Origin of the sequence: Pseudomonas sp. JV414 (assembly GCF_032424305.1) — a bacterium.
GTDB lineage: Bacteria > Pseudomonadota > Gammaproteobacteria > Pseudomonadales > Pseudomonadaceae > Aquipseudomonas > Aquipseudomonas lini.
In genome coordinates this window covers 167,880-225,381 of the sequence record NZ_VYKC01000003.1, presented here as the reverse complement: position 1 = coordinate 225,381, position 57,502 = coordinate 167,880, and the positions used below count along the sequence as shown (strand labels likewise).

The following is a 57,502-nucleotide window of genomic DNA, read 5'->3' as shown; positions in this document are numbered from 1 at the left end:
AGAGAGTTATAGATTAACTTCAAGGCTTCGGTGTAGCAGCCAGTCATGATGAAATAGCCGCCCGCTTTTGCTGTCAGCAACACCTGATTTGGAGCACCACATGAAAAACGCCGCCGTCCTTACCTTTGCCTTGATGCTCAATACCGGGTTATTCAGCATGCAAGCAGAAGCGGCGGGGGATGCTGAAGCCGGTCAGAAACTATTTAACCGCATCTGCGGCGGCTGTCATCAGGTAGGGACTTCGGCACGGGGCTCTTTTGGTCCACAGCTCAATGCCATCTTCGGGCGCCCTGCGGGAAGTACGACGGACTACCAGTACTCATCCGCGATGAAATCATCAGGCCTCATCTGGACTCGTGAAACACTTACCGCATACATCGAAGCGCCAAAAGAAGTAGTCCCCGGAACCCGGATGATTTTCTGGGGCATGAGCGATCAGGAGAAGATCGAAAATCTGTTGGCCTACCTCCAGACATTTCAGCCGCAATAATCTGTGCCTCATCAAAATGTTTGCCGCGTAAAGGCTGTACAGGTGATATCAACGAGCCATTTCATCCGTTAAAGTATGCGCCGCCCGAGAGACGGATCCCGGGTATTTCTAATGGAGTGACTCAGTGAATTATCTCAGCAAAGTTGTTGCCGTAGCCCTGTTCGGTCTGGTTCTGGCGGGTTGCACAGGCACCCCGATGAAGACTCAGCAATACGACAGCAACCAGTACACCGTTGTCGGCCACAGTGAAGCGACCGCCACTGGCCTCCTGTTGTTTGGTCTCATCCCGATCCAGCAGAACAACCGTTTCATCCGCGCTCAGAACGCTGCAATCAAGGCCAAGGGCGGCGACGCCATGATCAACACCCAGGTTCAGGAAAATTGGTTCTGGGCTTGGGTCCTGACCGGTTACACCACCACAATCTCCGGTGATGTCGTCAAGCTGAAAACTGTTCAGTAAGCGACAGGCTCTGCCATTGTGGCGAGCTTGCTCGCGCTGGGCTGCGTAGCAGCCCCAAAAAAATCCGACAGCAATTGCCGATTTTTGTGAGTGCTACGCACTCAAGCGGGAGCAAGCTCCCTCGCCACAGGTTCTTCATTCCTTGATCGCACCTCATCCCCAGGCTTTTCCGAGCTCCTCCAGACCCGCGTCTTGCAGGTTCTGCGCACTCATGACCACTCGGAATTTGCAGTTGGCTTGAAAGTTGAGAAAGAAGGGTTCCGCATAGCCGGGAATTTCGGAAGGGTCCTCTATATCGATCAGAAAAATCCCACTTCGCATTCCATCCTGCTCAGTGAAATAAGTCGCCTCAGGCTTAATGGTTTCCAGCACGCGGTTCATGATTTCGCCGATTTTCCCGGACCTGACATGCGCGTTGAAAGGTTCATGGGGAAACTCGACCATCAGTAGCATTTTCATTATTCGATACTCTGTTGAGGTGGCGTGCTCCTTACCCGGATCCTTACTCCTGACGATGATGCCGCAAGCCGTGCATTCAGCCGTGCCAGCGGCGGTGTGTGGTTAAGAATAGCGAAGGGTGAGAGGCTGCCGGGGCAGAGTTACGGACGGTCATTCTTGATGAATCGGCGGCGAGGTCTGACAGCGTCAGGGTGCCTGTTCTTTTGAAAAGGCTAGAGGGTGTCATCACGGTGTCATCGAACGAATGGCAAGCTCCTCGCAAACCGTCTTGAGCGCTCAGACGGAACTCCGTCAGCGGGCTGATGAATTTGCCAGGAATCCCCCTTATGAAAGGAGACGCCTCCCTGTTTGCGGCCATTGACTTGGGGTCCAACGCGTTTCGCATGATGATCGGCCAGTCAGTCAGACGCAATCAGGGGTTCATGATCCAGGAAGTGAAAACCTTGCGAGAGCCTGTCCGTTTGGCGGAAGGGTTTCAGGGAGGGGCGCTGGACGAGTTGGCGCTGGATCGGGGATGGCAAGCACTCGCGCGATTTGGCAAAAAACTGCGCGGCTTCGAGGCCGGTCGCGTGCGGGCAGTGGCGACCAGTGCTGTGCGCGAAGCCGATAATGCCCAACTGTTTCTGGCCAGCGCGGAGCGGCACTTGGGCTTTCGTATCGATGTCATCTCTGGGCATGAAGAGGCGCAACTGGTGTACGCCGGTGTTGCCCAGACGATGATGCCCAGTACAGAAAGTATGCGTCTGGTCGTGGATATCGGCGGCGGCTCTACTGAATTGATTCTGGGGCAGGGCGATCAGCCCCTCTTGACCGAGAGCATTGCGATTGGCAGCGGTACTTTTGGTGCGCGTTACTTTCAGGGCGGCTGTATATCGGCGAAGGCGCTCCTGGAGGCCGAGCGCGTGGCCACTCTGCAGTTTGAAAAAGTTACCCGTCGTTATCGCGCACTGGGTTGGCAGCAGACTATTGGCTCTTCAGGTACTGCACGGATGCTGGCCAAAGTGCTCAAGGCCAATGGTTTGAATGACGATGGTCAAAGCGGTATCACCTACGGCGGTCTGTTGCGCTTGTCGTTGCGTCTGCTGGAAGTGGGGCATGTTAAACAACTCAAATTGGCGGGCTTGCCACCCCATCGCCTGAATATTTTGCCCGGTGGCCTGGTGCTCATGCTGGCGGCGTTCAAGGTACTCGGCATCTCGCACATGAGTCCTTCCGAGCCGGGCTTAAGGTTGGGTGTTCTTCATGGTTTGATGTCCAAACACTAGATGACGCCGGTGCTGTAAGAAAAGAATTGTTATTTAGATCAGAAAGAATGTGAGGACGTGATGGCTGACAAACTCCGGGTTCTGTTCGTTTGCGCAAAAAATGACGTTCGCTCACTGATGGCGGAGGCGCTACTTAGGCACAGTGATTGCGAACACTTCGAAGCCTTGAGCGCGGGTCTTGTGGCCAGTGAAGTTGACCCCCGCACGCTGGAGTCTCTCGATCACGTCGGCATCGACACCACGGGGTTACGCAGTAAAGCCATCGATGAGTTTGAGGGGCAACCGTTCCATTATGTGATCACGCTGTGTGACAAGTCGTCCGAAGAGGCTTCGCGGATACCCACCGCCGGCGAAGTGATCGTGTGGAATTTCGAGGACCCCGTCACCAGTGAAAAGCATGATCCCTTCCGTCATGCCATTCAGGAAATCCACGATCGCATCAAAATGTTCATCACTGTGAAGACCCGGTAGTGATGCTCGAGTATCAGTGCTGACCAAGACGCAGAACCTGTGGGAGCGTGGCTTGCCCGCGAAGAACGATGACGCGTAGTACTTGAAAAACCGCGGTGCATTCTTCGCGGGCAAGCCACGCTCCCACAGGATTTTCGTCGCTCAAATTTCTTAACTTACCGGCATCAGGCTGATGAGGCCGGGTTTTTTGGTTGAGTGTTGCGATAAAGCCACTCATTCATGCAGCACGATTCTGAATCAGACGATCCGAACCACCTTCAGCGACGCGGTTCTCGATCAAACGATCCGAACCACCTTCAGCGACGCGATTCTCGATCAGGCGATCGGAACCACCTTCAGCGACGCGGTTCTCGATCAAACGATCCGAACCACCTTCAGCGACGCGATTCTCGATCAGGCGATCGGAACCACCTTCAGCAACACGGTTTTCAATCAGGCGATCTGAACCACCTTCAGCCAAACGGCTTTCAATCAGACGATCCGAACCGCCTTCAGCGACGACCGGGTGAGCAGAGGAAGCGGCGAAAGCGTTAACTGCAAAAACCGAGAAAGCGATGCTGAGGAGGATTTGGCGTTTCATGATGGTGTGCTCCGGGGTGTTATTGGTTGGGTATGGAGCGGATGTTACGCCGGGGATTTTTTATGAGAACTTCATTGGCGTGATGGTGACTATCGATGCCAACAATGGTTGAAACGTAGTGGGCACATACCACGTCCACGACCATGTGAGGCATGCAGGTTTACACGAACAGGTCGTAGGACAGTTTGCCGATCAGGATCACCAGCAACACCAGGAACAGAGCCCGGACAAAGGGCACGCCTTTATGAACCGCCAGCCAGGTGCCGGTCAGCGCGCCGAGGATGTTGAATGCTGCCATGGGGATTGCGATCAGGTAGAGCACGTTACCCGTCGGAATGAAGAATATCAGCGCCGCTACGTTGGTCGCGATGTTCACCAGCTTGGCCGACGCCGAGGCATGAAGGAAGTCGAAGGCGAAGCAACGGATAAACAGGAAGATCAGGAAGCTGCCAGTACCGGGACCGAACAGTCCGTCGTAGAAGCCAATGGCACCGCCGATGACGATCGCCAGCAGTTTTTCCTTGGTGCCGATGCGCATGGGTTTGTGCAGGGCGCCGAAGTCCTTTTTCCAGAAGGTGTAGATCGCCATCAGCACGATCAATACCAGCACCGCCGGCCGGATCATCGACTGGGGCACGAACGACACCGTGGCCGCTCCGAAGAAGGCCATGACAAAGGCCGCACAGGCGGCGGGGATCACCAGACCCCAGTCGATCACTACCTTGCGCACGAAGGACCGGGCCGCGAATGCGGTGCCGCAGGCTGACGCGACCTTGTTGGTACCCAGCAGCGCCGCCGGTTGTGCCGTGGGTAGCACGTTGAATAGCGCGGGTATCTGGATCAATCCACCGCCGCCCACTGCCGCATCGATCAGGCCGGCGGCGAAGGCGAACACGCAAAGGATGACTATATCGATCATGAAATCAGGCTCTGGCGATGAAAGGGTGGGGTCCAGTGGTTTCTACGTGTTTCATAGCGCCCAAATCAGGGTCAGTTGGTCGCACCCTGCCGCCACCCGTAAAGCCTCAATTGAGTCGTCGAGAGATGGGGTCAATCGTTCTGCTCCTTAATCAAAGTGAACCAGACCACGCCAACGCCACGGATCTTTGCCATATTTCGGGCAAAGCGCCCATCGGCGCTGCAGCGCATTCCGCGAAGCTCGTGCCCAAACTGCAGCGATAACAGCTCGACATTTCGTTGATCGACGAAAATTTTGTTATCGGCAAGCACCAACGCCTTAATTGCAATTCCCGCCTCACGCATGTCGCGAGTCAGGGCATTGAAGGCTGCCAGTTTTGCGGAAAACTCTTCGGTGAGAATGCTCAACGGCTCAGCCCCATCTTGGGTTTGGCCGCACTGGCGCCATGGGAAGTGACCCCCATGGAGATCAGGATGCTCCGAAAGCGCGGGCTCATATCAGGGTTAATGGATGTTAAATCCCGGCTTCATCCTTCGGTTGAGCAGGTCTTGGCGTAACCGCCTTAACCCCATCATCAATCACCGCCTTACCCATTGCCGTTAAATCATGCGCTGCCCAGGCATGTCGGTCGGTGTCTCTTGCGAAAGCTGCGTCTGCTTGCTCGGTCATCTTTGTTCCTGTTACTTACATCCTTGTGAGTTGAGCGGGAAGGTTAACGGAAGCGCTTTTTTTGTGTTGCAATGCCACGTTGTGAAAAGTGCAATGAGGTGATCAGTGGCATTGAATATGTTGGGGGAACTTGAAGCCTTCGCGACGGTAGCTCGCAAGCGCAGCTTCATCGCGGCGGCACGTACGCTGGGGCGCTCCCCCAGCGCGCTGACCCGTGCCGTTCAAGCCCTTGAGGAAAGTGTCGGGGTCAAGTTGTTCAATCGCTCGTCCAATACCGTGAGCTTGACCGAGGCGGGTGAGCGCTTGATGCCTCACGCTTACAAAATGCTGGATCTGCAACGTGAGGCGGATGAAGACCTGGCCGGCCTCAGCGGCCTGGCCTACGGCTGGATCCGCTTTTCCGCCCCCGAGTTCCTCGGCCACGGGGTATTGCCCCGGTTGATCGCGCAGTACAGCGAGCGTTATCCAGACGTGAACGTGGATGTGATTTTCACCGATGAAACCATCGACCCGGCCAAGAGCAAGCTGGACTTCTCGATTCGCGGCGCGTTTGCGCAATCCAGTGACCTGATCGGCTATCCGCTCTGGAACTACTCACGTTACCTGTATGCCAGCCCCGGGTACCTGGAGCGGCGCGGGATACCCGACTCCATTGAGGCGCTGGAGGCGCACTCGCTGATCCTGCATACGGCGCCGCGGATTCTCAAGGAGTGGAATTTTCGCAGTGAGGAGCACGCCGTCAGCTTTCGGGTTCATCCAAAGTTTCGTTTCAGCTCCGGTTTGGCGGTGTTCCAGGCGGCCCAGGCGGGCGTTGGGATCGCCCGCTTGGCGGACTGGATGGCGGAGCCTGAAGTGGAAGCGGGGCGCTTGCTACGGGTCTGTCCCGAGTACAAACTCACCTCCAGCAGCGGTGAGAGCCCGCAGATGCACGCGGTGTACCCGGCCGGGAGTCTGCCGCTGCGAGTGAAGTCATTGTTGGAGATGATCCGTGGCTTTGGCGACAGCCTTGGTCGAAAGCATGCGGTGACGCTTTAGGCGGCTGGACGCTGACTCTCAATCAGTGTGATAGCCGCCTGAGGCCAGGTCACCCATGAGCGTTTTTTGGCAGCTTCGCAATCGCCGCACTGCACAAGCCTTGGCTTCCCACACATCACTCATCGGTTAAATCAATCAGTCCTTTTTCATCATTGCGATACATTGAAGGCGCGGTAGAGGCCGCATTGTCCCACGTCAGCAGTATCTGGGTGATGGCCGCATCAATGACCTCATACTGCGTGTTATCCCGAGCGAGGATGGAAATGCCCTGCAGGAAACTGTCGAACACCGTAGCCATCGCGGGTGCGTGAATATTGCCCGGCAACTGACCGGCACTGACACCTCGCTCAACACACGCCAAAATCCCCGCGCGAGTGTGGGCGCGAGATTGGGTCAGGGCATCGACTATCCGAGCATTCTCCGGGCTGGGCGCGCTCATCACGCCGAGGGACACCATGCAGCCCTTGGGATGGCCGTCTTCACACTGCATGCGCGCTGATTGGCGCAGCGCGGTCTCGATGGCTTGGCGTGGCGGAAGGCTCTCGTCCCACAGGCATTCGGTGACTTGGGCGAACGTCGCCAGGTAACGTTGCACACACTCATCAAACAACGCTTCCTTGGAACCGAACGCCGCGTAAAAACTCGGCGCGGAAATTCCGCCACCCAAACTGGCTTTCAACTGAGCGAGGGAGGTCGCGTCGTAGCCGTGTTGCCAGAACAGGTGCAAGGCCTGTTCCACCGCGTGGTCACGGTCGAAGGTACGGGGGCGGCCCATTTGCGCCATTTCAAAACTCCTCTGGAGACGAGATAAATACTAGTCGATACATAAGTCGTTGACAACGAGCGCTGCCTGCCCTCAACATTTATATCGATCGGTATTTAAGTCTGAAGTCCTCACTCAAGGAGTCTCCCCGTGACACCCTCAATCACCTTATCGGCAGCGCCGGACCGCCTGCCCATCGGCGCCTTGCTCGCCCTGGCCATGACCGGCTTCATCTGCATCGTCACTGAAACCTTGCCCGCCGGCCTGTTGCCGATGATCAGTGCAGGCCTGGCGATTTCCCCCTCCATGGCTGGCCAGATGGTCACCGCCTACGCCCTGGGTTCAGTGCTGGCGGTCATCCCCATGACCATCGCCACCCGTGGTTGGCGCCGTCGTAACGTGCTGCTGCTGACTATCGTCGGTTTCCTGCTGTTCAACTCCATCACCGCGCTGTCATCCCACTACGGCGTGATCCTGGTGGCGCGCTTCTTCGCCGGCGTCGCGGCGGGGTTGGCCTGGAGCCTGTTGGCCGGCTACGCCCGACGCATGGTCGCGCCCCATCAACAGGGCAAGGCGCTGGCCCTGGCCATGGTCGGCACACCGATTGCCCTGTCTCTGGGCGTGCCACTTGGCACTTGGTTGGGCGGCCTGGTGGGTTGGCGCACCACCTTCGGCATCATGTCGGCCCTGACCCTGGTGCTGATCGCCTGGGTACTGGTGAAAGTCCCTGACTACCCACCCCAAGCCGCGCATCAGCGCATGTCGCTGCGCACAGTGCTGACCACGCCGGGCGTGCGCCCTGTGTTGGCGGTGGTGATCAGCTGGATGCTGGCACACAACGTTCTCTACACCTACATCGCACCGTTCGTGGCGCCGGCGGGGTTGGGGGATCGGGTGGATTTGGTGTTGTTGGTGTTTGGTATTGCGGCGTTGGTGGGGATTTGGGTGACTGCCAAACTGGTTGAGCCGTTGTTGCGCAAGACTGTGTTGGTGAGCTTGGCGGCGTTTGCGGCGGTTTCCGTGGTGTTTGGCTTTTTGAGTAGCGTGCCTGAGGTGATCTACATCGGCATGCTGGTTTGGGGGGTGAGCTTCGGCGGGGCTGCGACGTTGCTGCAAACGGCGCTGGCGGATGCGGCGGGGGATGGGGCGGATGTGGCGTTGTCGTTAAATGTGGTGGCTTGGAATAGTGCGATTGCGGGGAGTGGGGTGGTGGGTGGGGTGCTGCTGGATAGGTGGGGCGTCGCCTCTTTTCCGTGGGCAATGGTGGTGTTGGTGGGGGTGGGGTTTGCGATTGTCTGGGGGGCTAGGGTTCACGGCTTCAAATCGGGCCCGCGTGCGGTTGGCAGGCCTGCGGTGGCGGGGCACTGAACCGCAGAAAAGCCAAAGAATGGTTCTGGATGGGGGGCTCGGGCGATCCAGTTGATGCGTACCAAGGCGTTCACATTGGAGCTTTCAAAAAACGTTGCTCATGATCAGGATCAGGCAAAAGGCACGTGTCGTATTTGCCGAAGAGCCGATAGCGATTCAACGCAATGCGATCGTATGCCCAATCTCGAAGCTTGCGTGGGAAGCTGCGCAAAAGGTTCAACGGATGCCAAGGGACGGGCAGCAAGGCGATGACTTCAAAAAAAGCATCCGAACGCACCCAATAGTGTCGGTCGCGGATCACGGCCATGGTGTCGAATTGATGCAAAGGCAAACCTGCCCAAGCAAGCAGCGCCTGCCCCTCGGGCGACTGTATTGCCGCCAACCGAACGCGCCGGTGGCGGTCATGGCGGATCAAGAACCTCGCCCAGCCATTGCACAGCTTACATACGCCGTCGAACAAGAGCACCGTCTCGCCTTGCTTGAGCAACGGCGCGGGTGAGGGGTGAGTTTGAGATGCTGGCATAAACATGGGTCCGATGGGCCTCGTTATCCGGATCATACTCGCGCGGTAGAGTTGAAGTCTGCTTTTGGCCCAGAGTGTGTAAAAACGGCCACCACCTTCTACGAGGATCCCACCATGCGCAACTACACCCTGGAATACCTGTTCAACGGCGAACCTCGCACACACATGTTCGAATTCGAGCAACCTCAACTGCCTGTCCATGAGGCGGCGATGCATCTGTTACAGCTGCATTTTGGGGATGGTGAGAACAGCCTGATCATGCCCACTGCGGACGCGACACCGGCGGAGATTTTAGAGCAGGCTGAGCGGGTAGGGCTGACGCAGATAAAAGTCGTCGATTAACCCGGTTGATGCGAGGTATTGCGTATAAAATTCCGGGTAGATCAGCAGGCATGCCGACAATGTGGGCTAGAAGCTAGAATCCGGAGGCTGGATGATTGCAGGCAACGATTCATATTTTTGTCCAGTTTGTGGATACGCTGAGCTTGAAGAGCCTCCATACGACGAGTTTGGTTGCTCTTCGTTTGGCATATGTCCGTCCTGTGGTACGCAATTTGGCTACGACGACGCGACATCTGCTCACGCTGACATGCGGAAAATATGGATCTCTAAAGGGATGCTTTGGTGGAGCAACGCTCAAACGCCGCCGAGTGGTTGGGACCCTGTAAGGCAACTACAGGCGGTCGAACTGCCCTCGCAAGGTGCTAAAGCAACATTCTCAACGAGTGCTTTTGGCCGATTGCTGTCTGATGCGAAGGACTGCTCCTGACCCAAAGCAGCCCCTTATGCAGTCGTGTCCCATGCCCGGGATTGCGCGTTATTCCGCCGCCGTGAGCGTGTTGACCTGGACTATGAGCGTTGAAGTATCGGCGGTTTCCACGAACAGGTCATAGGCCTCCAGGTAGAGGTATGCATTGCTTGTCTTCAGCGCGTTATTGGTGGCGCAAGTAACCTTGCGGGCCATGCCTTGCAGTGAGGCGACTGTTTGTGTGGCAGGAAGGGATTCACCTACCGAACACTCAAATTTCTGCACGAATGGTTTGCCATTGCTCTGAGTGAAATGTTTGCTGTAGGCGATAACACTCCCCGGTTTGAGTTTTTGCCAATCGCCATCCAGGTCGATGTTCGTGAGGGCGCTTTGCTGATTGGTTTTGCCCGTGAGCTCAGTGCTGCTTATCGCGGCAAGTTCGATCAGCCCGCGCCAGCGCAGGCTCACACGCTGGTTGCCCAGTGCCCCCGTCGCTTGCTCGCGCCATATGCCGCGGGCCGGACCCGATTGCAAATACAAGTCCATTGGATGGTCGTTGACCACGGCGCGCGGCACGAGCGGGGAGCTAGCGTTGTAAGTGAACTGCAAATGGCTGAGCGTGTGGGTCGGTTGTCCCTGAGGCAGGGCGCTGACCTGTGCCAACAATGTCGCCGGTAGCTCCGGTGTACGCATGTCCGGCGGTAATTTTTGACGAGTGACGGGTGTGGCGAGTTTTGCCAGATTGGCGGGGTCGGCGCACACAGCGCCAATCAGCCGGGCGCGTTGCTCTTTGTCCAATGCGCTGTCAATTGACTGAACGGGCGGCGGCAGTAAAACCTGATCGCCTAAACGATAAGCCAGGCGGGTGTTGGCCTGGCGGATAGCACAGTCGACCTCGACACGCTCGAACTGGCGACCGTAGGGCTTCCCTTCGCTTTCGTCCAGACGGGTTCGCCCAAAGTCGATGCCCGCCCAGATCGAACGTCGGGAGTTCTCGATGGCCAGGGTGCCCGGGTCCAATAACAAGAGGTCTTCGCTGTCACCGGGAAGCTGCTTCCAAGCGCTGTCCCGGACCGCGTGGCACATCTGCTGAGCGATGTTCCGCGCCGTGTCCGCTGGCAGAGCATAAGGACTGCTCCACTTCTTTGCGTCTCGATAATCCATGGCTAATGTCAACGAACCGCAGGCCGCGAAAAGCCGGGCCTGGGTGGCTGGCTCGGTGCCTTCAGCCGGTACGTCAACCATCACCAACGCAGTTTGGGAGAGTCTGAAAGTGCTATCCAGTGGCAGCGGCCGGGATTGTACCCGGGTCGCCATGGCTCGATTTTTCGCCTCGCGCTCGGCAGCCTCGCGCTTATAGTAGTCGGCCATTCCGTTGCCTTGCAGGGCACAACCCGTCAGGGTCACAGCGATGGCGGCGCCCGCCAGGCGAAATAGAATATTCACTGCAAACAGCTCCTTGGCACACCCGGAATTCATCGCTTTAGCGGGCGCGTGCTTTGTAGGGTAATTGAAGTTTTGACGTTATTTGCGGCGTGGCCGAGACAGTGTCCCGTGGTAGTCGGAGGCCAAGAAATATCGAGGAAATTGCATTCCGAGTTTGTGTGGGGAACTCATGGACGGTCTTTCGTCGGTATCTGAGTCACGAGCCCATCTGAATCGGCTTAACAATCAAAAACTTTAGGGTGGGGAAGAGGGCGAACCTCAAAAGAGACTTCTCTGTTCTCTCCCTGGCGGACGGGCAACGATTCTACCTACTTACGTTCAAGCTTCAGCCAGAGCCGCCGACAATGACTGTTTGCCATTTTAAATTCGGCTAACGGCTCCCGCCTGTAATACTCAATGGACGACCTCCGATGCTCAAATGCTTACTACCACTTGTTGTTGTCTTGTCCCTGGCTGGCTGCTCAAGCAATTCGCAAAGCCAATACATAGATCAGGTCCAGTCCAGCAATACACCAATCGCTCATTCATTTCAGGAAGCCATTCACCAGTCACCGATCACTCCACTGCCGATCAATCGTGGCCTGTTCCCGGTGCGATGGGAGATCAGCCCAGCAGAGCCACGCATTGTCATGGGGACGCAGCAAGGCAACTACCGACTGTTCAACTTCCGTTTGCTCAAGGGCCAGACCTACGTGATCAACGTCAGCTCAATGTGCAACAACATGTGCATGGGGTTTGCGAAAAGTGCCCTGAAACCCAAAGCAGTGGTGCTCGATGCTCAAGGTAATATCGTGGCGGATAATTTGGTCGGCTCCAATGCTCTGGCAATTGAATGGTCCGGCGTCGCGCCCGCCGATGGCACCTACTTTTTGCTGATCGCTGCGGATAACCGAGCTTCGGGGGAGCAGGTTGCAGTCATCAATACACCGATAGCAGGGTATCCAGGTGTGAATATGCCGATAGGTATGACAAGTGCGCCGTTCGGCAAAGTCATTGCTTACGTCGAGTTTCCGAACGAACCATAAGAGGGGCATGAGCCAATGCCGGCACTTTACCCTGCCTCTCTCACCTAGCATGATGGGCCGCTCGCACCAATGCCAAAGGTGCCGGACTTTCGTGGTGAATAGGAACTGCAGTTGAACGAACAGACATTGTCCATGCGCCTGGAGCGCGTGGCGGCGCATGTGCCAGCCGGTGCACGCCTGGCCGATATCGGCTCGGATCACGGCTACCTGCCGGTGGCGTTGATGCGCCGTGGCGCCATCGCGACGGCGGTGGCCGGCGAGGTGGCATTGACGCCGTTCCGCTCGGCCGAACGCACCGTGCGCGAGAACGGCCAAGACCTGCGGATCACCGTGCGCCTGGCCAATGGCCTGGCGGCGATCGAGCCGGGCGACGGGATCACGGCGATCAGCATCTGCGGCATGGGCGGTGAGACGATCCGCGACATCCTCGACAGCGGCAAGCCGTGCCTGAGTGGCCAGGAGCGCCTGATCCTGCAGCCCATCGGCGGCGAGCAGCCACTGCGCCAATGGCTGATGGAAAATGACTACCGCATCCTCTGCGAGGAAGTGCTGCGGGAAAACCGTTTCTACTACGAAATCATCGTCGCCGAGCGCGCCGGGCCGGTGATGTACACCGCCGAGGAGCTGTACTTCGGCCCGCTGCAGATGCAGGCACGCAGCCCGGCGTTCCTGGACAAGTGGCAGCGCATGCTGCGCCAGAAGCAGAAGACCCTGGTCAGCTTCTCCCGGGCGCGGCAGGTCGTGCCCGAGGAGAAGGTGCAAGACATCGCCCGGCAGGCCCGGTGGATCACCGAGCTGCTGGCTTGAGCACTGCGATTATCTTGGGGCGCTTGGTTCAGGACTACGCTAAAGCTATGCGCATCGTCGATCAATTGCGAGCCACTGTTCGCGCTGCATCCGTCCCTGGAGCGCCCAATGCCACCCATCACCATGCGCCTGGTGGCGCTGTTTGTTCTTTGCCTGACGCTTGAAGTGCCAGCCCAGACCAACGCCTGCCCAGCTGGTGAGAAAGAAGTGTGCCTGGACGGCTGCATCTGCCTGCCAGACGTGGGACCGCTGCTCGGTCCCCTGCCTGACGGCATCTACCAGATCGCGGCACCTGCCCTGGCGCTGTGGCTGACCCAAGCCCGCGCTGACGCAGCCGGCGCCGGCATCCAACCGATTCCTCCAAACATCCGCGAGCATCTGCTGCGCTGGTACGACCCCGGCGTCCTCGATGCCGCGCGCTACAAAGTTAGCGACAACGGCCAATTCAACGCCGCCACTGCCATGCTGCAAAACCCTGATGTTGGTGCCGTGACGCTGATCGACATCATCCTCTTCCGGGACGCTCAAACCGCAGAACACAACATCGCGCTCTGGGCTCACGAGTTAAAGCATGTGCAGCAGTATCAGGAATGGGGGGTAGAAGGATTTGCCCAGCGGTATACACAAGACTTCAATGCTGTGGAGGCGCCGGCTTACGCCATACAGGCTGAGGTCAGGCGGTGGGTGCGCGAAGGGCTTACTGAAGAGTAGCGACACTGCCTGTCGCTGATGCCTCAAGAGCGGCGACAAGATCCTCGGTGTGGATTTTCATGCTTGGCTCAAGTGGACAGGGAGGGCGTTTCATTCACGATGCATCGTCCATGAGCGACCGGCCCCCGTTGCGCGAACTACAGAGTGGCTAGGGCGAGCAAGCCCAACACCGGCCAGATATACGAATGCAATCGCACTGACGACAAGGTTGGACGCTGACCGTGTGCAGCCGATCGCAACTGGCTGCTTCTGGCCGAGAGCTTCCTCTGGCTTTCACACTTGAGCAGGCGCCTGTATCTCATAAATGCGGGGCATCTGTGTCTACCGAAAGGATCACTGGATGGGTACGGTCCACAGACACCCTTTAATTGATGAGGCAACCATGTACCTAACTGCTGTTCCCTTTGGTACGACCGATTGGTCGACTGTCGAACCTCTGGAGTATGTTGGACAGACGGGTACCGCCTATTGGCGAACCTGCCAGTTTGGTTCGACGCGTGTGCGGATGGTTGAATACAGTCCTGGCTATCTGGCCGATCACTGGTGCTGGAGAGGTCATATCCTGTTGTGCCTGGAAGGCGAGTTACACACGGAGTTGGAGGATGGTCGTCAGTTCACACTCACCGCGGGGATGAGCTATCAGGTGGGCAGCAACGCTGAGGGGCATCGATCTTTCAGCACTACGGGTGCCAAGTTGTTCGTAGTGGATTAACGCTGGAATTGACCGCTATCGACCCCATAACTGCCGGTCAACATCGACAGAAATCGGCCGCATGCATCAGTCGCTATCGCAAAGGTTAACGAATCAGAATACCCGGACTTACAGCAAACCAATCGTATGTCTGAAAAAGGTGAGGCAATTGGAATTAAAGTTCAGCCACGTGGATGTCCTCGTCGAAGACCTCGAGGAAGCGTGCAGGTATTACGCCCGAGTCTTCAGCGCCAGGATTTCCAAGATACTTGATTGGCAGCGCGATGGCTTGCATGTGCGCTATGCGATCGTCATGTTTGGAACGGAGCGCCTAATGTTGGTGCAACCGTTTACCGGAAACCTCAAGGCGCTGATGGACTCCAACGGCGAAGGCACGATCTACCGTCACTGTTATTCCACGCCAGACATCGAGGCCGCCTACGACGAATTGATCGATGCAGGAGTCCAGCCGGAAAATGAGAACGGAAAACCACTGTCTCGCGATAATCTGCAATCGCCCAGTGGGACACGCATCATTTGGTTACCGAAACGCTTTGGGCATTTTTCGATTGAGTTGCTTGAAGAGAAAGAGCTGGAGGCATTTATCAAGGATGCGTTTGCCGAGGAACCTGCACAAATCTTCTAAACGTTCTTTTCCATTGCGCGGTAATTTAGTCATCCGCACAGATCAACGCTGAACCATTACCGATGGAGCCTTCCGTGGATAGACGCAACTGGATTGAGCTGTCCCAGGACGCCGATACCGGGATTGAATCGATTCGTGCCCATTTTCAGGGGCATGCCTACGATCCGCATTGGCATGACAGTTTTCTGGTGGGTGTCACCGAGCAGGGAGTGCAGCAGTTCAATTGCCGGCGCGTTCGCCACCTCAGTACGCCGGGCAAGGTATTCATGCTGGAACCGGGGGAAATCCACGATGGGCATGCGCCGACCGAGGAGGGGTTTACCTATTCGATGCTCTACCTCGATCCACACTGGCTGGAGCGGGAGTTGCACGCGTTGTTCGAGCACGCGCCGGCCAACAGTCAGCCGGGTTTTGCCGACACCCTGAGCCAGGATCCGCGCCTGGCCACTGCCATTTTTCAAGCCTTCCACGCGCTCCATGAGGGCGACTTGCGCATTGTGCGCCAGAGCGCCATCGACACCTTGTTGGGGGCGCTCACTGGCCACCTTGATTGGCGCAAGCGTCAGGCCTTTGATCCGCGCCTGCCATTGGTGGCCCAGGTTGCGCGTGACTATTTGCATGCCCATGTCTACGAAGACATCGGGCTGGATGATCTGGCCCAAGCCTGTGGGGTTGATCGCTTTCGCCTGACGCGGGCCTTCAAGGCAGCCTTTGGGCTGGCGCCTCATGCTTATTTGATCCAGCTGCGCCTGGCCAAGGCGCGACAGTTGCTGGCGCGGGGCGAGTCGCCGGCCCAGGTGGCCAGTGCGCTTGGGTTCGCCGATCAAAGCCATATGGGGCGCTGGTTCCGCCGTGCCTACCAGCTCACACCCGCGGATTACCGCAAGCGCTGCTCAAACCTTCCAGACTGAATCCCGCTGACCCGCGACCATGGTTTCCTATCTGATCAAGGAGTCCATGCCATGGAATCGTTGCTGCCTTTCCTGTTGTTTGCATTCGTCGCCTCGATTACCCCGGGGCCGACCAATATTCTGGTGTTGAGCCACAGTTCACGGCGGGGGTTGGCTGCCACGCTGCCGATCATTTTTGGTGCATGCTTGGCGGCGGCGTTGATTGTGTTTGCAGTCGGGTTCGGCGTGGGCGAAACACTGCTGCAGTTTCCGCGTGTGCAACAGGCGATGGCTTGGGGCGGGGTGCTCTGGTTGAGTTGGCTGGCCTGGCAAATCTTTCAAAGTGCGCCGCCGTCCCTGGACCCGACCACCCCGCGTGACGAGGGTCTCAGCGTGTTCGCCGCCGCCACCCTGCAATTGGTCAACCCCAAGGTCTGGATGATGGCGGTGGCGGTGGTCAGCGTATTTGTTGGTGGCGGCGACAAGACCCTGCGCCTGGTGGTGTTGTCGCTGATGTTCCTGTTGGTCTCCTTGCCGTGCATGACCCTGTGGGCGTTACTCGGCGTGGGCAGTGCTCGAGCTTTTGGTTCGCCACAGGCGTTCAAACGCATGAACACTGCACTGGCTTTTTTGCTGCTGGTGTCGGCTTGGTTGACCGTGCTGGTGTAGGTCGAACATTGCCTGGACAGGGCGAAGCAAGTCACAGCTTGCTGTCACCCATCTATATCAAAAGGCCAAACCGATATTCGTGCTCTGTCCCTTCATGCCGGTACATAGGATCGATCAAGAAGCCACACCGTTGGAGTACTTTTGCCGAGCCGATATTTGCAGCGTATACGTTGGCAACCAGCTGTTTGAGGTTCCAATGCAACTGCGCCTCCTGGATCAGATGCCTCACCGCCAGCGTTGCCAGTCCCTGTCCGCAAGCGCTTTGAGCAATCCGATAGCCGACTTCTGCCGACCCCTCGGACATGTCGATGCCTTTCAGGTTCGCCCGACCCACTATTTTTCCGTCAGCATCTTCGATGACAAATGGGTGCCAGGTTCCGGCGGCAAAGTCAGATAAATAAGCCGCAATGTGGTCGGCGACGCCCTGTATCGAGTAAAAAGCAGCATCGCGCGCGTCAATGAAACGCTCGAACCACTCGCGATTGTCCAGTTCAAATGTCAGCAACGCCTCAGCATCAGTACTTTGTAGAGTACGAACTCTGACGGGTTTCATAAGGTCGCTCCCTTTTCTGGCAGAACTGCTTGGCCGATTTTTGCCTGCATCACCCGGCTGAATCCACAACCCAAAGCGGACAGCCTGGACCAGAATCAGGTTTCGGATTGATGAGCCGCCCAGTGTTTCATCTCTTCGGCAATGAAGTGGTTCACCAGGTCGCTGTACATCTTCTCGATTGCATCCGGGTTCAGGCCCTCGGCCTCGGCCCACTCGCGACGCGTCGCCAGCATTGACTTGAAACGCTCCGGAGCACGCACCGAAGTCGCCGAGGTCTTGAACTTCGAGGCAGCCAGCACGTACTGAAAACGCTTGCCCAACAGCTTGATAACGCCCAGATCAAGGGCATCGATTTCGCGTCGGATGTCCTCCATACCTGCACACTCTGCGGGCTGCAACTGATTGATGACTTCCATGTAAGTGACTCCGTTTGCTGCAGTTGATGAGACGCCAACACGCCGAAACCCCAGCCTCGGCTACTTCAGGCGAGCATCGACAATAATCCCTTTGACGATGTAGTTGGGCAAAAAAAAAGCGCAAAAAAAAACCGGCTGATGAGGCCGGTTCTTTTTTCGGGTGTCGCGGTAAAGCCATTCATTCATGCAGTACGATTTTGAATCAGACGATCGGAACCACCTTCAGCGACGCGGTTTTCGATCAGACGGTCGGAGCCACCTTCAGCAACGCGGTTTTCAATCAGACGATCTGAACCGCCTTCGGCAACGCGGTTTTCAATCAGACGATCCGAGCCGCCTTCGGCGACGACCGGGTGAGCAGAGGAAGCGGCGAAAGCGTTAACTGCAAAAACCGAGAAAATGATGCTGAGAAGGATTTGGCGTTTCATGATGGTGTGCTCCGGGGTGTTATTGGTTGGGTATGGAGCGGATGTTACGCCGAGGATTTTTTATGAGAACTTCATTGCGCTGATGGTGACTATCGATGCCAGCAATGGATGAAGCGTAGTGGGCGAATGCCGCGCCCATGTCGGTGCAGCCCCCCAGTAGGTGAACTGCTGAGAGGGGCGCAAAGCCCACTGTGTCCGATCAATTCCGTCATCAGACGAAACGTAGCTAGTCATTTGTCATCGCTCCGTCCACCGGTAGTTTCTTGGCCGATTGTTGCTGTCGCGAAGGGCTGCAAACGATCCATAGCGGCCCTCCGTGAGGGGCGGAAACCGGCCAGAAGCGGTATGTCGCTCAAAACACTCAAAAATACTGATTACTAAAGTAGTCAGGATCCGGAATAGCTCACTCGGTAGAAGGGACGGACGCTTTGCTGCCCAAGCGGATTAGTTCATTGGAGAAACACAGGCCGACGATGATCAGTGCCGCTCCCGCGTACAGGCTTTCGCGCGGTACTTCGTTGAGCGCCACAAACGCCAGCAGCGCGGCGAACAGTGGCTCGGTCAGCTCCAGCGCTTGCACTTGGGATGGTTTGAGATACTCGATGGCCTTGGTGGTGCAGAAAAAGCCCAGGATTGTCGGCAGCGTGGCCAGCGCCAGCAGCGCGGCGATCGCCAGCGGCGACAGTTCGCCCATCGCGAAACCATCGGCCGCAGCCGGCATCAGCAAGTACAGGCTGCCAAAGAACAACAATTGACGGGTGAAGTGCAGCCCCCCCGACACCCCCATACGCTTCATGGCAACCGAAAAGGCCCCATAGCCGGAGCCGGCCATGGAGGCGAGCGCAGCACCTTGCAGGGTAAAGCCCTGCTGCAGATCGCCGCCGAAGATCACCGAGATACCGGCGATAGCCAATGCGGCACCCACGGTAGCGTTCGCGGTGATGGCATCCTTGAGGAAAATGCGCCCCAAAATGATCGAGGAAATTGAGGCACTGGCCATCAGCACCACCACCACACCTGCCGCAGCGTAGTGTCGATAGGCGGACGTTTCGAAATGGAACAGCACAAAGATGCCAAGGAATGCGCAGATAGCCGCCTGAGTCCATTTGGTCGACGCCGCCGAGCGCTTGAGGAAAAACAATAAGATCGAGAGAAGCACGCAACCCAGTACGGTCTTGATGACAGCGACACTGCTAGCGGTGAAACCATTACTCATGAGTATTTTGCTGAGTACACCGATCGTTGCGTTCAGTGCCGCAGCGGAGAGTGCAAATATGACGCCTTTGCTGAAAGTGGATTGCATTGATGACGATCCCTGTCGCTGAATTGTCGTTCGATAGAATGCCGCCCTGTATCGACGGCGCAAAGTTTGAGGATACGAAGATCCCGCCAACCCCGGTATTTATTGTGGCATAAGCGCTGGGTCGCCCATAAGGATGATATTCGCCTTCTGTCGCCGCCAAGGGAGAGGTCAGAGGGCCTGGCCCTTGGCTATGCAATATGAGTTGACGAACGTTGCAGTGTGCTGCAAAGACTGACGTATATCCGGTTTGGCTATTCCATGCCTGTTGGCAAATTGCTCGACCGCCGCTGTATTAAAACGAGTGGTCTGGATAAAGTCCAAGGCTTCGGGTTTTGTATTCAAAAACGACGCGACCGGAGGAATACTCAGTAGCCACTTCAGCAGTCGGAGTGAAATGTGATGCCTGGGAGACTTTAAGCCCAGAGGTTGTGCCACCTGTATCAGGAGTTCTCGCAAGTTAGGAGTTTGATCATCAAGCGCCAGCAGTTCCTGGCCCACCATGGCAGGATCAAAAGCACAAACTGCCACCAGCTCAACCAGGTAATCCACGGTGACCAGTGGCAGCCAGTGCTCGGCGGTACCGGGCACTGCAGTCAGCTTTCCCAGCACAAGGTTGCGTATCAGCTCCACCAGCGGCTGACCGTCAAGGATATGCCCCGTACGGCTGTGGCCACAGACAGTTGCAGGGTGGACAACGGTAATCTCCCCGCCCTTGGCGGACATGACCTCCAGGGTCGCAAAATGCGCCTCCAGCTTGCTTCCCTCGTAACCACCGACATGTCGGTAGACGGCAGGCCAATTCGTCAACTCCGGATAACGAGGGTCAATTCCGATGCGTTGCAGATGTTCATGATTTTTCAACATGTAGCCGCCGATCATCACTAAACGGCTTTTTTGCTCAGCCGCCAACAGCGCCACACGCTTTGCCCCTTCCACATTCACCGCACGGGAATGCTCAACTGAAAGCCCCCATGCGAAGTGGGCGCCCAGGTGGAATACGACTCTGGCGTGCCTTAACACTTCTCGGTCAGCAAGACTCAGCCCGAGGTTGCCCCGCTCCAGATCGCCAGCTACGGCAAACACCCGGGTTGCGCACCCTCCTAACTTATCGACTTGCTCGCGCAACGCAGCCAGTCGCTCCGGGCGACGCATCAACACCCGAATGGTGTGACCTTTTGCACTCAGGTATGCCACCAAATGTTGACCGACGAAGCCGGTCCCCCCCGTGACAAAGCACTCCACGCTCATTTCCCTGTTCCTTGTTGAAGGTGAGAAATCAAGCGTAAACTATCGACCCAACTCTACAGTCAAGCGGTGTTTTCATGAAAATCGGCGAACTCGAGGCCCGCAGCGGCGCCAGCCGCCATACGCTGCGTTACTACGAGCAAATCGGCCTGATCTCACCGCTGCGGCAAACCAACAACTATCGCGTTTACACAGTGCAAACTCTGCAGGATCTGGACTTTATCCAGCGCGCGCAAAGCATGGGGTTTTCCCTGGGGGAAATAGGCGAGATTCTGGATGCGCAGCGGAACAAGCTGATCGATTGTGCTGGCGGCGCGAAGCTAATTGAAAAGAAGATGGCAGAACTCAAACAGAAAATCGCCAACCTCCAAAGCATTTATCGGTATCTGGATGAAGAGCGTGCAACCCTCGAAGCCAGTGCTGCCAAGCAACTTGAGCTTCAGCAACTGAGCAACTCTTCCAACTGAACTGTCAGCATCGGGGAAACGGAAGCTGCGGCCTGCCTCCATTTTCAAACCCATCGCTTACGCATTTTCTAAAACCTTGTAGCCAGGCCTGGACGGTCAGCGTCCGCCCAAAAGACCTTGCGTGGTTAAACAGGCGCCCGTCTACGCGGCAGCTACTCGATAATCTCATGCGCGTGAGAACATCCTTCGGATATGCGTACAGATCATGACCATTCAGCCGCGCAGACTGGATAAAGTTCATGATCGCCGCCGCTCGTTTGCCGCTGCGTATGGAGCCGGCCAATAGCCAGTTTGAACGCCCGAAAGCCCATGGCCGGATTTGATTTTCACATCAGTGGATGGCTCCGGATTCTCTAGACACATGATCTCCACTTTGGGTCGACTAGCGACCACCACTCGTTTTGACAGATCTACCTTTGTCCTCCCTCAACGTGGAGGACGAGCCATGAACACTATTGCTAGATACCCTCATCAGCCTTGGAATAAGGGAAAGCTTGTCGGGCAGAAAGCTCCGCTTCGAGTCAGAGATATCTGGGCCATTCGGGTCAGACTTCAGCTTGCGGAGAGGACGCGTGATTTGGCGCTCTTCAACTTGGCCATCGACAGCAAGCTACGTGCCTGTGACTTAACCAAGTTGCGAGTCCGAGACATCGCCCATGGGGAGCATGTTTCGTCGCGGGCCATCGTGATGCAGCAGAAAACTCAGCACCCAGTGCAATTTGAAATCACTGAGCAAACCCGAACCGTTCTGGAGGCGTGGATGCATCAGGCACACCTCCACAGCGAGGACTTCTTGTTTTCGACCCGATTGCACGCTTCAGACCATCTTTCCACCAGGCAATACGCTCGAATAGTCAAAGCGTGGGTGACAGCCATTGGCCTTGACCCAACCATGTACGGTACTCACACGCTACGGCGAACCAAGGCATCGTTGATCTATCGCAGGACAAAGAATCTGAGAGCAGTTCAACTCTTGCTTGGACATACGAAGCTTGAAAGCACCGTCAGGTACTTGGGCATCAAGGTCGATGATGCCCTAGAAATGGCAGAGCAGACAGAAGTCTGACCATCCACAGCGACGGTCTATGCCGGACCGTCGCTATCCGACCCAAAACTGCCGGTGGCGATAAGATAGTCAAAAACGGCCAAGTGCGGACTGACACACGGATTCCGTCCATTTGCGCGAACCAATGGGCACTCCGTAACAACCGCTGAACCTAACGACTTTCGTAGAGAGGTTGCCGATGCAGGACACACCAACCATGTACGGCACCCACACGCTACGGAGAACCAAGGTATCGCTAACCTATCGCAGGACGAAGAACCTGAGAGCAATGCGACTCCTGCTTGGCCGTACGAAGCTTGAATGACCGTTAGATACCTGGGGATCGAGGTCGACGACGCCCTGGAAATGGCGGAACAGACGGACGTCTGACCACCCACTGCAACGGTCGAGGCTAGACCGTCGCAGTCTCTTGCCAGGCTTGAGGTCGGCCAATGCCATATGGCCAGAAGGAAGGATTTGTTCAAGCATTGCTTGGCGAGGCACCAATCGCTGCAGATCTTCCATCGTGACGTTCCAGCTTTCCAGGCGTCTATAACTTTGTAGCCAAGGTTGGCTCTCATCCTGGAAGAGGGAGAACTTCTATGATCATTAAACCGCGCGTTCGCGGCTTTGTCTGTGTGACTACCCATCCCACTGGCTGCGAAGCCAACGTCAAGAATCAGATCGATTACGTTACTACGAAAGGATTGATCACCGGAGGGCCAAAGAGCGTACTCGTGATCGGTGCATCGACCGGATACGGACTTGCTGCGCGGATAACGGCAGCTTTTGGTTGTGGCGCCAGCACTCTCGGTGTGTTTTTCGAACGTGAAGGCGATGAGGGCAAACTCGGCACCGCCGGCTGGTACAACACAGCGGCCTTTCACACGTTTGCCGAGTCCGACGGCCTCTACGCCAAGAGCATCAACGGCGATGCTTTTTCCGATGAGATCAAACAGAAGACTATCGACGTTATCAAGCGCGACTTCGGGAAGGTCGACCTGGTTGTTTACAGTCTTGCCGCACCGCGCCGGACACACCCCAAGACGGGTGAAGTATTCAGTTCTACCCTCAAGCCGCTCGACAAGGCGGTGACCTTGCGGGGTCTGGATACTGATAAGGAAGTGGTCAAGGACACCACGCTACAACCCGCGACCCAAAGCGAAATCGATGGCACGGTGGCCGTGATGGGCGGCGAAGACTGGCAGATGTGGATCGATGCCCTGAACGAAGCGGGTGTTTTGGCTGATGGGGCGAAAACGACCGCGTTCACTTACCTGGGCGAAAAACTGACTCATGACATCTACTGGAATGGCTCCATTGGTGCGGCCAAGAAGGACCTGGATCAGAAAGTCCTTGGTATCCGTGAACGGTTGGCTGTGCTGGGGGGCGATGCGCGGGTCTCGGTATTGAAAGCGGTGGTTACCCAGGCAAGTTCAGCTATCCCGATCATGCCGCTGTATCTGTCATTGTTGTTTAAAGTCATGAAAGCGCAGGGCACACACGAGGGGTGTATCGAGCAGGTCTACGCGCTCTACAAAGACAGCTTGTACGGCCATTCTCCAGTTATGGATCAAGAGGGTCGCCTGCGCGCGGACTACAAGGAGTTGGCTCCCGAAATCCAGAATCGCGTCAAGCAACTCTGGGATCAGGTCAGCAATGATAACCTTTATGAACTTACTGACTTTGTCGGTTACAAGACGGAGTTCCTGCGTCTCTTCGGTTTCGGGATCGAAGGGGTGAACTACGAGGCTGAGGTAGATCCGGACGTCAAGATTTCCAACCTGTTCCAGGCTTAGGTCGTAAGTATGGATAGCTGCCTCGATGCCCCATGCAGAGGCAGCTGCTGCCCAAGAGGGGTTGTAACGGGATGTCTGTTTTTGGCCGTTTTCTGCCCGTCGCAAGTGGCACAAAGCGACCCAAAACGTACATCACTAAAGCGTGTTGAGAGCCGAGCTTCGGCCGTCCAAGTTTTGAGCTATTGCGATACTGGCGACAACGCATGAATGACATCCGCAGCCATCTTTTCAGCACTGTCCATCCCGTCGATCTGTAAGACCGGAGCGGTTTGTTCTGATAGCCACGCCTCGTGCCACGCCCGGTTGCGTCCTGAAAAGTCCGGGTTGTCATACTGCGAGGCCCATTCCCGAAAGGCCACATGTATCTCATGCATGTCACCACCCGGTGCTATCCGATTTCCAAAGCGCTCCTTTTCGCGTGCGGCCAGCCGTTCGAGGCGAACGGGCGTTGGTGTTACAACGAACACAATCAGATCGACATCGGCAATCAGCGCTTCTCCCCAGCCCATACAAGAACCGGTCAAAACCCAATCGTAGTCACCGAACTTTTGCTGGATCAATGACACACGCTCACTGGGAGGTCGCTTGGTCGTAAAAGGAGGGTTGGTGGGCATCCAGAAATAATCATCGACATCGACATGTCGTACACCGAGCAGAGTTGTGAGGTTTTGACCCAAAGTGGTCACGCCCGCACACGAAGCACCTGAAATGTAAATCCGCAATTTTTCCTCCATGAATACAAGTCGGTTTCGAGGCCGGCAAGATATCCCATACACGGTTGTGGCTCACTTTTTTCGGGCTGTAAATGACCGCTTTTGGCCGGTTGGTGACTCTCGCGAAGGGCTGTTACCTACCAGAAGCTGCCCGTCAGCATCAGTACCGTGGTCTGTCCCTGAATCTAACTAGGTTTAACCCTTTGAACTCAAGGATTTCGAGGAGGCTCTGGCTGGGCCACGCTGACTCTTAGCGCTCTGGCTACCTGGGTCTGAATCGCGTAGGCAGGCGCCTCAACGGTTGTGTAATCACGGGTATAGCGAGTGGCAAACTCGCGAACGCCCCATTGCAGGTACTGCTGCACGTGCTTCAATTCATGCGCCCACAGCGCGACATTGTTCAGTGCATCATCGGGACTGCGAAAGACGATGATGTCTATAAGGGTGACCGCACTTACATCTGGATTCTGCAGCATGGTGTGTGCGGCGTTCAGCTCCGCATCATCGCCTACCTTGTAGCGAGCCGAATCGAGCACTTGGATATCATAGTAGGGTTCGAGTTGGGCTCGGATATTCAGCGGGATTGTCCGAATATCGCCAGTTGCCGCGGTGTTGCGCGATTGTACAATCCAATTCTGCAATCCAGACGCCGCTATTTGGTTCATGTTTTCGAAAATCTCCCCAGTTTCCTCTTTGGAGCCTGGAGCACAAAAACAAGCGACCACGCAGACTTGGTACTGCCCTTGCGGGCAGGCGAACACAGCGGACGAAGTGCCAACGGAAAAGAGCGGTATCGCTAACCGGAAAATTTGACGCAGAAAGACAGTTAACAATGGGTTCTCCCGAAGGCAATGATGGTTGGCAGGCGATACTCTGGGCATCGCGCGCGCCCTGTCGCGTGTTCGATCAATGCGACTACCGTTCGATCCCCTGAGTTCCACAACTTCTTCAGGCCATTTCCAACATTGCCTGAAGGTCGCGCCTGGCCGGAAAGCGACGGTCTAACCAAAAAACGCAAAAAAAACCGGCTGATGAGGCCGGTTCTTTTGTCGGGTGTTGCGGTAAAGCCACTCATTCATGCAGTACGATTTTGAATCAGACGATCCGAACCACCTTCAGCTACGCGGTTTTCGATCAGACGATCCGAGCCGCCTTCTGCGACGACCGGGTGAGTAGAGGAAGCGGCAAAAGCGTTAACTGCAAAAACCGAGAAAGCGATGCTGAGAAGGATTTGGCGTTTCATGATGGTGTGCTCCGGGTGTTATTGGTTGGGTATGGAGCGGATGTTACGCCGGGGATTTTTTATGAGAACTTCATTGCGCTGATGGTGACTATCGATGCGAGCGATGGATGCAACGAGCGGGTGAGCGTCGCGTCTACGCTGGGGCAAACGCCTGACCGAGCGCAATCCTCCAAACACCCAATACCCCTGTCGGAGCGAACTTGCTCGCGATGGCGTAGTGTCAGCCAACATCAATGTTGGATGTGCTGGCCTCATCGCGAGCACATTGGATTTGTGGTGTTTACCGGACGACATCATGAGCGCAGACATCTCAACGACAAACAAAACGGGCGCCAACACGGCGCCCGTTTTCATTTACTCCGCTGCTTGAGCCCGCAAGCGCCGGCCGATCACATCCATCAAATCACAGCCATCGCGCAACGGAATGGCCAGCAGTTTGGCAAAATCCGACAACACCACCGTGTCGCAACCGATCTCGGCGCGGAAGGCGATGTTTTCCAGCACCTGAGTGACCGTGCGGATGCGGTAGTCGGCCATGGCTTGCAGGACGTCTTATCAGGGCCCCGTTTCCATTCCATATCTTAAGCACTCACTTGGCGGAGATATATCATAAGGCTCGGCAGTAGTCGCCGGTATCGAAACAGTATTGAAGGCCTGATTCCAGATCATTGCATGGTTTGGTTAATGCTTCCCTTGAGTAGGGCCAAGAGTCGGCCGTGGCACGAAGATAAGGCTCAGCTGCCTTGCACTGTCCTGTTTCGATCAAGGACCTACCGAGGTTGCGTTGAAGTACGTCATTAAATTGAATGTCAGCCGTTGAGGGAGAGTTTTTTTTCAATCCAAAGGATTGAAGACTGGTTTGAGCTCGCTGCAAGCTGACGGACGCACCCTCCCAATCTTGGCTTCGAGCGAGAGCCAGACCTCTATTGCCCTCTGCATATGGAAACCTGGAGTCTTCCGTTCCAAGCAGCCTAGCCGCTGCAGAAAATTGTGCGAGCCTGGTGCGTAAATTGGAATCGGCCGGGGCGGCTGCTACTGCTGCTTTCGCTGCCGCATATGAAGATGGGCAGTCACTACGTTCTTCGCATACTTCGGAGTTGAACTTAGCAGTCGAAGCCAGTGCCAATTTAAGAAAAGTAGATTCCTTACCAGGCGCACCTGTCGGTTCGATCGCAGTGCGGATCTGCGAAATGTCTGCTCCATAAGGAAGCAGTTTGGCATAGACTTCTATCCACTTCGGATCCTCAATTGCCGCTTTCATCATGTCTATCGTCCAAATGGCAGCGAGTGCTTGTGGTAGCCGATTTCCAAAGTAATCGTCGAAAAAATTTGGATCTGCAGGAAGGTTTCCGTGAACGCTTTCAACACCCATCCGATGGGAAAAAACGTATGTATCGGGTGAATTCAATGCACTAGTATAGGGCACGCGGCCGTCTCCCCAGACTGTACTCCATTCATTTGCCTCAGATATGTACGGTGCCCGATAGCCGGCTTCGGACGGAACTTTCCATATCCTTGAATAGTAGACCCAAGCGGGTACCTGTAGCTGTTTGGCTTTGAACCCATTCCGAAACTCTTTCGCTTTGCTTAACACATTTAAAAGCGATGAAGACGGAGAATACGAGTCCGGTCCATTGCCCTTTCTGAGCATCTGCTTGCCTGCAGGAAGTACCCAGAAGGCGGTGTCGTAGTAGCTCGTTTCAGGTGTGCCCACAGGATTCTCATCGGCACTGGGTACGCCCACGCACGAAATTTGCTCCGCAACTTCAGGTGTGCCTGGACTTAATTCGATCGCTCCCGGCCAAGTGAGAACAAGCGGTCTAATGCCTTGAGTGAACTGGGCACTAACTCCGTTCTCAAACGCGTCGACAAATTTCTCCGTAATAGATTTGAGTGGTTTGAAGTCATTGCGTGCTTTTACACTTTCATTTCGCTCTGGCTGAATGTACCCGCTCTGCACCATCCGAACTATTTCGCAACTACCTGTCAGCGGTGAACCAAGAGTCGTTAGCTGTAACAATCTTCTGTTGATGGAATAGTCTCCATGTTCGTGTTTCGTAGCCCAGATCCAGCTCACCAAACCACCCATACTATGGGAAATAACAACAAGATCGCGGTGTTTTGCGTCGAGTTGTTGGCTGATGCATCTTTCCAGGTCACGAGCGCCAGATCTGAGATCGCGGCGCCAGTCGTACCCACAAGTTATAAACTTAATCTGATTGTCGGATGCCCACTTCTGCATCGTGTCGACCGCTTCTCCGTAAAGGTCCATTGGGCCTAACGAGCGTAGTAGCTTGGGTTGTATTCCTGATTCAGCCTTTTCATCAATGAGGTCGGCTGGGAGCTCAAGCCGGGAGATGAGTGTTGATGGTTCTGATAGGTCTCCATAGATCATTCGACCGTTTTTATCAGTGAGAGCCGATCCTAAAATTCCAGGCACGAAAACTATGGCCAAACTTTCACGTTTACTTGCTAATACTTTGGCTACGCTCGGGTCTTTAGCACCTATCTTATGAAATGCCTCAAGTGTTGTTCTTAAGGTCTCACCTGAAGCTTTATCCGTCCAAGGGATATACGGCTGTGCCTGCACGAGGCACAAAGCGCTGTACACCAGATGTACGCTTAGTACGCCCATTTTAACCAGTTTCCAACGCAGTTTCCTTTGCATGTTTCCTCCTGAGAGGCTTGGTCATCATTCAACATACCCCCGAGGGGTTCCATTGTCGCTCCAGTGATCCATGGGACGACAAACATAGGTCTCATCTACTGTTTTATAGCTGAGAATTGGCAATACGCCATCACTGAGTGTGATTACGGTTTGAATGGAGTCTGATGAGCAGAAATAGTGGCGCTCCGTCGTGGTGGTTGACTGCGAAAAACTGAAAAAAGCATCTTCAAGTGGATACTCCACTAGGCCATATACAGAGGGGAAATGGCATGGGTGGCCAGATATAATTCTTGTGTGATAACGCTCCTTGTCCATGTGTAATGCCTTGCTCCGTTTGAGTGTAGCGGGAGAAGACACGCTCACGGTCCGCTATGGGCGGAGCGACATCTCAACGACAAACAAAACGGGCGTCTACAAAAGACGCCCGTTTTCATTTACTCCGTCGCCTGCGCTCGCAAACGTCGGCCGATCACATCCATCAAATCGCAGCCATCGCGCAACGGAATGGCCAGCAGTTTGGCAAAGTCCGACAGCACTACCGTGTCGCAACCGATCTCGGCGCGGAAGGCGATGTTTTCCAGCACCTGCGTGACCGTGCGAATGCGGTAGTCGGCCATGGCTTGCAGGACGTCGAGTGGAGCTTGAGTGTCGATGAGCAGGGATGCCGGGATCAGGTCGATTCCGGTGAGGGGCATGTATCTATCCATAGGTGAAACTCCGAATCAGATTAATGAAGGACTGATCCGATCTGCAGGTCGCCAAACCTGGTCGCTTTGTGGGCGACGGGGTGACTATGGGTTTTTCGCTCCAGTGGGGATAGGAGCGATTTCCGAGATTGGTGTAGGACCTATATGTAAAGCAGGCATGATTACTTTGGCCGGAAGCATTGAAATCCGGAACACGTGGCGTCGCGTGTCTGCTTTCAACCGATTCTGTTGAAAAAGTCGGCCTTGATTTCGATGGCAGAAAAGTAAGCGTCTGAGATTGAAATCCTGAATCTTCGCCGAGGCTTCCCTTCCGGGCTAAGATTTCACGTAGCAGCGTGTAAAAAATGCGATTTCACTGGTCAGTATGCGGGCAGTTTGGGCTGATCGACTTTTTCAACAGAATCAACCCAAAGCTGGAGGTGGTGGTGACAGGCAATAAACGGCCAGTCGTATTTTTCTAAAAATCAAAGGTGGCACACATGCCTTCACTGCTTTGTAAGTGCCAACCCTCAGCAATATCCGCATTTTCGCTTGAGCAAGCTGGTAGAAATCATCCTGAAACCTTACTTTGTGAACAAGCCTTCTCGAGTAACGAGCACGACCTTTTGATCTATTCTAAGTGCGTCAGTCGACGAGCCCGTTCTTTCGTCTCCAAAGCGTTAGCCTTTCACTCGTTGATGCCAGGGATGCCCTTATGCAAGCTGCTCCTCCCACGCAAACCGAAAATCTGGATTTAGAGAACTGCACACTAGATCAAATCGTTGATGTGCTTTGTGCCGGTAACCCGATCAATCTCCCTCAGGGCGCCGGCACATTTGCTCTAGACCTTGAAGACGCTCGCCTTGCAATGCAATTTTATGCACGTCGGCGCGATCTCTGGGCCCAGGCAAAATTAGTTTCAGCTAGCGAGGTCGATCAACTACTCGATGCCATTGGCGAGCCGCAACCGCATGTAACGCGTAGCCATACAGCAAATGCTGGTGCTTCGCGTCCTTGTTGGCGAATTCAGGAGTTTAGAGCCCATCGCTTTGCAGGGCTTCAGCGTCACTGCGACTCGGCCGGGAAAGCACCTGAGGTTTTGACCCTTCGACTTGACCGTGACGTTACCTGCATTTGGGGGTTCAACGGCGCCGGTAAATCTGCACTGCAGAGTGCGATCATGTGGTGCCTAACTGGTAAAGCACACCGTTCTCAACACAAGCCATCTGAAGTACACAATCCAATCACTGTCGACGTAATTTCAGTAAACGGCGAAAGTGGCAGCAATAGCAGTTTCACTCTCCCCGTGATCGTCCCATTACCTTCGGCGTCAGATCTTTCGATTTTAGGCGATCGCCCCGCATGTGACACATGGGTGGAACTGGATCTGCGGGATCAAAATGGAAACAACGTGACCGTCCGGCGCGAGTTGAAGCGAACCCCCAAAGGGGCTGTTTCCGTGAGCGTAAGTGGCTTAGACGATCTGGGGCTGCCACAGTGGGCGGTCGAAGCCGGTACGTTAATGCCTGCTATCGCTGCAAATATGCGCTTCGATGAGAAGACAAGTTTTGCCGAAGCAATCGCTCAGCTAACAGGTTTACGACCATTGCAGGATCTGGGCATGCGTTTGCCACGCCTCGTCCGACGTTTGGAAAAGGACGACACTGACACTGCCACGGATGCCAAAGATACTGCTCGTATTCATTTCATAGACAGCAAGGGTTCGTTTCTTGATGCTTGGCGTGTACAGAGTGAAACGCTTGGCCCTGAGCCAGATTTACTGACCCCCGACAAGGCTAGCCCTGAATTAAGTTGCAGCAGTTCGATCGCTGTCGTCCGTGAGAAGCTCGTCCAGCATCAAGCAAGTGGTCTGACGGATATTGAGACGATTCTTGGAAGCACTATCTCACTGTCAACGCCGGAGCGTAGCCAGGCCCTGCTCAGCCAGCTCGCTTTGGCAAGAGAGCAATTGACCGGCGCTGCTCTGAAAGGGCTTCCCTCTCTTCGTACCATTCACCAGATCAAAGAAGTCAGCAACGAAGATCGCGATGCGTTACTCGTCAAGCTTGAGGAGCTGGCGCTGCGAGCAGCCGATCAAGTCAAGCGGCAGCAGAACAAAGAGCAAGCGGCGCGCCAGCAGCTATACACAATGGTTGCGCAGTGGCACCGTCGGCAACATCCAGATCAACTGCTCTCTGACTGCCCAGTCTGCGGCTCAGATCTAGCCAACGTGCCACCTGACGCTCTTTTAGACTCCGACGTCGCTACCGCACTTCAGGCGGGGCTTCAGGCGCATCATGACGCTACAAAGTCACTTGCTGATTGGCAGCAGGGCGCTGCGAGCGAGCTATTGGAATCTCTTTCGGATAACTTGAAATTTTTTGCCGACCACAAGGGTCGCAGCACGGTTTTTGATCTTTACAAGAATGCCTATGTCAGCGAGGCACTCAAGGATCACTCCTTCGCAACAGATCTTCAACCAATCCAGAAGAATGCACGTAAGCTTTGGGACAGCCTCGTTGAGATGTATCCGATTCCGACCGAACAGCTTCCCGATCCTATCAGCTTGCCCAAGGAGCTTGCGACGGGGCTGCTGGCCAGTAGATTTGCAAATCTGCAACACGTCGTGACGCTGAGTGTCCAACGCACGGCGGTCGAGGCTGTCATGCAACCGCTTCTAGCGAAGTATCTGGGAGTCGGGTCATTTTCGCGGGGTGACCAATTTGACGAGTCGCTCAATTTGATTCTCCTACCGATCAGGCATCAGTTATCGGTAGTGCACCAAGCAATTACTTCTTCAGAACCATTAATTGCCTTAACGCGGCAGATTGATGTGATAGAAGACGCTCGTAAGCGCTGGGTGGTTGCGAGTCATCGACTCAGGCTTATTAAGCGCGCAGCCAAGGCAATACAGCAGTTAACTCGTTTACCGGAATTGGTTGAGTACCAAGTCCAAGGTTTGATCCACCTGCTGGAGGCTCGTACAACCGCTTGGCTCGATTTAATTTACCGCCCTCATTATAACGGTGGTCCGCGATACCTTGGGTTAGATCCAGCCCGCTCCCAAGGGGTGGGTCTATACGCTGGGCTTGGTACGGTGCGCGTCCAGGCGCACGAAATTATGAACTCATCTCATCTACGAGCATGTGTTTGGGCTTTCGTTTTCAGTCTATGGGAACGCATCCGAGAACGCGCTGGTGCGTTACAGGTTTTGCAGCTGGATGATCCTCAGACTTTCTTTGATCCTATCAACACGGAGAATCTTGCAGCTGCAGTCCCGGCCTTAGTCAAAGCGGGTATGGCGGTCATTATCACGTCCAACGACAATCGGTTCATCGCAGCGGTGAAAGACAAGCTACCGAGAGGCTCGTCCACATTTCCGTCATGGACTATGTTGCAGATCAGCCCTTTGTCGCTGTCCAGATTAACAGTCGCTCTGACCCCCACGGTCGAAGAAGTAAACGAGCGTCGCCAAGCATGGGCTGACGACTGCAATGACGTAGCGGCGAGCCAGGAGTTCGTTGAACGCGTTAGGCTGCATATCGAGAACCGATTGTGGGATTTACTCGCCGCTGACCCTATGCTTTTCTACAAGCCAACTCTCGCGGATCTAGTCGCTCACATCTCCAGCGCACGGAATGCGGGAGAATTGCCTTTCCAGGAACCTCCTTTCGAGAAGCTGCTGAGTTGTAACCTGTTGAAGCCAGGTACGCTTTTTTATAATACGATCAACCAAGCCCACCACGACCTTCGAAAAATTACACCCCATGATGCAGGGGTAGTTGATGAAGGTTTTACAGAGGTTGATCGGCTGTTGCGAAGCTGCGGAGCTGCTTATGCAAGGTTCATGGGCCGGTTGACTCGTGACGATGAAGATCTGTTCTTCGCGACAGCACCGGAAGCACCCGCTGTATTAGCTCATCAGGAGCAGAAATTCCGTGCACTTGGTGACTTCAGCGCTCATACCCGAGCAGCGATCGTTTCGCCAAGCGAGCCCACAGGTACGCTTTTGCTGGAGTCTTTGGGGGCGGTGGCACTTTATGCGATCCATGGTGATTCCCTTGGAGCTCTCGCGCGGCAGGGGCAAGTGGTGATCGTCTCAATTGAACGGACAGCAAAGTGCGGCGAACCTGTCATAGCTCTGTACAGCGATAAGATTTTCGCCCGACGTTACCACTCAGATAAAACTGATATCAGCAAGTTGATGCTCGCTTGTGAACAATCCGTTAGCGAGAAAGTAGCGCCTGCATTGGTGCTGCAGCGAAATAAAGTCCGTCTAATGCCCATCGTCGGTGTGCTTTACGATTCAATCTCGCAAACCGGTGCTGGTGAGGCTCGACATCTCAACAACAGCGAAACTTTAGATGCTCCTTTGGTCGCTGCCCGCATTGTTGACAACAGTGGTTACCCATTAATACGTCATCACGATTGGGTATTATTGGAGCCCATCAGCATCTCTTGCTCTGAAGATTTGGAGGTGCTACGTGGTGAGTTGGTGGCGTTGGTAGTTGGCCGTGACGGAGATCGAAAAGCATATCTGAAACGTGTGGGAGCGCCTGTTAGCAGAGAGGTAAGAATCTTCGAAAGCGCAGGCACCTTCGGAGACGCGATAGCTATAACTTGCGCGAATGAAGCCCCATCAAACCTTTTTCAACTGACGGATGTGTGGCGCGTTCGCGGAGTTCTGCGTGGTATTTCTGATGGGCTTGATAGGGGCTGATTTTTAAAAAAATGGGCAGGCAACGTATAGGACGGTGGCTTGACCCGGTTTCACTTCTGACGGAAGACAGGACGTGATGGACAGTTTCGAGCTAAGGACACGATCTCTCCAAGAAACGATTCCCGGAACATATCCGTGCTCTCCAATCGATCTCGATAGCCGATGAGCTTCTGAAGCGCCATCAGGAGTAGGGGTGGCAAGAATTCACATTTCCCGAGCAGTGAGTCTAAGGAAATGGTTGTGGTGCGGTAGCTTTGGTAAAAAATCGTATCACTTTAGAACAACCAAGCTACGCTTCATGTGACATCAGAATATATCTGACAAGGATTCGTTATAAACGTGAAGCGACTACTACTGTTAAGTGGCCCGATGGCCAGCGGCAAAACATCTGTTTCCGCAGTTCTACAAGAACACTTTGGTTTTTTCCCAATCAGTAGTAGTTCTTTTTTGCGAGCGCAGTTGGTTGGCCAAGGCGAAGTACCTGATCGTCACAAGCTTCAAGAGCTTGGCGACAGTCTGGATAGGGCTACTAACTTTTCGTGGGTCATCGACTCAGTCGCCAGACCGGCGATCAACGCCCGGCCGGATGTCGATAATTGGTTGCTGGACGCTGTACGCAAGTCGAGACAGGTGGAGCTTTTCAAGCACCACTTCGCGGGGGACGTGATGCACGTACATATAGACGCGCCTGAGTCCGTTTTGCAGCAGAGATACGCGGAGCGTGGCCCTAATCAGCTCGCGGAATATCAAGCAAATGTGCAACACCCCAATGAGCTGAGTGCACGTTCGCTAGGAAGTGTGGCGGACAAGGTTTTCGATACCGGAACACTTACTGTCTTTGAAATCGCACGTCAGATAATAGAACTCTGGGAGAAGTAGCGCATGGAAACTCGGCAGATCGTGGTGATCAGTGGAAAAACCTGTAGCGGCAAAAGTGAGTTGGCTCATTTGCTGGAAAAGGACTTTAACTTTGTTGTGGTTCGCGATCGTCGAGCCTCTCAAAATGCCGAGTGGAATTTCAGCATGGATCAGCCACCACTGATGGATCGCCGAAGAGAGCTAGACGACACTCAGCATGCCCAATGGATGCTAGTCGAAACAAAGGAGATATGTGCTGCTCAGAAGGATGACCGGCCATTGGTCGTAGATCATCTGGTTACGCTGGAACAGGTTTTGCAATTTCGAGAGGCCTTCGGGGCAAACTTGGTTCATGTCCACCTTTACGCGAGTGACAAGACCCTTCATGAGCGTTACGGGAAAAGAGTAGAAGGCAAAACCGATCCTGCGGCTTATGACGAGGTCAATCAACTTAGGGAGTCGGAGGAAATTAACGCGCTTAAGGAAGATGCGGACGTTCGGATATACACCGAGCGTTCGGACTCCAAGGACACGTTGGTGCGGGTAGCCGCTCGCTTGCATCTTTTTACGCCGCCTGAAATTAGATGTGTGGATGTCCTCATTGGAGGGCAGTACGGAAGCGAGGGTAAAGGTAATATAGTTTCCTACCTAGCTCGAGAATACGATGTCATGGTTCGTGTTGGGGGCCCAAACGCTGGACACACCGTGGCCAGTTCCGCAGGCCCCTATACTTATCATCATCTGCCGTCAGGGGCGCGGGACGTGACCGCACGACTGCTCCTCGGCCCTGGCATGACTATCCGATTGCAGGGGCTTTTAAAAGAAATCGAGGAGTGCGGTATCGGCGTAGACCGGCTGTTCATCGATCCCCAAGCCACCATCATCGAAGATGAAGACATTCAGACGGAGAAGAGACATCTGGTTTCAACCATAGCGTCCACCGGAAGCGGGAGTGGAGCTGCGGCCGCACGGCGTATTCTGAGTAGAGGTGAGGCAACGATTAGGCTTGCCCGGGACGTGGATGAGTTGCGTCCGTATGTCGGCACTCCTGGAAATTATCACGGCTCCACATCAGACAGGTTGGAAGAGGCTTACCACAATGGCCATTCAATTCTATTGGAGGGCACCCAAGGTAGCGGGTTGAGTATTTTCCATGGTGATTATCCTCATGTGACCTCCAGGGACACCAACGTTGCAGGATGCCTCGCGGAGGTTGGGATATCACCCAGCAGGATCCGCAAAATTCTTATGGTCATTCGACCGATGCCAATTCGTGTTGGCGATCCTGACGGGGACCAGGGCCACACGTCTGGAACGCTCAAGCTTCCCACCACCTTCAACGAGATTGCCGAATTTGCGGGTCTTGATGCTGAGGCGTTAAACGCTGCTGAGAAGACGTCCACCACTGGTCGCAACAGACGGGTCGGCTGGTTCGAATGGGATCAGTTCCGGAAAGCATGCGCGCTCAATGCTCCTACCGACATCGTTCTGACATTTGCGGATTACCTTAAGTCCACGAACAGTAAGGCGCATAGGTTCGAGCAGCTCCACCCGGACACGATCAAATTCGTGGAAGAGCTGGAGCGCGTTTCCCAAGCCCCTGTATCGCTGATAAACACCAGGTTTTCCAGAGATCCAAATGCAAGTGACCTACGATCTTTGATCGATCGACGCAATTGGACTGCACGCTCTGGCAGGAGAGTCTGATGAATTTAGAAAAGCTGATCGAGCTTTACCCTCGTGTCTACCACATGGCTGAGCTTGGGGCGTGGGGGAGTATTCAACAACGTGGACTGATGAGCACGACCGCAGTCCTTGATCATCTTGAGGTAGCTGATGCCGAGCGTGCTCGGTTTGAAAGCGAACACCGTGATCAGAAAATGGATGTGAGGGCAGGCCACCCTTCCAATATCGTGCTTCGTGATCAAAAGCCGATGCCAGAGAGGCGGTTGTTGCAAGCTCTAACGAATGGTACAACGCCTAGGCAGTGGTATGAACTGATCAACGACAAGGTCTTCTTCTGGGTTGAGGAGGAAAGACTGCATCGTCTGCTTGGCGCTCGTGATTACCGCACGCTCGAACACGATGTTCTGACATTGGACTCGGCGGAATTCATCCCAGCCTATGCTGAAAAAATATGGCTGTGCCACATGAACTCGGGTAACACATGGCCAATTCCGCATCGTCGCGATACGGAGATCTTTCGTAGAGTCGCAGATTACCCTGTCAAACGTTCGGGCAAACCGGTCAAAAATGTTGTCGAGCTGGTTGTCGATTACTCCGTCCCCAACATCGCTGACTATGTGGTGGAAGTTCGGCGTATGAAGGGCAGTGAAGTGTTGGAAGTCATTGGCTAGCGCTCATCTACCCAGCGGGGGGAGTTATGCCACGACGACGTTCAGCCTCACGGATTTTGCTTGTCAGTTCCTCTCACCGACTGTTGCTTTTCAAGATCCATTATAAGGCCGGCGCCTTGGCGGGGAGGAGCTACTGGGCCACGCCAGGTGGTGGGCTGAGAGGTGATGAGTCTTTTGAGGCGGCGGCAGCGCGTGAGCTTTACGAGGAGACTGGTCTCGACGTTCAGTCCGTTGGCCGCTGCATCGCACGCAAGGAGTTCCTCTGGAAAATGCCGGACGAAGAGCATGTGCTCGCGGTCGAAAAATACTATGTGGTGTATGCATGTGCCGAGCATTGCTCTACTGCAAGATGGAGCGCTCAGGAGCGTGACGTTGTATGTGAAATAAGGTGGTGGTCAGAAAATGAGCTAATGGCTAGCACCGAAGAAATTCTGCCACCGGATCTGCCGATTTTGTTTGGCAAAGCCTTACTCATGTCACCTTATCAATCCGGCTAGGGATCAACCATCCCCGCTGCGCCACCTGCTGCGAATACTGACCTCACCAATGACACGGTGTTTTGCGGCGACTCGCAAAACCTTGCACTCGGCTTCGCCTGTTGCTTACGACGTTGATTGCGAAACAAAAATAGCCCACATCATGTGGGCTATTTTGTTTATTGATTAAGCGCTACTTGGGTAATCTGAATCGCCCTTGATATATCAGACACGTTGAATGGCTGCTTCTGGCCGATTCTGTTGAAAAAGTCGGCCTTGATTTCGATGGCAGAAAAGTAAGCGTCTGAGATTGAAATCTTGAATCTTCGCAGAGGCTTCCCGAGCTCAGATTTCCACGTAGCAGCGTGCAAAAAATGCGATTTCACCGGTCAATATGCGGGCAGTTTAGGCGGATCGACTTTTTCAACAGAATCGGCCGGAAGCAGACATTACTCATGCCTCCCAAATCCGCAAAACAGAAGCGCGTCGTTCCCAGTTCCATAGCGTAGAATTTCCCAAACGCCAGCCCCCACCCGAGACGGAACCTCAATGCAAACCCCCACCACCCAAAACCCCCTCTGGCAAACCTACCTCCTATTCCTCGCCCCCATGGTCCTCTCCAACTTCCTCCAATCCATGTCCGGCACGATCAACAGCATCTACATCGGCCAAATGCTCGGCACCCAGGCTTTAGCGGCAGTATCGGGCATGTTCCCCATCGTGTTCTTCTTCATCGCCCTGGTCATCGGCCTCGGTGCCGGCGCAGGCGTGTTGATCGGTCAAGCCTGGGGTGCCCGCGAGCCGCATCTGGTGAAGGCTATCGCCGGTTCGACGTTGTTGTTGGGGGCGATGATCGGGCTGGCGGCGGCGGTGTTGGGCAGTGTGTTCGCGCGGCCTGCGTTGCAGGGCTTGGGCACGCCGGCGGATGTGCTGGACGATGCGGTGGCGTATGCGCAGGTGATGATGTGGATTTTGCCGTCGCTGTTGGTGTTTGTGTTGTTCACGCAGTTGCTGCGTGGGGTGAGCGATACGGTGTCGCCGTTGTTGGCGCTGGTGGTGTCGACGTGTGTCGGGCTGGCGCTGACGCCGGCGTTGATTCTCGGGTGGTTGGGGTTGCCGCCGATGGGGATTCAGAGTGCGGCGTGGGCGGGGTTGGCGGGTAACTTGTCGGCGATGGCGTGGCTGGCGTGGCGGTTGATTAGCAAGGGGCATCCGTTGGCGCCGGATCGGGAGATGTTTGCGGCGATGCGCCTGGATCTGGAGATCCTCGGCAAGGTGTTGCGCATCGGGCTGCCGACCGGGTTGCAGATGGTGGTTTTATCGCTGTCGGAGTTGGTGATTCTGGCGCTGGTGAACCAGCACGGTTCCCAGGCGACGGCGGCGTATGGGGCGGTGACGCAGATCGTTAATTACGTGCAGTTCCCGGCGCTGTCGATTGCGATCACGGCGTCGATCCTCGGCGCGCAGGCGATTGGGGCGGGGCGTATCGAGCGCATGGGGCCGATTTTGCGCACGGGGCTTTTGATCAACGTGTGCCTGACCGGTGGCCTGGTGGTGTTGGGTTATCTGCTCTCGCACTGGTTGCTGGGGCTGTTCCTCACGGATGATTCCACGCGGGCGATGGCGGAACACCTGTTGCACATCATGCTCTGGAGCCTGTTGGTGTTTGGTTTTCAGGCGATTGTCGGCGGCATCATGCGCGCGAGCGGCACGGTGTTGGTGCCGGTGGCGGTTTCGATCGTTTGCGTGGTTGGGGTGCAGTTGCCGGTGGCGTATCTGCTGGATGCGCGCTTTGGGCTGCAAGGTGTCTGGATGGCGTTTCCGGTGGCCTATCTGGGCATGCTGATGCTGCAGACGCTGTATTACAAAATGGTCTGGCAGCATCAGAAGATTGAGCGGTTGGTGTAGGGCCTCGTTTGAGCGCGAAATTGCACTCCACTTGACCACCTGTTTGCATTCGACCTGACCAATAATTTGCATCGCATCTGACCACCAGTTACATGGGATTTGACCGTCATGCTTCGTAACCGTGATCGGCAGAGAATTACGCATTGCAGCCCTTCGCGACAGGCAGCAATCCACAACCCAAAGCGGACGCTAAGGATTGCAGGCGGGGATAGTTTCCTGGCGCCTTCGTGCGCCGTATAGTGGCAATATTTTTTCGGTCAAAGGAATGGCTATGAACCCCTTAAGCTGCCTACTTGTCGGTGTGATTGGCGACCGTGACATCGTAAATGTCACTTCGCATTGCGCTAAAAGGGGAACGTCATGCGTGTGGGAATGATCCTTGCTGGGATCGGCACCACGTTGGCGCTGGTGTCAACATCACCAGCCCAGCCTGCGTCCCTGCCGCCAGGAACTATCAACCAGGGTGGTATCTCGGTGCTGGTCCAAGGCTCGGGAACAGACATTATATTAATTCCAGGATTGGCGTCGTCCTACGAAGTATGGGCTGATTTGGCCTCCCGATTACGGCAGAGCCACCGTCTCCATCTGGTACAGGTAGCTGGCTTTGCCGGCTCGCCTGCCGTATCCGATCCAGATGGGAGAGTAGCAGCGCCGACGGCCGAGGCAATCGCTGAATATATCCGAAGCCAGCGCATCGAGGCGCCGGTCATCATCGGTCATTCGTTGGGTGGTGAGGTGGCACTGATGCTAGGTGCTCGTCATCCCGACCAAGTTGGACGCCTGATGATTGTCGATGCGCTGCCCTTTTATACGTTGCTGTTTGACCCCTCCGCGACCAGTGAAACGGCGACCCCGCACGCTGCTGCGATGCGCGCTGCAATGTTAGCGGCAACGCCTGAGCAGGCGAAAGCGATGCAGCATGCATCCATCGCCCGTCTCGCCAAAACTGAAGCGGTCAGGCCTGGCCTGGCCGCAGCGGGAATAAGCTCGGACCGAAAGACCATGGCCAATGCCACGTATGAACTGATGGTCACCGACCTCCGGCCTGAGCTTGGACGCATCAGGGTGCCGGTCGAGGTCGTCTATGCCTACGACCTGCTATACGGCGTACATGCGTCCCACGTTGATGCAATGTTCCGTAACGCCTATGTCTCGACCCCAAACATCAGCTTCAGGCGCATTGACGGCAGTTTTCACTTCGTCATGCTTGATCAGCCAGAACTGTTCGCCGGTGCTGTCATCAAGTTCCTGAACCAGTGAGCGGCGGCAGCGGGGTTGCTAGAGTGACGAATCGCCGTAAACGGGCAGAGGATTCGTTGCTGTGCTTGCGGGTCACTGACCGTCCGCTTCTGGCCGTTCTCTGCCGCTCATGGTCACGAAGCGTGATGGTCAATTCCGATGCAAATGACTGGTCAGTCGAATGCAAATGGGTGGGCAAGTCTGTGCAATTACCCATTTGAGTATCAAACGCTGCTCTTGAGCCAGGTCTCGAAGCGCGTCGGCCCGACGATGGGGTGTTCTCCCGGCGTAAGCGAATGGTCATCGATTGGCGCGCCGAAGTAGGGGACCGTGTCGTCCGCTTGGGCTTGGCGCGGATCGTTGGTATGTTGCAAAAACAGGCGCACGAATTCCACCAGCGGCCAGCGCTCAGGACCGGCCACTTCCAGGGTCTGATTGCTCGGTGCTTGCACGGCGACTTTCGCCAGCGCCGTCGCGACATCGACCGCGGCAATCGGTTGTAGCTCGGCGGTGGTCAGGCGCACGGTATCGCCGTCCTGAACGCCCGAGTGCGAAATCGCCCCGATGAATTCGAAGAACTGCGTGGCCCGCAGGAGGGTGTAGGGAATGCCTGAGTCCTTGATGAGTGTTTCCTGCGCCATTTTCGCCCGGAAGTAACCGCTGTCGAGCATGCGCTCGGTGCCCACCACCGACAGGGCGACATGGTGTTTGACGCCGGCGGTTTTCTCGGCGGCGAGCAGGTTGCGCCCGCTGGTTTCGAAGAACTCGAGCACGGCGGCGTCATCGAAGGAGGGCGAATTGGCCACGTCGACCACCACGTCGGCGTCTTGTAAGGCCTCTTGCAATCCTTCGCCGGTGAGGGCGTTGACGCCGGTGCTTGGTGAGGCGGCCAGGGTTTCATGTCCCAGGTCTTGCAGGTTTTTGCAGAGGTGTCTGCCGATCAGCCCGGTACCGCCAATGACGACGATTTTCATGACCAGTCTCCCGATGCGTGTGCAGTGGGCTGCGGTGGCTTGGAATCCTGCAACCATTAAAGACCCTGAATGCGCGAGAGGGTGGCGGGGGCGACGATCGGGTTATCGGAAAAAGACCGTCTGGTTCACAAAAAGAGCGGAAAAATGGACGGCTGGCAATGTTATATTGCCGGCCTCTGGCCCAATGCCAGTCAGTTAAGCGCAATCCATGTGGGAGCGGGCTTGCTCGCGAAAGCGGTGTATCAGGCGACAGCAATGCTGGATGTGCCGCCGTCTTCGCGAGCAAGCCCGCTCCCACAGGTTCCGTGCCTTAACGGGCATTAGGCGTCTGGCCCCTCATTTTTTGAAGCCCGACGGTCCAACAGTCAAAGTCAAACACCGCGCCGAGGATTGGGCGCCAGGTTTCGTTATGCATGGCAGGAGGCGTTACATGCGTTGTGTTCTTTCACTGCTGATCACGCTGGTCTGCGCTCAGGTTGCCTGGGCCGAGCCCACGGCCGAGTTGTCGGAGCCGGTGGGTGGCTGGCGCTATCACGGCCTGCTGGACCGCAGTGAAAACCCTCGAGTTGCTTATCCCACGCCGCCCATCGATCGGGGCGTGCAGCGCAATCGCACGATGATCGAAGGCCAGCTCAAGGCCCTCGGCACGCTTCGGCCGCCGCACAGCCTGGCGGTCAACGGCAATCCCCTGAATTTGTACACCGACGACCAAGGACGTTTTGCCCGGCCGTATGCGTTCGGCGCCGGGTCCAACAGCGTCGAAGTGCGCAGTTCCGAGGGCAAGTCGCTCAAGCGCGTTCAATTCTATGAAGCCAACAACCTGCGCACGCCGGCGCGAATTCGCGTGGTGCTGGGGTGGGACGATCCGAAGGCCGAACTCGATCTGCACATCATTACGCCCGACGGCCAGCATGCGTTCTGGGCTCGCCCGGCGATGAGCAATGGCGGCGGCCTGGACCCGGACGGGGTCGATGGCCCCGGCCCGGAAATGTTCACCATGACCGCGCCGATGCATGGCACTTATCTGGTTTACGTGAACTATTGGGGCAACTTCGGCAGTGGCGGCTATAACTTCGATGAGACCAGCAACCAGAACGAGGTGATCACCTCGCAAATCAATCTGGTGCTCAACGAAAACACCGTCGACGAAAAACGCGAGACCTTCATCGTGCCTTTGCGGGCGATCGGCGACCTGCTGCTGGTCAAGACTTTCAACTATTAAACATCCCGCACCACGGATGAATTGGGTTTGTGAACATGAGTGATAAGACTGTTTCCCCGGCCGCTGACGCACCCGCTGCAAAAACTCCTCGCCGTTGGCCAGCGCTGCTGGTCGGGCTGTGCCTGGTGGCCGGCGTGGCGGGCGGGTTGGGGTGGTTCCTGAACAAACCCAAGGCTCCGCCTGCGGAACTGGCCAGTGACAAACTGGGCATGAGCCGACCGGACGGTTTGCTCGAAACCCATTCCCTGAGCCAGTTGCCCAAGGATCTGCTGGCGGTGCCGTTTCTCAAGGAAACCCTGACCGAAGATTTCGTCTTCTATTACGAAGCGCATGCGGATCGCCTTGGGCTGATTGGCAGTCTGCGGCGGATCATTTACGAGCATGACCTGAAGCTGCAGGACAGCCTTATCGAGCAGCTGTTCGATCAGCCGGCGGATGTGGCGCTGTGGCGCGGGGCGGATGGGCGTCTCAAGGATTTCCTGTTGGTGATGGATCGCGGCGGGCTGGCCAAGGTGCTGGAGCCGCTGGCGAAAGTGGCGCTGGGTGATACGCAGTTGAGCCGGCTCAGTGAAATCAAGGTCGCGGGCGATGTGGTGCCGCTGTATCAGCTCACTTACAACAACAGCAAAGCGCTGCTGTTCGCGTCCCATGGCGACAAACTGGTGGTGTTGTCCAACCCGGCGAAGCTGTACGAGACCGGACACGGCCCGGTCGATGAGCCCGGCATGGTCTCGACGGAGTCCCTGGAAGCGTTACTTGGCGGCCAGAAACTGTTCCCCGAAGCCTTCGGCCTGCCACCGCGTACGCCCGAGGTAAAACAGCGCCTCTCGGTCAATTCCAGCGTGTTGGCCATGGGTTACCAGCGCTTCATCCCGAACTTCGCCGGCCTGCGTTTTGACATGGACGACAAGGGCTGGCACAGCTTTCTGGCCATGGACGAACTGGAAAGCCAGCCGGACTTCGACTTCAAACCGATCTGGCAAGCCATGCCCATGGGCGCCAGCGCCTGCGTGACCTTGCCACTGGCCGCCGAACAACAGAAACCGCTGCTGGTGAAACTCGGCGCCGAAGAGTCCGTGGCCCAGGCCCTGACCGAACACATGGCCGGTGCCGCCGGCCTGTGCTGGTACGCCGACTCGCGGCTGTACACGCCGCTGCTGGTGGCGAGCCTGAATGATGATGACAGCGCCAAACTCGACGGCGACTTGGGCAATCTGTTCGGCTCGATGGTCGGCGCCTATGAAGGCAAAGTCCCTGATCAGGCGTTCCCGGTGGTCGAAAAACAGCAAGGCCAAACCCATCAGTGGCAGCGTCAGGTCAGCTCCAACTTCGGTCCCTATAAAGCCAAGGATGCCGAGCAACCCGACGCGATCACCGGCAAAGCCTTTATGCGCGTAAGCCTGGCGCGCCACGGTTCGACGCTGCTGTTTTCCCTCGACGACAAACTGGTCGACAAAGCCCTCGGCACCCTCGACAAGCGTTTCCCGCCCATGGCTGACGTAGTGCCGAAAGACCTGCTGATGCCGATCTATTTCGGCCCGGATTCCATGGCGCAGCTGATGCAACAGGAAACCCTCGACAGCCTGCCGCAGGACATGGAGCCGGTGTTCTACAACGCCGCGCAAACCTACCTGATCCCGAAACTGCGCACCCTCGGCGGCTATGGCAAATATGCCCTGACCTTGCCTAAAGGCAGCGAGCCCGACGGCCACTGGCAGTGGCTGCCGCTGGAGTGGAAAGCCCTGTGACCGCACTTATCCGAGGCCTCGGCCTGTTGGCGTTGCTGCTGGGGACTCGTTCCTTTGCCAGCGAAGCCCCGGCGCTCGACCCGCAGCAATCCCAGGTATTCCGCGCCTGGTTCGTGCGCATCGCCCAGGAACAACTGACCCAAGGCCCGAGCCCGCGCTGGTATCAGCAGGATTGCGCCGGGCTGGTGCGGTTTGCCGCCAACGAAGCGCTGAAAGTCCATGACGACAAATGGCTGCGCAGCAATGGCCTGTCCAATCGCTACCTGCCGCCGGAACTGCAATTGAGCGACGCCCAGCGCGGCCTCGCCCAGCAATGGCAGCAGGGTGGTGGCAAGGTCGGGCCTTACGTCAACGCGATCAAGCTGATTCAGTTCAACAGTCATCTGATCGGCCGTGACCTGTCCCAGGCCCGGCCCGGCGACCTGATGTTTTTCGATCAGGGTGACGACCAGCACCTGATGATCTGGATGGGCCGCTTCATCGCCTATCACACCGGCACTACCACCCCCACTGACAACGGCATGCGCTCCGCAAGCCTGCAACAACTCATGACATGGAAGGACACCCGATGGATACCCGACGCAGCCAACCCCAACTTCATCGGCGTCTATCGACTGAACTTCCTCTCCCAATGATCGGTGCCCGCATGCTGCGCATTTGCTCTCGAATTCCACTGCTGCTGGCTCTGCTGGCGCCTTTAACCACGGTCAATGCCGAAGACACCGTCGAGCCGAGCGGCTATACGCCGGTGACCGGTGAGAGTTTCTTCCTGCTGGCCGACAGCAGTTTCGCCAGCGACGAGCAGGCGATGGTTCGCCTCGAAGCGCCGGGCCGCGATTACCGCCGGTTCCGCATGGAGCCTTACGGCGGCGCGGACATTCGTGTGTATCGCATCGACAAGCCGCTGGATTTTCTCAAGCGCCAGAAGAACCTGCACCGCGTGGTCAGTGACGGCCAGTTCAAGGGCGAAGGCCTGTCGAACACCCTCGCGTACCTGTGGGATAACTGGTACCGCAAATCCCGTCGAGTAATGCAGCGGGCGTTTTCCTACGAGTCGCGCAAACAAGTCACCGAGGAAGTGCCGGAACTGAAGATGGGTACCGCCATCGCCGCACCAACGCCTTACGACGCTCAGCCCCAGTTCGCGTTGATTCCGGGCCTGCCGGTGGTCAGTCAATTCCGTTATCCGCTGTGGCAAGCCAAACCGATCCAGCCGCCTGAGGGTGTGAATCTGGCCGGTTCTTCCAGCGAGTTCGTCAGTGTCTCGCCGGGCAACGTGTACATTCCGTTGGGCAACCTGAAACCGGGCCTGTATCTGGTGGAAGCGTTGATCGGCAAGTACCGCGCGACCACCATGGTTTTCGTCTCCAACACCGTGGCCGTGAGCAAGATTGCCGGCGATGAATTGCTGGTGTGGGCCGCGCGCAAACACGAAGGCAGTTCGGTGCCCAAGGTCAATGTGCTGTGGACCGACGGCCTGGGTGTGATGAGCAGCGGCGCAACTGATGCCGATGGTTTGCTGCGTCTGAAACACGTCAGCCCGGAGCGTTCGTTCGTGATTGGCGAGGACGAAGAGGGCGGAGTGTTCGTCTCCGAGAACTTCTATTACGACAGCGAAATCTACGACACCAAACTCTATGCGTTCACCGACCGACCGCTGTATCGGCCGGGGGATTGGGTGTCGCTGAAAATCGTCGGTCGCGAGTTCAAGAATGCGCGGGATTCCGTGGCGCCGACCGCTGCCGACGTCAACGTCACCGTACTCGACGCCACTGGCACCGCGCTGCAATCGTTGGCGCTGAAGCTCGATTCCAAGGCCGGCACTCAGGGTCGCTTCCAGTTGCCGGACAACGCGGTGGCGGGCGGTTATGAACTGCGTTTCAACTACAAGGATCAGGCCTACAGCAGTGCCTTCCGTGTCGCTGAATACATCAAGCCGCACTTCGAGATTTCCCTGAACCTGGCCAAGCAGGATTACCGCACCGGCGAACCGGTGAAGGGCAGTCTGGTGTTGTTGTACCCGGACGGCAAACCTGTTGCGAATGCCAAGTTGAGCCTGAGCCTGCGCGCCCAACAATTGTCGATGGTCGATAACGAACTGCAATACCTCGGGCAATTCCCGGTGGAGTTGACCAGCGCCGAACTGACCACTGACGCCAAAGGCAACGCGAGCCTTGATCTACCCGCTGCCGAGAAACCGAGCCGCTACATGCTCACCGTGTTCGCCAGCGATGGTGCGGCGTATCGGGTCAAAACCACCAAGGAAATCCTCATCGACCGTGGTGCTGCGAGTTTCCGCTTGAGCGCGCCGCAGCGGTTCAGCGCGGTGGGCGGCAAGGTTGCATTCAGCTATGCCAACGAAGGTGGCAGCGAGCAGAGCAAAGCGGTCAACCCGAGCAGCTACAGCTGGGTGCGACTCGAAGATCAGACCACTGGCGAAGGTAAACTCGCCGCCAAAGATAAAGGCTTCGCGCTGGCCTTCGACCGTCCGGGCACTTACAACCTGACGCTGAAAGATGATCACGGCCGCGTACTGGGCGCGACCGGTCATTCGGTCACTGGCGATGGCGTCAAAGCGGTGCCCGGCACCGTGGAAATCGTACTCGATAAACCCGAGTACAAGGCCGGCGACGAAGCCCTCGCGTTGATCACTTTCCCCGAGCCGATTATCGATGCGTTGTTGTCGCTTGAGCGTGACAAGGTCGAGGCCACTGCGCTGCTGTCCAAGGGCAGCGACTGGCTGAAGATGGAAAAAATCAGCGACACCCAATACCGCGCGCGCATCCTGGTGAAGGACAACTTCGCGCCGAACCTGACGTTCTCGGTTCTTTACACCAAGGGTGGCCAATACAGCTTCCAGAACGCCGGCATCAAAGTGGTTGCGCCGCAAATCGACGTGGCAATCACCACCGATAAAGAGGCGTATCAGCCAGGCGATACCGTGTCGGTTGACCTGACCACGCAGTTCGCCGGCAAGCCGATTCCGGCGCACCTGACGGTCAGTGTGGTTGATGAAATGGTCTACGCCTTGCAACCGGAAGTCGCGCCGACCATCGACCAATTCTTCTATCACCCACGCCGCAACAACGTGCGCACCAGTGCCAGTTTGTCGTTCATCAGCTACGACGTGGCATTGCCGGGCAGCCCAGGCGCACCGGGTAAAGCCAACCGCAGCGAGCGTGGCGTGAAAGTGCTGGAGCGGCCACGTCGCGAAGACGTCGACACCGCCGCGTGGCAGCCTGAATTGATCACCGATGCCAACGGCAAAACCCGCTTCACCTTCAAAATGCCGGACTCGCTGACCCGCTGGCGCATCACTGCTCGGGCCATTGCCGATGACGGTCAGGTCGGGCAGAAGAAGCAATTTGTTCGCTCGGAAAAACCGCTGTACCTGAAGTGGAGCGGCCCGAGCAAGTTCCGCAACGGCGACAAACCGGATCTCGGTGTGTTCGCTTTCAGTCAGGCCGAGAAACCGGTCAAGGCTGAGCTGGTGATTCATTACGCTGGCGCCGAACAACGGGTGCCGGTCACGTTGAACAACGGCATCAACTACATCGCATTGCCGGCGTTCACAGTGGCCAATGGCGAGTGGACCGCCGAGCTGGTGCAGGACGGCAAAACCGCTGATGCCTTGGCGGTGCGCCTGACCGCGACCGGCGAAGGCTGGCAGGTGACTCAGAGCCAAAGCCTGGACGTGGCCAGCGGTGATACGCCGCTGACCTTGCCGGCCGACGCCACGGATATTCGCCTGCGCCTGGATGACAGCCCGCAAGCGCTGTTCCGTTCGGCGCTTGATGATCTGCTGAGCTATCCGTACGGCGGTGTCGAACAGACCGCCAGTCGTTTGCTGCCGTTGAGCATCGCTTATCCGACCTTGTCGTCGAACCCGCAGATCCGCGATCGTTTGCGTCTGATCATGCAGAACAGCCGTCTGCGGCTGGTGCAAATGGCCGGCCCGTCGGCGAGCTTCACTTGGTGGGGCTACGACGGTGAGCCGGATGCGTTCCTCACCGCTTACGCCTATTACGCCGACTGGCACGCCAGCAAAGCGCTGGAACTGAGCCTGCCGCCGGAGCATTGGCAGCGGGTGCTGGATGTGTACGCCAAACAAGCGCAGAACACGCCGCTGTTGCAGCGGGCGTTGATTCTGTCGTTTGCCAAGCAGATGCAATTGCCGGTGAACACGCTGCTCAGCGGTTTGATCGACGATCTGGTGAAAGCCGGCGAAGGCCATGCGGCGAGCATGATGGACGATGGCGCAGAGAGCCTGGTCATGAGCGATCCGGATTCGGCGTTGGGCCTGGCCAGCGCTCGAGTGCTGACCGCCTCGTTGGCGCGTCAGGCCAAGGTCAATCTGCCGTCGGCGTTCAACGGTCAATTGGAAGTTGCGCAACAACAAGTGGCCGTCAGCTCTCAACCGTTTGTCGAAGCCTTGAACCTGTCTCTGCAAGCCTTCGATCAGGCTCACGCTCAAGCACTGTTGCAACGCTTGTTGCCACAGCAATCGACCCTGGAACGCGCCTTGGCGCTGACCTGGCTGCAACGCAGCATCGAGCAGGCCTCGCCCACCATCGCGCTGGCACCGGGTGAAGGCTGGAAGAAACAACACAGTGCTACCGGTGAGATGTATTGGACGTGGCAGGGGGCTGCGCCCGTGCCGACAGTGTTGTCGCTGACCGGGGAGCAAGAACGCCCGCTTCGCGCCGCGTTGAGCTTCCAGAGCAAGCAACCGCCAGTGGCCCCGATGGCCGTGACCATCACTCGTCGTCTGTCGCGTCTGGTGCCGGGTGACGAAGCGTTCGAATTCAAACTCGAAGCCGTCGGCAGCAAACCGCTGTCCAGCGACAGCCTGTACCTGGACGAAGTGATCATCACCAGCAAGGCTGCGAAACCGCTGCGCTACGGCATGCTCGAAGTGCCGCTGCCACCGGGCGCGGACGTCGAGCGCACCACGTGGGGCATCAAGCTGATGGGCAAGGCCGGCACCGAGCCGACCTCGCTGGAGAAGGCCCGTTTCGAGCCGGGGCAACTGGCCTACGCGATCCCGGTGGATGCCTTGAGCGGTGAATTGCGCCTGCGTCATCTGGTGCGTTTCTCGCAAAAAGGTCAGTTCAGCCTGCCGCCGGTACGTTTCACTCAAGTCTACGCACCGCAGAACCAGGCTCAGGAACAGAAGCCGGCACTCGGTCAGGTCACGGTTCACTGACATGACCCGGCGTCTGGTCTGGTGGCTGTTGTGTTTGATGCCTGCGCTGGCGACAGCGCAGGACGAGCCGTTGCGCCTGGGCTTCAAGGGTGAATTGCTTTCGTTGAGCCAGACGCAGGTGATCTCGCGTGAGCCATTGCCTGCTGATGTGCAGACGCCGCTGGGTAGTTTGTGGAAGCTGTTTGTCTACGGTTGGCTGGTGGACACCGGCGCGCGGGAACCGGCTTATGAGTGTCGCGGGCAATCGAAGGAAGAAGTGTATTGCTGCACGGCGGGCGGCAGGATTGAGCGCGATCAGGCATTGGTGAAGTCTTGCGGGTTGTATTTCGAGCCTGCGCGTCTGGGCATTGCTGGCGCGCAGTGGCGCGAGTATTGGCAGGCGAGACAAGCGCCGAAGTGGTTGCTGGACTTGCCGTCGTTGCAACCGCAGACCCGGGTTTCGGTGGCTGAGTTGTTGAAGGTATTGGCCGTGATGCCGGCGCAGGATCAGGCGCGGCGGGTGTTGCTCGATGTGGTGCTGAATGCGGCTGACGGCAATGTCGTGGGCGAACTCGGTGGTCGGTTGCGGGTGAAAACCTGGAGCTGGTTGGGGGATCTGGATCCTTCATCGCGTCAGGGCGGGTTCGCTGGCTGGACGGCGGACGGCACGCCGATCTGGGCCGGCGGGCGCGGCACCAGTCAAATGGTCTTGCGCAATTACGGTCCGGCACTGGCGACGGTGTTGCCTTCGTCATGGCCAGCGGAGGCGGGGAAGTGCGTCGAGGTCGGCCTGTTCGCACGTTATCCGCTGAAGCGCGTACTGTCGGGGGATCGCGTGTTAGCGCCCGGTCCTTTGCAAGGTGACTATCGCGTTGAGTTCGCCAACGGCAATCAACTCGATATCCACAGCGACGGCGAGTTGTTCTTGCTCAAAGACAAACTCGTCGCCCGTCTGGACCGCGAAGAATACGTCGCCCGCGTCCTGCAGCGCGAAGCCAGACCGGAACCCGCCGAAGCCGCCAAAGCCTTGAGCGTCGCGATCCGCACCTACCTGCTGCAAAACGCTACCCGCAACGGCGACTGCCTGAGCATCGATGACAGCAGCAGTCGACAGCGCGTCGCCCCACGCCCAGCCGCCACCGAATCGCGCAACATCGCCGCGTGGACCAGCGATCTGGTACTCGCCGGCAGCAACGTCACCTATCACTCCGACCAACCGGGACCGGACAAGCTCTCCTGGCTGCAAGCCGTCGAACAGGCCAATGCCGGTCAACGCTACGACGCCATCCTGCTGCACGCTTACCCGCGCGCGAGCCTCAGCCGCTGGGACAATCCCGTCGCTTCCTGCGACGCATTGCCCGCCGCGCAAGACTGGCTGAAAAAGCAACGCCGCGGCTGGCGACCACGGCTGGAAAGCGAAGTTGGCTACAACGAAGTCAACGCCTTCGCCGTCTGCCGCCTGGCCTTCGGCCGTCCTTTTGTCGATCGCGAACGCCAGCGCATTTACGTGCGCGGCGTGCTGTCGCTGCAAGACCGCCTCGACCTGACTCATGAATACCTGCACCTGGCCTTCGAAGCACACCCCAACGGCCAGGATGAAACCTACATCGAAGGGCTCGCCCGCCACCTCTTGCTGGAATAGGCCATGAAACTCCGTTACCCACAGGTCCTCCTGTTCCTTTGTGCTTTTTGCGTATGGCCGACCACGTTCGCCACCGATAGCGCGGTCAGACTCGACACCCCCGTCGGCGGCTGGCGCACGGGCGCGCCCGAAGGCGAAGGCGAAAACTTTCGTCAGACGGTTAATTACCCGGCGTCCTCGGTCAACACACCGGTGGGGCAGGCCAAGACCGCTCGCATCACCGGCCAGATCAAATCCACACCCAAGGGCAATGAGCCCGGCAAACTGATCGTCAACGGCGTCAGCATGCCGCTGAAAATCGACCCCGCCGGCCGCTACGATCGCCCGTTCTCATTCCCCAATGGCAGCAACAGCGTTGAAGTCCGCAGCCCTGATGGTCAACAGCGGCATCGCACCCAATTCCTCAACACCAGCGGCGGCGCCACCCCTGCCAAGTTGCGAGTACTGCTGGCTTGGGACAGCGACGGCACCGACCTTGATCTGCATGTCGTCACGCCTGACGGTGGCCACATCTGGTACGGCGACCGCGTCGCGGCCAACGGCGGCGCACTCGACGTCGACGTCACCACCGGCTACGGCCCGGAAATCTTTGCCATGCCGGCGCCGATCAAGGGGCAGTATCAGGTGTACGTGAACTACTACGGTGGTGGGTATCGCAGTGATGAGGAGGGGCAGGAAGAGGCTGTTCAGCCGCTGACTACGGCACAGATTACGGTGATTACGGAAGAGGGAACGCCGAACGAGAAGATGGAAACGTTCCTGGTGCCGATGCGGGCGGTGGGGGAGTTGACGTTGGTTAAGGGGTTTAGTTATCCGTGAGGGGGTAATTGTGACAGCGGTGCTGACACAATTGAATTGGGCAGCAGGTTGCTGCCCGATTGCTTGAATATGGTCAGCACAATTGGTCAGCAGGCTGCTGACCAATTCCGTAATCACATGACACTGTTTCACGCCGAAACACTTCGTGATTTTTATTGTTTCAAGGTGAGGAGTACTAGAGAAGGTCGTCTACTAAACAGGAACGCCTTCACGTGAATGACCTCAGTTCAACTGCGCCGCCCGTTGGTGCAAGCTTTAACGAAATCACGCAACTCATCATCACCGCCCGGCAGCGAGCGGTGCAGGCAGTCAATACCGAGTTGATTGAACTGCACTGGCAGGTCGGGGCTTACATCAGCCGAAAGATCGAAGCGGCGGAGTGGGGGGATGGAGTGGTCGCTCAACTGGCAAATCACCTCGCGCGTACTCAGCCGGGATTGCGTGGTTTTACCCGACCGAATCTCTTTCGTATGCGCCAGTTTTACGAGGCGTACAGGCACGATGCAAAAGTCTCAGCACTGCTGAGACAATTGCCCTGGACCCAAAACCTGATCATTCTCAACCAAAGCAAACGCCCGGAGGAGCGCGAGTTTTACCTGCGCATGGCGATTCAGGAGAAGTGGTCGAGCCGGGAGCTCGAGCGCCAGTTCAAAGCCGCTCTGTTTGAGCGTAGCGTCATCAATCCCGCAAAAGTATCATCGTTGATGAGGCAAACACATCCCGAAGCCTTGAGCGTGTTCAAGGATACCTACATGGTCGAGTTTCTCGACTTGGCGCAAGGTCATGTCGAGGCCGATTTACATGGCGGGTTACTGCGCAGGCTCAGGGATTTTCTGATCGAGCTGGGGCGTGACTTTTGTTTCGTGGGTTCTCAATACCCGTTGCAGGTTGGCGGTCGCGACTTTGCGTTGGACCTGCTCTTCTTCCATCGCGGGCTCAATTGCCTGGTGGCGATTGAGCTCAAGGTCGGGCGTTTCGAGCCAGAATATCTCGGCAAGCTGGACTTCTACCTTGAGGCGTTGGATCGCAACGTCCGTAAGCCCCATGAAAACCCGGCGCTTGGGGTCTTGCTGTGCGCCAGCAAAGATGACGAAGTCGTCGAGTACGCCCTGAACCGTTCACTTTCGCCCGCATTGATCGCGGAATATCAGACTCAGCTGCCTGACAAGAAACTGTTGCAGGCCAAGTTGCATGAGTTTTATGCGCTGAATGCTGACGAGTAAACCAGCGGTTATGTTTGAGGGTGTTCTTGCGGGCCTCATCGCGAGCAGGCTCGCTCCCACAGTGATCGGTGTCGTTCACAAACCTTTTGGTCAAAGCAGATACCTGTGGGAGCGGGCTTGCCCGCGATGAGACCAGCCCATCCAGCACAAAACCAAAGTGAGATTAAGTCTCGTCCAGAGCCCAGTGAGCGATGTAGACCATGTGTTTCCTTCCCGACGATTAGCCCACACTTTCGTCTCACCAATGAAGAAACCTGCCAACCACCGTTGTCGTAGCACCACCAGCTCCAGATAAAACAGGAGGACCGCATCATGAAAGCCTTGCTCAGAAGCATTGGACTGTCATTACTGCTGGTGGCCACTGCGGCGTTCGCTCATCACGGCTGGAGTGAGTATGACTCCAGCAAATCCATGCAGTTGAACGGAACGATCGAGGAATCCGGCTATTCCCATCCGCACGGGCTTCTGCGTCTCAAAACAGCCGACAAGACGTGGATCATCGTTCTGGCCCCTCCATCGCGCATGGAGAACCGTGGGCTGTCGAAGGAGATGCTGAATGTCGGTACGACGGCTACGGTGGTCGGTTATCCGAATCGAAACAAACCCGAAGAACTGCGAGCGGAACGCATCACCATCGGCGATAAAACCACCGAGTTGCGCTGATGGACACCACAAGTGCCAGTGGCTCAGGTCCGCAAAGCTGGCTGGACTGGCTGGATGACTCGCGACTTGGGTGGGCCATGCGAGGAGAGTTGTGGCTTTACCCGATCGTCGAGGTGGTTCACATCATTGGCTTCGTGGTGCTTGTGGGCTCAGTGGTCATGTTCGATCTGCGGGTGCTTGGCCTGTCCAAGGATATTGCGGTGACGGCGCTGGCTCGCCATCTGCTGAGATGGTCCGTCGCTGCCCTGGTATTGATCGTACCCGCTGGCCTGATGATGTTTACCGCCCATCCCCATGACTTCGCCACCAACAATATTTTCATTTTGAAGCTGAGCCTGATCGCTACGGCGGGCATCAACGCAGCCCTTTTTCACGTCGGGGTATACCGTTCAGTCAGCCAGTGGAACACAGGCGTCGCGGCACCGGCCATTGCAAAAGTGCAGGCGGTGCTTTCGATGGGGTTATGGGTCACGGTGGTGCTTTGCGGCCGATTGTTGGCCTACACCTGACTCACAACGCGGCGCCGAGCAGCTTGAGGTACTGAGGGCTCTCGGATATCGAATTGTGGCCCGTGCCCGGTATCACCTGCAGCGTGGCCACGCCCTTGGCGAAATGCGTGTAAAGCTGCTCGGTGCTTGAGCGCGGTATGACTTCGTCGTGCTCGGCCGCGATCAATAGCGTCGGGACGGTGATATGAGCGGCGTATTTCCAGGATTCGAACTTGTCCTGCAACAGCCACTTCACCGGGAACCAGCCGAACTGGCGGACGGCGAGGTCTTCAAGGCTGTTGTAGGGCGTGATCAGGATCAGCCGCGACGCCGGGCGTTGGCTGGCGAGGCGTACGGCAACGCCCGAGCCCAGGCTGCGCCCGACCACGGCGATAGTGGGATGGGTGTTGTAGACGCTGTCGAACAAGGTCATGGCATCGCGCTGTATCGCTTCCTCGGATGGTGACCCGGAACTGCCACCGTAGCCTCGGTAATGCAGCAAGTAGATCGCATGATCGGCAAAGGCCTGCGAGAACTCGGGCAGGCTGCGGGAAACGTCCTCGGCATTGCCGCCGAAGTAGATCAACGCCTTCGGTCCGTCGTGCGGCCTGACCGTCACCAACACCTGCGCATTGGCGACTTGCAGCGTGAGCAGCGTTTCGGGTGCGTCGATGGCGCGGGGTTGCGGGTAGTAGATGAGGGCGCGTTGAAACACGAACAGCGCGGCGCAAAGCACCAGGTACGCAACGGCAATGAATGCGAAGAGAGACATCAGGGTTCGCGACATTCGACTAAGTTTAGTGGACTGCATGGCACTGCTCTGGGCCTGACGACGGCTATCGCTTGAGCGTTGTCAGAGTGTAGTCCATCGATAGTTGCCGCACGGGGGCGCACCGATGTCCAAGAGTCGACGCTTGTATCCGGGGCCTGTGCCATGACGGTCACCGACGCGCTGAAATGGGTCAAGGTTCTGCCGTCCGAACGAACGGCCCTGATGCTGGGTTTCGCCTTCCATTTCTGCGTGCTCGCCAGTTATTACTTGGTACGACCCTTGCGCGATGCCTTGGGCCTTGAGGGCGGTGCCGACAAGTTGCAATGGCTGTTCACGGCCACGTTCGTGGTGATGCTGGTGATGGTGCCGCTGTTCGGCGCGCTGGTTTCGCGGCTGCCTGCCATGCGCTTCGTGCCGTTGATCTACCGCTTGATTGCCTTGTCGATGCTGGTGTTTGGCGTGTTGATCGCTCAGCGCATTGCGCCGGTGACAGTGGGACGGGTGTTTTTCGTCTGGATCAGCATCTACAACCTGTTCATCGTTTCGATTTTCTGGAGCGTGCTGGTCGACCGCTTTTCCAGCGAGCAAGGGCGGCGGCTGTTCGGTTTCATTGCGGCGGGTGGAACCCTGGGCACGTTCATCGGGCCGTTGCTGGCCGCGACCATGGCCACAAATCTTGGGCCGGTGGCGTTGACCGTTGCGGCGGCCGTGCTGCTGGAATGTGCGGTGCGTTGCTATCGGGCGCTGTTGTCGCGCACAGCGTCGCAGTCCGGCAGCCGCTGGCTGGATGAGCGGCGCATGGGCGGCAGCGTGCTGGCCGGGGTCACGCTGATCCTGCGCTCGCGTTATCTGATGGGGCTGGTGCTGTTCATGCTGTTGCACACCAGTGCCGCGACTTTGCTGTATTTCGAACAGGGACGGATTGTGGCTGGCAGCTATGCTGATGTGGCCAGCAGGACGCAATTCTTCGCCGTCGTCGATTTGATCGTGTCGGCGCTGACCCTGCTATTTCAATTGCTACTGACGGCACCATTGATCCGTCTGATCGGCATCGGTGGGGCGTTGGTGGCGTTGCCGTTGGCGACGATCGTGGCGTTTAGCGCCATGGCCCTGGCACCCGTGCCAACAACCGTCGCGCTGGCGCAAGGGCTGCGCCGCGCCGTCGAGTTCGCCATCGTGCGCCCGGCGCGAGAAGTGCTGTGGACGGTGGTGAGCCGCGAGGAAAAGTACAAGGCCAAGAATGTGATCGAAACCCTGGTGTATCGCGGCGGCGATGCGGCCAGTGGCTGGCTCTCCGCCGGGTTGACGGCGCTGGGCGCGGGGTTTGGGCTGGTAGCGGTAGTGATCGTGCCGTTTGCCGGGCTGTGGGGCTGGTTATGTCTGTGGCTGGCCAGACGACAAGAGCAAAGGGCGACCATGAATGAACAGCCAGGGGGAATTCCATGACCGATCCTGCTGTCTTCACGCGTAGAAAAATACTCACGTTGGCTGCCGGTGTTTCGGCGGTCTTCACCTTCGATCCGGCCTTTGCCGTATCGGCGCCGTCGACGGAAACAGGAGGCAAGAACATGCTGACCCGAGCCATTCCTTCCAGCAACGAGCCGTTACCCATGGTCGGGTTGGGCACCTATCGCGGCTTTGATGTCGCGCCTTCCGACGCGGCCTACAAGCAACTGGCCGCCGTGCTCATCGCGTTGTTCGAGAAGGGCGGCACGGTGATCGACAGCTCACCGATGTACGGTCGCGCCGAGCAGACGACCGGTGAATTGCTGTCGATCCATCGGCCTCGTTCGCCTGCGTTTCTGGCCACCAAGGTCTGGACCCGTGGCCGCGAAGAAGGCATCGCGCAAATGGAACAGTCCTTCAAGCTATTGCAGACCGACCGTATCGATCTGATGCAGATTCACAACCTGCTGGACTGGAAAACCCACCTGCCCACCCTGCGCGAATGGAAGGCAGAAGGGCGCATCCGCTACATCGGCATCACCCATTACACAGCGTCGGCGT

At 56.8% G+C, this 57,502-nt stretch carries 52 protein-coding genes and 6 pseudogenes (1 of these 58 running past the window's edge); 36 read left to right on the top strand and 22 right to left on the bottom strand.

Going from position 1 to position 57,502, the window contains the following annotated elements; genetic code table 11:
• The first annotated feature begins 100 nt into the window (after nucleotides 1-100).
• Both F6R97_RS05775 and F6R97_RS05770 read left to right on the top strand, forming a co-directional pair.
• A complete protein-coding gene (locus F6R97_RS05775) occupies nucleotides 101-490 on the top strand; it encodes a c-type cytochrome (RefSeq protein ID WP_050683376.1) in 390 nt (129 codons plus the stop codon).
• A 124-nt stretch (nucleotides 491-614) separates the two neighbouring features.
• Nucleotides 615-950: a hypothetical protein gene (locus tag F6R97_RS05770; RefSeq protein ID WP_007904831.1), complete on the top strand. Its 336-nt coding sequence runs from the start codon at nucleotides 615-617 to the stop codon at nucleotides 948-950.
• A gap of 153 nt (nucleotides 951-1,103) precedes the next feature.
• Here F6R97_RS05770 and F6R97_RS05765 read toward each other — a convergent pair whose 3' ends face one another.
• Complete coding sequence (locus F6R97_RS05765; RefSeq protein ID WP_038982729.1) at nucleotides 1,104-1,409, bottom strand: hypothetical protein; 306 nt, start codon at nucleotides 1,407-1,409, stop codon at nucleotides 1,104-1,106.
• Nucleotides 1,410-1,735: 326 nt separating this feature from the next.
• On the opposite strand from F6R97_RS05765, the gene F6R97_RS05760 reads away from it, so the two are divergent.
• Both F6R97_RS05760 and F6R97_RS05755 read left to right on the top strand, forming a co-directional pair.
• Nucleotides 1,736-2,674: a phosphatase gene (locus tag F6R97_RS05760; protein WP_038982728.1), complete on the top strand. Its 939-nt coding sequence runs from the start codon at nucleotides 1,736-1,738 to the stop codon at nucleotides 2,672-2,674.
• 60 nt (nucleotides 2,675-2,734) lie between these two features.
• Entirely contained in the window at nucleotides 2,735-3,145 is a 411-nt protein-coding gene (locus F6R97_RS05755; protein WP_048397225.1) for an arsenate reductase ArsC, read from the top strand.
• 217 nt (nucleotides 3,146-3,362) lie between these two features.
• Here F6R97_RS05755 and F6R97_RS05750 read toward each other — a convergent pair whose 3' ends face one another.
• From F6R97_RS05750 to F6R97_RS05735, 4 genes and pseudogenes are all read right to left on the bottom strand, one after another.
• Entirely contained in the window at nucleotides 3,363-3,725 is a 363-nt protein-coding gene (locus F6R97_RS05750; RefSeq protein WP_315866226.1) for a hypothetical protein, read from the bottom strand.
• A 160-nt stretch (nucleotides 3,726-3,885) separates the two neighbouring features.
• Nucleotides 3,886-4,644, bottom strand: coding sequence for a sulfite exporter TauE/SafE family protein (locus tag F6R97_RS05745; protein WP_038982726.1), 759 nt, complete (start codon nucleotides 4,642-4,644; stop codon nucleotides 3,886-3,888).
• A 131-nt stretch (nucleotides 4,645-4,775) separates the two neighbouring features.
• Entirely contained in the window at nucleotides 4,776-5,051 is a 276-nt protein-coding gene (locus F6R97_RS05740) for a hypothetical protein (protein WP_048397221.1), read from the bottom strand.
• A 106-nt stretch (nucleotides 5,052-5,157) separates the two neighbouring features.
• Nucleotides 5,158-5,298, bottom strand: a pseudogene (locus F6R97_RS05735) (DUF3077 domain-containing protein); the annotation flags it as partial.
• 120 nt (nucleotides 5,299-5,418) lie between these two features.
• On the opposite strand from F6R97_RS05735, the gene F6R97_RS05730 reads away from it, so the two are divergent.
• On the top strand, nucleotides 5,419-6,348 hold the full coding sequence (locus F6R97_RS05730) for a LysR family transcriptional regulator (RefSeq protein WP_038982725.1): 930 nt from the start codon (nucleotides 5,419-5,421) through the stop codon (nucleotides 6,346-6,348).
• 115 nt (nucleotides 6,349-6,463) lie between these two features.
• Here F6R97_RS05730 and F6R97_RS05725 read toward each other — a convergent pair whose 3' ends face one another.
• Nucleotides 6,464-7,132: a TetR/AcrR family transcriptional regulator gene (locus F6R97_RS05725; protein ID WP_050683397.1), complete on the bottom strand. Its 669-nt coding sequence runs from the start codon at nucleotides 7,130-7,132 to the stop codon at nucleotides 6,464-6,466.
• Nucleotides 7,133-7,261: 129 nt separating this feature from the next.
• On the opposite strand from F6R97_RS05725, the gene F6R97_RS05720 reads away from it, so the two are divergent.
• Nucleotides 7,262-8,479, top strand: coding sequence for an MFS transporter (locus F6R97_RS05720; protein WP_050683396.1), 1,218 nt, complete (start codon nucleotides 7,262-7,264; stop codon nucleotides 8,477-8,479).
• A gap of 70 nt (nucleotides 8,480-8,549) precedes the next feature.
• Here the strand turns inward: F6R97_RS05720 and F6R97_RS05715 are convergent, their stop codons facing one another.
• On the bottom strand, nucleotides 8,550-9,002 hold the full coding sequence (locus tag F6R97_RS05715) for a thiol-disulfide oxidoreductase DCC family protein (protein ID WP_080772164.1): 453 nt from the start codon (nucleotides 9,000-9,002) through the stop codon (nucleotides 8,550-8,552).
• A gap of 114 nt (nucleotides 9,003-9,116) precedes the next feature.
• On the opposite strand from F6R97_RS05715, the gene F6R97_RS05710 reads away from it, so the two are divergent.
• The gene (locus F6R97_RS05710; protein ID WP_315866225.1) at nucleotides 9,117-9,344 is read left to right on the top strand and encodes a hypothetical protein; all 228 of its coding nucleotides are present in this window, start codon (nucleotides 9,117-9,119) and stop codon (nucleotides 9,342-9,344) included.
• Nucleotides 9,345-9,819: 475 nt separating this feature from the next.
• Here the strand turns inward: F6R97_RS05710 and F6R97_RS05705 are convergent, their stop codons facing one another.
• Nucleotides 9,820-11,196, bottom strand: a complete 1,377-nt coding sequence (locus tag F6R97_RS05705) for a hypothetical protein (protein ID WP_315866224.1) — start codon at nucleotides 11,194-11,196, stop codon at nucleotides 9,820-9,822.
• 410 nt (nucleotides 11,197-11,606) lie between these two features.
• On the opposite strand from F6R97_RS05705, the gene F6R97_RS05700 reads away from it, so the two are divergent.
• From F6R97_RS05700 to F6R97_RS05670, 7 genes are all read left to right on the top strand, one after another.
• Nucleotides 11,607-12,221 (top strand): hypothetical protein, encoded by a 615-nt coding sequence (locus F6R97_RS05700; protein WP_315866223.1) that lies wholly within the window; start codon nucleotides 11,607-11,609, stop codon nucleotides 12,219-12,221.
• 111 nt (nucleotides 12,222-12,332) lie between these two features.
• Nucleotides 12,333-13,028, top strand: coding sequence for a tRNA (adenine(22)-N(1))-methyltransferase (locus F6R97_RS05695; RefSeq protein ID WP_038982721.1), 696 nt, complete (start codon nucleotides 12,333-12,335; stop codon nucleotides 13,026-13,028).
• 108 nt (nucleotides 13,029-13,136) lie between these two features.
• Entirely contained in the window at nucleotides 13,137-13,739 is a 603-nt protein-coding gene (locus tag F6R97_RS05690) for a DUF4157 domain-containing protein (RefSeq protein ID WP_315866222.1), read from the top strand.
• Between the two features lie 382 nt (nucleotides 13,740-14,121).
• The gene (locus F6R97_RS05685) at nucleotides 14,122-14,451 is read left to right on the top strand and encodes a DHCW motif cupin fold protein (protein WP_038983683.1); all 330 of its coding nucleotides are present in this window, start codon (nucleotides 14,122-14,124) and stop codon (nucleotides 14,449-14,451) included.
• A 148-nt stretch (nucleotides 14,452-14,599) separates the two neighbouring features.
• Entirely contained in the window at nucleotides 14,600-15,076 is a 477-nt protein-coding gene (locus F6R97_RS05680; RefSeq protein WP_315866221.1) for a VOC family protein, read from the top strand.
• A gap of 74 nt (nucleotides 15,077-15,150) precedes the next feature.
• Nucleotides 15,151-15,987, top strand: a complete 837-nt coding sequence (locus F6R97_RS05675) for an AraC family transcriptional regulator (RefSeq protein ID WP_038982714.1) — start codon at nucleotides 15,151-15,153, stop codon at nucleotides 15,985-15,987.
• A gap of 51 nt (nucleotides 15,988-16,038) precedes the next feature.
• Nucleotides 16,039-16,635, top strand: a complete 597-nt coding sequence (locus F6R97_RS05670) for a LysE family translocator (protein WP_048397209.1) — start codon at nucleotides 16,039-16,041, stop codon at nucleotides 16,633-16,635.
• Nucleotides 16,636-16,687: 52 nt separating this feature from the next.
• Here F6R97_RS05670 and F6R97_RS05665 read toward each other — a convergent pair whose 3' ends face one another.
• From F6R97_RS05665 to F6R97_RS05645, 5 genes and pseudogenes are all read right to left on the bottom strand, one after another.
• Nucleotides 16,688-17,188 (bottom strand): GNAT family N-acetyltransferase, encoded by a 501-nt coding sequence (locus tag F6R97_RS05665; protein WP_048397207.1) that lies wholly within the window; start codon nucleotides 17,186-17,188, stop codon nucleotides 16,688-16,690.
• A 95-nt stretch (nucleotides 17,189-17,283) separates the two neighbouring features.
• Nucleotides 17,284-17,604, bottom strand: coding sequence for an isochorismate lyase (locus tag F6R97_RS05660; protein WP_038982711.1), 321 nt, complete (start codon nucleotides 17,602-17,604; stop codon nucleotides 17,284-17,286).
• Nucleotides 17,605-17,789: 185 nt separating this feature from the next.
• Nucleotides 17,790-18,032: pseudogene (locus F6R97_RS05655) on the bottom strand (phage infection protein); the annotation flags it as partial.
• Between the two features lie 403 nt (nucleotides 18,033-18,435).
• Complete coding sequence (locus tag F6R97_RS05650; RefSeq protein ID WP_315866220.1) at nucleotides 18,436-19,335, bottom strand: DMT family transporter; 900 nt, start codon at nucleotides 19,333-19,335, stop codon at nucleotides 18,436-18,438.
• 168 nt (nucleotides 19,336-19,503) lie between these two features.
• Nucleotides 19,504-20,583, bottom strand: a complete 1,080-nt coding sequence (locus F6R97_RS05645) for an SDR family oxidoreductase (protein WP_315866219.1) — start codon at nucleotides 20,581-20,583, stop codon at nucleotides 19,504-19,506.
• A gap of 74 nt (nucleotides 20,584-20,657) precedes the next feature.
• Between F6R97_RS05645 and F6R97_RS05640 the strand changes: the two genes are divergently transcribed.
• Nucleotides 20,658-21,047 (top strand): MerR family transcriptional regulator, encoded by a 390-nt coding sequence (locus F6R97_RS05640; RefSeq protein WP_315866218.1) that lies wholly within the window; start codon nucleotides 20,658-20,660, stop codon nucleotides 21,045-21,047.
• Nucleotides 21,048-21,213: 166 nt separating this feature from the next.
• Here the strand turns inward: F6R97_RS05640 and F6R97_RS05635 are convergent.
• A pseudogene (locus tag F6R97_RS05635) lies at nucleotides 21,214-21,375 on the bottom strand (IS66 family transposase); the annotation flags it as partial.
• 117 nt (nucleotides 21,376-21,492) lie between these two features.
• On the opposite strand from F6R97_RS05635, the gene F6R97_RS05630 reads away from it, so the two are divergent.
• From F6R97_RS05630 to fabV, 3 genes and pseudogenes are all read left to right on the top strand, one after another.
• Nucleotides 21,493-22,113 (top strand): tyrosine-type recombinase/integrase, encoded by a 621-nt coding sequence (locus F6R97_RS05630; RefSeq protein WP_315866217.1) that lies wholly within the window; start codon nucleotides 21,493-21,495, stop codon nucleotides 22,111-22,113.
• 190 nt (nucleotides 22,114-22,303) lie between these two features.
• Nucleotides 22,304-22,482: pseudogene (locus tag F6R97_RS05625) on the top strand (integrase); the annotation flags it as partial.
• Between the two features lie 212 nt (nucleotides 22,483-22,694).
• On the top strand, nucleotides 22,695-23,891 hold the full coding sequence (gene fabV, locus F6R97_RS05620; RefSeq protein ID WP_315866216.1) for an enoyl-ACP reductase FabV: 1,197 nt from the start codon (nucleotides 22,695-22,697) through the stop codon (nucleotides 23,889-23,891).
• Between the two features lie 179 nt (nucleotides 23,892-24,070).
• Here fabV and F6R97_RS05615 read toward each other — a convergent pair whose 3' ends face one another.
• The 6 genes and pseudogenes from F6R97_RS05615 to F6R97_RS05590 form a co-directional block, all read right to left on the bottom strand.
• Complete coding sequence (locus F6R97_RS05615) at nucleotides 24,071-24,613, bottom strand: adenylate kinase (RefSeq protein WP_315866304.1); 543 nt, start codon at nucleotides 24,611-24,613, stop codon at nucleotides 24,071-24,073.
• 200 nt (nucleotides 24,614-24,813) lie between these two features.
• Nucleotides 24,814-25,437, bottom strand: a complete 624-nt coding sequence (locus F6R97_RS05610; protein WP_231669688.1) for a DUF4157 domain-containing protein — start codon at nucleotides 25,435-25,437, stop codon at nucleotides 24,814-24,816.
• A gap of 245 nt (nucleotides 25,438-25,682) precedes the next feature.
• A pseudogene (locus tag F6R97_RS05605) lies at nucleotides 25,683-25,847 on the bottom strand (phage infection protein); the annotation flags it as partial.
• Between the two features lie 354 nt (nucleotides 25,848-26,201).
• Nucleotides 26,202-26,399: pseudogene (locus F6R97_RS05600) on the bottom strand (hypothetical protein); the annotation flags it as partial.
• A 55-nt stretch (nucleotides 26,400-26,454) separates the two neighbouring features.
• Nucleotides 26,455-28,515 carry a lipase/acyltransferase domain-containing protein gene (locus F6R97_RS05595; RefSeq protein WP_315866215.1) on the bottom strand — a complete coding sequence of 687 codons (2,061 nt, stop codon included), beginning with the start codon at nucleotides 28,513-28,515 and terminating at the stop codon, nucleotides 26,455-26,457.
• Nucleotides 28,516-28,949: 434 nt separating this feature from the next.
• The gene (locus F6R97_RS05590; protein WP_315866214.1) at nucleotides 28,950-29,222 is read right to left on the bottom strand and encodes a hypothetical protein; all 273 of its coding nucleotides are present in this window, start codon (nucleotides 29,220-29,222) and stop codon (nucleotides 28,950-28,952) included.
• 694 nt (nucleotides 29,223-29,916) lie between these two features.
• On the opposite strand from F6R97_RS05590, the gene F6R97_RS05585 reads away from it, so the two are divergent.
• From F6R97_RS05585 to F6R97_RS05555, 7 genes are all read left to right on the top strand, one after another.
• On the top strand, nucleotides 29,917-33,921 hold the full coding sequence (locus F6R97_RS05585; protein ID WP_315866213.1) for an ATP-binding protein: 4,005 nt from the start codon (nucleotides 29,917-29,919) through the stop codon (nucleotides 33,919-33,921).
• Between the two features lie 339 nt (nucleotides 33,922-34,260).
• Entirely contained in the window at nucleotides 34,261-34,800 is a 540-nt protein-coding gene (locus F6R97_RS05580) for an AAA family ATPase (RefSeq protein WP_315866212.1), read from the top strand.
• Between the two features lie 3 nt (nucleotides 34,801-34,803).
• On the top strand, nucleotides 34,804-36,486 hold the full coding sequence (locus tag F6R97_RS05575) for an adenylosuccinate synthetase (RefSeq protein WP_315866211.1): 1,683 nt from the start codon (nucleotides 34,804-34,806) through the stop codon (nucleotides 36,484-36,486).
• Nucleotides 36,486-37,136: a DUF7002 family protein gene (locus F6R97_RS05570; protein ID WP_315866210.1), complete on the top strand. Its 651-nt coding sequence runs from the start codon at nucleotides 36,486-36,488 to the stop codon at nucleotides 37,134-37,136. The genes F6R97_RS05575 and F6R97_RS05570 overlap by 1 nt, the downstream gene beginning before the upstream one ends.
• 26 nt (nucleotides 37,137-37,162) lie before the next feature.
• A complete protein-coding gene (locus F6R97_RS05565) occupies nucleotides 37,163-37,633 on the top strand; it encodes an NUDIX hydrolase (RefSeq protein WP_315866209.1) in 471 nt (156 codons plus the stop codon).
• Between the two features lie 528 nt (nucleotides 37,634-38,161).
• Nucleotides 38,162-39,520, top strand: coding sequence for an MATE family efflux transporter (locus F6R97_RS05560; protein ID WP_315866208.1), 1,359 nt, complete (start codon nucleotides 38,162-38,164; stop codon nucleotides 39,518-39,520).
• A gap of 360 nt (nucleotides 39,521-39,880) precedes the next feature.
• Nucleotides 39,881-40,780: an alpha/beta fold hydrolase gene (locus F6R97_RS05555; RefSeq protein WP_048397195.1), complete on the top strand. Its 900-nt coding sequence runs from the start codon at nucleotides 39,881-39,883 to the stop codon at nucleotides 40,778-40,780.
• A gap of 203 nt (nucleotides 40,781-40,983) precedes the next feature.
• Here F6R97_RS05555 and F6R97_RS05550 read toward each other — a convergent pair whose 3' ends face one another.
• Nucleotides 40,984-41,733: an SDR family oxidoreductase gene (locus F6R97_RS05550; RefSeq protein ID WP_315866207.1), complete on the bottom strand. Its 750-nt coding sequence runs from the start codon at nucleotides 41,731-41,733 to the stop codon at nucleotides 40,984-40,986.
• Between the two features lie 430 nt (nucleotides 41,734-42,163).
• Here F6R97_RS05550 and F6R97_RS05545 point away from each other — a divergent pair, with 430 nt between their 5' ends.
• From F6R97_RS05545 to F6R97_RS05505, 9 genes are all read left to right on the top strand, one after another.
• Nucleotides 42,164-42,955 carry a YfaP family protein gene (locus F6R97_RS05545; RefSeq protein WP_008008415.1) on the top strand — a complete coding sequence of 264 codons (792 nt, stop codon included), beginning with the start codon at nucleotides 42,164-42,166 and terminating at the stop codon, nucleotides 42,953-42,955.
• A 35-nt stretch (nucleotides 42,956-42,990) separates the two neighbouring features.
• Nucleotides 42,991-44,703, top strand: a complete 1,713-nt coding sequence (locus F6R97_RS05540) for a DUF2138 domain-containing protein (protein WP_315866206.1) — start codon at nucleotides 42,991-42,993, stop codon at nucleotides 44,701-44,703.
• Nucleotides 44,700-45,338 (top strand): DUF1175 domain-containing protein, encoded by a 639-nt coding sequence (locus F6R97_RS05535; RefSeq protein ID WP_038982697.1) that lies wholly within the window; start codon nucleotides 44,700-44,702, stop codon nucleotides 45,336-45,338. The genes F6R97_RS05540 and F6R97_RS05535 overlap by 4 nt, the downstream gene beginning before the upstream one ends.
• Entirely contained in the window at nucleotides 45,335-49,909 is a 4,575-nt protein-coding gene (locus F6R97_RS05530) for an alpha-2-macroglobulin (protein ID WP_315866303.1), read from the top strand. The genes F6R97_RS05535 and F6R97_RS05530 overlap by 4 nt, the downstream gene beginning before the upstream one ends.
• A 1-nt stretch (nucleotide 49,910) precedes the next feature.
• Complete coding sequence (locus F6R97_RS05525; RefSeq protein WP_315866205.1) at nucleotides 49,911-51,530, top strand: DUF2300 domain-containing protein; 1,620 nt, start codon at nucleotides 49,911-49,913, stop codon at nucleotides 51,528-51,530.
• A gap of 3 nt (nucleotides 51,531-51,533) precedes the next feature.
• On the top strand, nucleotides 51,534-52,349 hold the full coding sequence (locus F6R97_RS05520) for a YfaP family protein (RefSeq protein ID WP_315866204.1): 816 nt from the start codon (nucleotides 51,534-51,536) through the stop codon (nucleotides 52,347-52,349).
• A 212-nt stretch (nucleotides 52,350-52,561) separates the two neighbouring features.
• Nucleotides 52,562-53,572 (top strand): YhcG family protein, encoded by a 1,011-nt coding sequence (locus F6R97_RS05515; protein WP_050681539.1) that lies wholly within the window; start codon nucleotides 52,562-52,564, stop codon nucleotides 53,570-53,572.
• A gap of 312 nt (nucleotides 53,573-53,884) precedes the next feature.
• The gene (locus F6R97_RS05510; protein WP_315866203.1) at nucleotides 53,885-54,235 is read left to right on the top strand and encodes a DUF6152 family protein; all 351 of its coding nucleotides are present in this window, start codon (nucleotides 53,885-53,887) and stop codon (nucleotides 54,233-54,235) included.
• The gene (locus F6R97_RS05505) at nucleotides 54,235-54,744 is read left to right on the top strand and encodes a DUF6644 family protein (RefSeq protein ID WP_038982692.1); all 510 of its coding nucleotides are present in this window, start codon (nucleotides 54,235-54,237) and stop codon (nucleotides 54,742-54,744) included. The genes F6R97_RS05510 and F6R97_RS05505 overlap by 1 nt, the downstream gene beginning before the upstream one ends.
• Nucleotide 54,745: 1 nt before the next feature.
• Here the strand turns inward: F6R97_RS05505 and F6R97_RS05500 are convergent, their stop codons facing one another.
• Nucleotides 54,746-55,534, bottom strand: a complete 789-nt coding sequence (locus F6R97_RS05500; RefSeq protein WP_315866202.1) for an alpha/beta hydrolase — start codon at nucleotides 55,532-55,534, stop codon at nucleotides 54,746-54,748.
• Nucleotides 55,535-55,657: 123 nt separating this feature from the next.
• On the opposite strand from F6R97_RS05500, the gene F6R97_RS05495 reads away from it, so the two are divergent.
• Entirely contained in the window at nucleotides 55,658-56,941 is a 1,284-nt protein-coding gene (locus F6R97_RS05495; RefSeq protein WP_315866201.1) for an MFS transporter, read from the top strand.
• A gap of 122 nt (nucleotides 56,942-57,063) precedes the next feature.
• Nucleotides 57,064-57,502, top strand: the 5' portion of a protein-coding gene (locus F6R97_RS05490) for an aldo/keto reductase (protein WP_048397174.1). It continues 380 nt past the right edge of the window; only the first 439 of its 819 coding nucleotides appear in the window; its start codon is at nucleotides 57,064-57,066; the stop codon falls past the right edge of the window.

Coding starts and splice junctions, on each gene's coding strand:
- F6R97_RS05775 (WP_050683376.1), top strand. CDS start 101: ATGAAAAACGCCGCCGTCCTTACCTTTGCCTTGATGCTCAATACCGGG.
- F6R97_RS05765 (WP_038982729.1), bottom strand. CDS start 1,409: ATGAAAATGCTACTGATGGTCGAGTTTCCCCATGAACCTTTCAACGCG.
- F6R97_RS05760 (WP_038982728.1), top strand. CDS start 1,736: ATGAAAGGAGACGCCTCCCTGTTTGCGGCCATTGACTTGGGGTCCAAC.
- F6R97_RS05755 (WP_048397225.1), top strand. CDS start 2,735: ATGGCTGACAAACTCCGGGTTCTGTTCGTTTGCGCAAAAAATGACGTT.
- F6R97_RS05750 (WP_315866226.1), bottom strand. CDS start 3,725: ATGAAACGCCAAATCCTCCTCAGCATCGCTTTCTCGGTTTTTGCAGTT.
- F6R97_RS05745 (WP_038982726.1), bottom strand. CDS start 4,644: ATGATCGATATAGTCATCCTTTGCGTGTTCGCCTTCGCCGCCGGCCTG.
- F6R97_RS05725 (WP_050683397.1), bottom strand. CDS start 7,132: ATGGCGCAAATGGGCCGCCCCCGTACCTTCGACCGTGACCACGCGGTG.
- F6R97_RS05715 (WP_080772164.1), bottom strand. CDS start 9,002: ATGCCAGCATCTCAAACTCACCCCTCACCCGCGCCGTTGCTCAAGCAA.
- F6R97_RS05710 (WP_315866225.1), top strand. CDS start 9,117: ATGCGCAACTACACCCTGGAATACCTGTTCAACGGCGAACCTCGCACA.
- F6R97_RS05700 (WP_315866223.1), top strand. CDS start 11,607: ATGCTCAAATGCTTACTACCACTTGTTGTTGTCTTGTCCCTGGCTGGC.
- F6R97_RS05690 (WP_315866222.1), top strand. CDS start 13,137: ATGCCACCCATCACCATGCGCCTGGTGGCGCTGTTTGTTCTTTGCCTG.
- F6R97_RS05685 (WP_038983683.1), top strand. CDS start 14,122: ATGTACCTAACTGCTGTTCCCTTTGGTACGACCGATTGGTCGACTGTC.
- F6R97_RS05670 (WP_048397209.1), top strand. CDS start 16,039: ATGGAATCGTTGCTGCCTTTCCTGTTGTTTGCATTCGTCGCCTCGATT.
- F6R97_RS05665 (WP_048397207.1), bottom strand. CDS start 17,188: ATGAAACCCGTCAGAGTTCGTACTCTACAAAGTACTGATGCTGAGGCG.
- F6R97_RS05660 (WP_038982711.1), bottom strand. CDS start 17,604: ATGGAAGTCATCAATCAGTTGCAGCCCGCAGAGTGTGCAGGTATGGAG.
- F6R97_RS05650 (WP_315866220.1), bottom strand. CDS start 19,335: ATGCAATCCACTTTCAGCAAAGGCGTCATATTTGCACTCTCCGCTGCG.
- F6R97_RS05645 (WP_315866219.1), bottom strand. CDS start 20,583: ATGAGCGTGGAGTGCTTTGTCACGGGGGGGACCGGCTTCGTCGGTCAA.
- F6R97_RS05640 (WP_315866218.1), top strand. CDS start 20,658: ATGAAAATCGGCGAACTCGAGGCCCGCAGCGGCGCCAGCCGCCATACG.
- F6R97_RS05630 (WP_315866217.1), top strand. CDS start 21,493: ATGAACACTATTGCTAGATACCCTCATCAGCCTTGGAATAAGGGAAAG.
- fabV (WP_315866216.1), top strand. CDS start 22,695: ATGATCATTAAACCGCGCGTTCGCGGCTTTGTCTGTGTGACTACCCAT.
- F6R97_RS05595 (WP_315866215.1), bottom strand. CDS start 28,515: ATGCAAAGGAAACTGCGTTGGAAACTGGTTAAAATGGGCGTACTAAGC.
- F6R97_RS05590 (WP_315866214.1), bottom strand. CDS start 29,222: ATGGATAGATACATGCCCCTCACCGGAATCGACCTGATCCCGGCATCC.
- F6R97_RS05585 (WP_315866213.1), top strand. CDS start 29,917: ATGCAAGCTGCTCCTCCCACGCAAACCGAAAATCTGGATTTAGAGAAC.
- F6R97_RS05575 (WP_315866211.1), top strand. CDS start 34,804: ATGGAAACTCGGCAGATCGTGGTGATCAGTGGAAAAACCTGTAGCGGC.
- F6R97_RS05570 (WP_315866210.1), top strand. CDS start 36,486: ATGAATTTAGAAAAGCTGATCGAGCTTTACCCTCGTGTCTACCACATG.
- F6R97_RS05565 (WP_315866209.1), top strand. CDS start 37,163: ATGCCACGACGACGTTCAGCCTCACGGATTTTGCTTGTCAGTTCCTCT.
- F6R97_RS05560 (WP_315866208.1), top strand. CDS start 38,162: ATGCAAACCCCCACCACCCAAAACCCCCTCTGGCAAACCTACCTCCTA.
- F6R97_RS05555 (WP_048397195.1), top strand. CDS start 39,881: ATGCGTGTGGGAATGATCCTTGCTGGGATCGGCACCACGTTGGCGCTG.
- F6R97_RS05550 (WP_315866207.1), bottom strand. CDS start 41,733: ATGAAAATCGTCGTCATTGGCGGTACCGGGCTGATCGGCAGACACCTC.
- F6R97_RS05545 (WP_008008415.1), top strand. CDS start 42,164: ATGCGTTGTGTTCTTTCACTGCTGATCACGCTGGTCTGCGCTCAGGTT.
- F6R97_RS05540 (WP_315866206.1), top strand. CDS start 42,991: ATGAGTGATAAGACTGTTTCCCCGGCCGCTGACGCACCCGCTGCAAAA.
- F6R97_RS05530 (WP_315866303.1), top strand. CDS start 45,335: ATGATCGGTGCCCGCATGCTGCGCATTTGCTCTCGAATTCCACTGCTG.
- F6R97_RS05525 (WP_315866205.1), top strand. CDS start 49,911: ATGACCCGGCGTCTGGTCTGGTGGCTGTTGTGTTTGATGCCTGCGCTG.
- F6R97_RS05520 (WP_315866204.1), top strand. CDS start 51,534: ATGAAACTCCGTTACCCACAGGTCCTCCTGTTCCTTTGTGCTTTTTGC.
- F6R97_RS05510 (WP_315866203.1), top strand. CDS start 53,885: ATGAAAGCCTTGCTCAGAAGCATTGGACTGTCATTACTGCTGGTGGCC.
- F6R97_RS05505 (WP_038982692.1), top strand. CDS start 54,235: ATGGACACCACAAGTGCCAGTGGCTCAGGTCCGCAAAGCTGGCTGGAC.
- F6R97_RS05500 (WP_315866202.1), bottom strand. CDS start 55,534: ATGCAGTCCACTAAACTTAGTCGAATGTCGCGAACCCTGATGTCTCTC.
- F6R97_RS05495 (WP_315866201.1), top strand. CDS start 55,658: ATGACGGTCACCGACGCGCTGAAATGGGTCAAGGTTCTGCCGTCCGAA.